This window comes from Streptomyces pacificus (genome assembly GCF_011766325.1).
Classification (GTDB): domain Bacteria; phylum Actinomycetota; class Actinomycetes; order Streptomycetales; family Streptomycetaceae; genus Streptomyces; species Streptomyces pacificus.
Window position 1 is genome coordinate 346,028 of record NZ_BLLG01000004.1, and the last position, 56,885, is coordinate 402,912.

Consider the following 56,885-nt stretch of genomic DNA (forward strand, 5'->3'; position numbering starts at 1 on the left):
CGGCCACTTCGCCTTGGAGCCGAGGTCGAAGGCGAAGACCAGGTAGACGATGTAGAGGACGCCGTGCGCCTGGGAGACGGCGAAGGTGATGTCCTCGCCCATGCCGAACCCGTACTTGAACACCATGCAGGTGGACAGCACGAGCAGCATCACGGCGGTGACATAGGCCATCACCCGGTAGCGGGTCAGGACGCTCTTCTTCATGGCGCCGAGCGTAACGGCCGGCTTCGGGCGATCTTCGGGCGGGTCCGGCGCACGCCGAAGCGGCCGGCCCCCCGGGGCAGCGCATCGGAGCGGCCGGGCGCTCAGGGCGCACCCGAGCCGGTCAGCCTTCGTCGAAGTCGTGCGCGGCGACCCTGAGCGGCCGCAGCAGCGCGAAGATCTCCGCGCACTCCTCCGCGTCATAGGCGCCGAGGCCGAAGTCCATCTCCATCAGGTCACGGGTGGCCGCCTCGACGACCTCGCGCCCCTGGTCCGTGATCGAGGCCAGCGTCCCGCGCCCGTCGTGGGGGTTGGGCCGCTTGGCGACCAGACCGGAGCGCACCAGGCGGTCCACGGTGTTGGTGACGGAGGTGGGGTGGACCATCAGCCGTTCGCCGATCTTGGACATCGGCAGCTCTCCGGCCTTGGAGAAGGTGAGCAGCACCAGCGCCTCGTACCGCGCGAAGGTGAGCCCGTACGGCTTGACGACGGCGTCCACCTCGGCGAGCAGGATCTGGTGCGCCCGCATGATGGAGGTGATGGCGGCCATCGAGGGCACGGGGCCCCAGCGCTGCTGCCAGAGCTCGTCGGCTCGGGCGATGGGGTCGAAGGGGAGGCTGAGCGGCTTCGGCACGGCACCGACCTTACCCACTGGTCATATGCTGGTCAGCCCTGTCTCACACTTCGGGTGCGCGGGCCCGGCGCGGGTTCCCGGGCCACCGGGCCGGGAACCCGCGGGCAGCCCCGGCTCCGGGCGCGCCCGGGGCGCTCAGCGGGTCGTGAGCAGCGCCGAGGACCTGACTTCCGCCGCCGTCCTCCGCGTGGCCGCTCCCCGGGTGCCCGAAGGGCGGCGAGTGCGCTGAGCGGCCGCGGAACGGGCCCGTCCGGCGGCGGTGGGCAAGTCGTCCGGGCGGGCTCGGACATACCCTCAGGGTCGAGCCCGCTCCCCTTCGACCGAGGCGGACACCGCATCCGCGCGGTTCGGGATTCCGGACCCGCGAACCGCGCGGACCGGGTGGGCGGCGCGGACCGGGTGGGCGGCGCGGACCGGGTGGGCGGCGTAAGCGCCGGCGTCCTCGCCCGTCCCCGGCGGGGAGACGGAGAGAGCGACGATCACGCGTTCACCGTGCCCTCGCGGCGGGCCCGGGAGGCGATGACCGCGTCCTCGGCGGCGCGCTTGAGCTTGCGGTCGGCGTAGAAGCCGCCGAACGGCAGCACCGACAGGACGAAGTAGACGGCGGCGGTCCCGATGTCCCACTTGGCGCGGTTCCAGGCGTCCAGCCAGAAGACCACATACAGGACGAAGAGAGCGCCGTGGATCGCACCCATCACCGGGACCGCGTTGAACTCCGTGGTGCGCTTGAGCACCGAGCAGACGAGCAGCAGCAGGAAGGACACGGCCTCCGGTGCGGAGACGAGCCGGAGGCGGTGGAGGGCGGAGGCGGTCTTGATGTCCACGGAAGGCACCTTCAGAGGCTTCGGGGGGAGGGATGTTCTTGTGAACGGAAGCACAAGCGTAGCCATTCTGGCATCGCGCCGCTCCCACCCCGCGCCCGGGTGCCCCGGGCCGGACCGGGGCCGGGCCGAGATCGGGCCGGGATCGGGCCGGGTAGCGGACGGGCCGGCGGCCGGCCGGGGACGGACCGGGCACATGTCGGGGTCGGACCGGGAACGGGTTCATTCCGGGGGGGCCTGTCCGCATACGCACCCCGCCCAGTACCGTCACCCCGTGGCAATGTTCCGACTCCAAGGCAGCAAAGTGCTCGCCGTCGACATGACCGGGGACTCCGTCAAGGCGAAGAACGGGTCCATGGTCGCGTACGACGGCCGGATGGACTTCAAGAAACTGACCGGCGGCGGCGAGGGCCTGCGCGGGATGGTGACCCGCCGCCTCACCGGCGAGCAGATGGCCCTGATGGAGGTGAAGGGCCAGGGCACCTGCTACTTCGCCGACCGGGCCTCCGAGATCAACCTCGTCTCCCTGCACGGGGACAAGCTGTACGTCGAGTCCAGCAACCTCCTCTGCACGGACGGCGGGCTGCGCACCGGCACCAGCTTCACCGGGCTGCGCGGCGGCGCTACGGGCAACGGCCTGTTCACCACGACCGTGGAGGGCACCGGCCAGGCCGCGATCATGTCGGACGGCCCGGCCGTGGTGCTGCGGGTGACGCCCCCGTACCCGCTCTCCGTGGACCCGGGGGCCTATATCGCCCACCAGGGCGATCTGCGGCAGCAGTTCCAGTCGGGGGTCACCTTCCGGACGCTCGTGGGCGAGGGCGGCGGCGAGGCCTTCCAGATCCGGTTCGAGGGCGACGGGCTCGTGTATGTGCAGCCCAGTGAGCGCAACACCGTGGGAGGGGATGTCTGATGCCGTTCCGCGAGGTCAACTCGAAGATGGTCGAGGCGACGGTGGTCCCCGGCCAGCGGATGTACAGCCAGCGCGGCGCGATGCTCGCCTACCGGGGCGACGTCTCCTTCACCCCGAACATCGCCGGCGGCCAGGGCGGGCTGATGTCGATGATCGGCCGGCGGGTCGCCGACGAGGCGACCCCGCTGATGACGGTCGAGGGCTCCGGCACCGTCATGTTCGGCCACGGCGGCCACCACATCCAGGTCGTCGGCCTCGAAGGCGACACCCTCTACGTCGAGGCCGACCGGCTGCTCGCCTTCGACGGCACGCTGGAGCAGGGCACCATGTTCATGGGCTCCCAGGGCGGGGTGATGGGGATGGTGCGCGGCCAGGTCACCGGCCAGGGCCTGTTCACCACCACCCTGAGGGGGCACGGCGCGGTCGCGGTCATGGCGCACGGCGGGGTGATCGAACTGCCGATCACGCCCGGCCGGCCGGTCCATGTCGACCCCCAGGCGTATGTCGCGCACCACGGCGACGTACGGAACAAGCTCTCCACGGCGCTGGGCTGGCGCGACATGGTGGGGCGCGGCTCGGGCGAGGCGTTCCAGCTGGAACTGAGCGGCAGTGGTGCGGTGTACGTCCAGGCGTCCGAGGAGAAGCTGTGAACACGCCGGTGATCCATGACCCGATGTCGCTGCCGGGCGACGACAACGTCGACTCGTACACCTTCTGCGTGGAGCTCAAGGGCTCCCAGTGGTTCCTGCAGAAGGGGAAGATGATCGCCTACTACGGGCGGATCGACTTCAACGGGGTCGGCCACGGCAGCCTCGACCGGCTGATGCGCACCAGTTTCCACTCGCCGCTGCACGCGAGCGACTGGGTGGTCGCCGAGGGCAGCGGCAAGATGCTGCTCGCCGACCGGGCCTTCGACGTCAACTCATTCGACCTCGACGACGGCAATCTGACGATCCGCGCCGGGAACCTGCTGGCGTACCAGCCCTCGCTGGCGCTGAAGCAGTCGATCGTGCCGGGCTTCCTCACGCTGATCGGCACGGGGAAGTTCGTCGCGGCGTCGAACGGGCCGGTGGTCTTCATGGAGCCGCCGATCCGGGTGGACCCGCAGGCGCTGGTGGGCTGGGCGGACTGCCCCTCCCCGTGCCACCACTACGACCACGGGTACATGAGCGGGGTGATGGGCGGTCTGCGGCAGCTGTCCGGTATCGGCGGGGCGTCCGGCGAGGAGCACCAGTTCGAGTTCGTGGGTGCGGGCACGGTGCTGCTGCAGTCGACCGAGGCGCTCATGCCGGAGGTGGCGACGGGTGCGGTGCCGCACGCGGACGGCGTGCCCGGCGGGGGGCATGGCCCTGGCCGGCCCGGCACTACCCCGCGTCTGCCCGGTCAGTTGGGGGACCTCCAGCACCGCTTCGGGTTGTGAGCGGTAGGCTGCGGAGTGTGACGTCGAACGTCTGCACCCTTCACGGGGGACTCGGGGTGCCGGATGCGACCGTCCCCCGTTTCGTCCCGATTTCAACTTCTTAGGGTAGCATCCATATATGGAAACCGAGACGGCCACGCGCTGGCTGAGCGATGCGGAGCAGTGCGCCTGGCGCACCTATCTGGACGTCAACAGGCTGCTGACGTACCAGATGGAGAAGGATCTGCAACCGTTCGGCCTGACCATCAACGACTACGAGATCCTCGTCAACCTCTCGGAGTCCCCCGAGCGGCGTATGAGGATGAGCGATCTGGCAGCGGCCACGCTCCAGTCCAAGAGCCGGCTGTCCCACCAGATCACCCGTATGGAGAACACGGGCCTGGTACGCCGCGAGAACTGCGAGTCGGACCGCCGCGGGCTGTACGCGGTGCTCACCGACCAGGGCATGGAGACCATGCAGAAGGTGGCGCCGCACCACGTCGAGTCGGTACGGCAGCACTTCATCGACCTGCTGTCCCCGGAGGCGCTCGCCAACCTGCACGAGTCGCTGAAGCCGGTGGCGGCGCACCTGCGCGGCCTTAGGGGCAGAGCCTGACGGTGCCGGTGGACACCGCCGGCCACCGCCCCGGCCCCGGCCGCCGGCACCGGTGTACGGGCCCGCCGTCCGCGCCGCGCCATCCGGCCACGTGCCTTGGGGGAATGGGCGCGTGGCCGGGAGACCGGCGCGGTGCGGGGACCCTCGCGGGTCGGTCCCGGAGCGGGGACGTCGCACGCGCCATGCCGCACCCGGCCGACAACGGGGTGCGGCAGCTACGTCGGCGCGCGGCCTTGTGCAGCGCCGCCCACGGGTCTCGGCCGAGGCGGCGGCCGGCGGGGCTCAGTCGCCGGTCAGGCCCGCCACCAGTTCGTCGGCCGCCGCATAGGGGTCCAGCTCACCCGCGACGATCCGCTCGGCGAGGGCGTCCAGGCGGCGGTCCCCGCCGAGGTCGCCGATGCGCTCGCGCAGCGCGGTGACGGCGATGGTCTCCACCTCGTGCGCGGCGCGGCGGGCCCGGCGCTCGGCGAGCACACCGCGCTCCTCCATCCAGGCACGGTGCTTCTCCAGGGCCGCCACGACCTCGTCGACGCCCTGCGCCCGCGCGGCGACCGTCTTCACGATCGGCGGGCGCCAGTCGCCCGGCGCCCGGGACTCGCCGAGCCCGAGCATGTGGTTGAGCTCGCGGGCGGTGGCGTCGGCGCCGTCGCGGTCCGCCTTGTTGACCACGTACACGTCGCCGATCTCGAGGATCCCCGCCTTCGCGGCCTGGATGCCGTCGCCCATCCCGGGCGCCAGCAGCACCACGGACGTGTCGGCCTGGGAGGCGATCTCCACCTCCGACTGACCGACCCCGACCGTCTCCACGAGCACCACGTCGCAGCCGGCCGCGTCCAGGACGCGGATCGCCTGTGGCGCCGCCCAGGCGAGGCCGCCGAGGTGCCCGCGGGTGGCCATCGAGCGGATGTAGACCCCGGGGTCGGAGGCGTGCTCCGACATCCGCACCCGGTCCCCGAGCAGCGCACCGCCGCTGAACGGGGAGGACGGGTCGACGGCGAGCACGCCGACCCGCCTGCCGGCCTTCCGGTACGCCGTCACCAGCGCCGAGGTGGACGTGGACTTGCCGACGCCCGGCGAACCGGTCAGACCCACCACGTATGCACCGCCGGTCAGCGGCGCGAGTGCCGCCATGACCTCGCGGAGCTGCGGGGACGCCCCCTCGACGAGGGAGATCAGCCGGGCCACGGCCCGCGGCCTGCCCTCCCTCGCCTGGGCGACCAGCTGGGGGACGTCCACCATCATGCGCGCTCCGATCTCCGAGAGGCCTACTTCGCCGGCACGCGCACGATCAGCGCGTCGCCCTGGCCGCCGCCGCCGCACAGCGCCGCCGCCCCGATCCCGCCGCCGCGCCGCCTCAGCTCCAGCGCCAGGTGCAGCACGATGCGGGCGCCGGACATGCCGATCGGGTGGCCCAGGGCGATCGCGCCGCCGTTGACGTTCACCTTTTCCGGCGATACCCCGAGGTCCTTCATCGACTGCACGGCGACCGCGGCGAACGCCTCGTTGATCTCGATGAGGTCGAGGTCGGAGACCTCGAGGCCGTCCTTCCCCAGGGCGTGCGCGATCGCGTGGGACGGCTGGGACTGCAGCGAGTTGTCCGGGCCCGCGACGTTTCCGTGGGCGCCGATCTCCGCGATCCAGTCCAGCCCCAGCTCCTCGGCCTTCGCCTTGCTCATCACCACCACGGCGGCCGCGCCGTCGGAGATCTGCGAGGAGGTGCCGGCCGTGATCGTGCCGTCCTTGGCGAACGCGGGCCGGAGCTTGGCGAGCGACTCCGCCGTGGTCTCGGCGCGGATGCCCTCGTCCTTGCTGAAGACGACCGGCTCGCCCTTGCGCTGCGGGATCTCGACGGGCGTGATCTCCGCCTCGAACAGGCCGTTCTTCTGCGCGGCGGCGGCGCGCTGGTGCGACAGCGCGGCGACCTCGTCCTGTTCGGGGCGGGCGATGCCGAGGCGGGTGTTGTGCCGCTCGGTGGACTCGCCCATGGCGATGCCCTCGAACGAGTCGGTGAGGCCGTCGTGCGCCATGGCGTCGAGCATCCCGATCGCGCCGTACTTGAAGCCCTCGCGGGACTTCGGCAGCAGGTGCGGCGCGTTGGTCATGGACTCCTGGCCGCCGGCGACGACGATGTCGAATTCACCCGCCCGGATCAGCTGGTCGGCGAGGGCGATCGCGTCGAGCCCGGACAGGCAGACCTTGTTGACCGTGAGCGCGGGGACGCTCATCGGGATGCCCGCCTTGACGGCCGCCTGCCGGGCCGGGATCTGCCCGGCCCCGGCCTGCAGCACCTGGCCCATGATCACGTACTGCACCTGGTCGCCGCCGATACCGGCCCGGTCCAGCGCCGCCTTGATGGCGAAGCCGCCCAGATCGGCCCCGGAGAAGGACTTCAGAGAGCCGAGCAGCCGTCCCATGGGGGTGCGGGCCCCGGCGACGATGACGGATGTGGTGCTGTTCGTTCCGGTCATGAGAGGCGATCCCCTTCCAGCACGGCGGCTGAGGAGTGAACGAGGGTTTACTCGAACTGTACTGAGCGGTCCCCGTCCGGGTCACCGGGCAGCGCGTGTGATCGCGCGCACGTTGCGTAACCACCGCGGGAGCGCTGCACTGGAGAGATGCTGACGCGAATCGACCACATCGGGATCGCCTGCTTCGACCTCGAGCGGACCGTCGAGTTCTACCGGGCCACCTACGGCTTCGAGGTGTTCCACACCGAGGTCAACGAGGAGCAGGGCGTCCGCGAGGCCATGCTCAAGATCAACGAGACCTCGGACGGCGGCGCCTCCTACCTCCAGCTGCTCGAGCCCACCCGCGAGGACTCCGCCGTCGGGAAGTGGCTGGCCAAGAACGGCGAGGGGGTCCACCACATCGCCTTCGGCACACCGGACGTGGACGGTGCCGCCGACGGCATCCGGGGCAAGGGCGTACGCGTCCTCTACGACCGGCCCCGCACCGGTTCGATGGGCTCCAGGATCACGTTCCTGCACCCCAAGGACTGCCATGGCGTCCTCACCGAACTGGTCACTTCCGCCTCCCCCTCATCAGCGGAGCACTGACCGCCGGGATTCCCGGCCCGGTAGAGTGGAGCGCTCCGGGCCGGGGCCGGGTCGGGGCCGCGCCGCGTCCTCGTTGCTGATCTGACACCATTTCCCCGGGGGGCCGTTCAGGCGAACGGCACTCGTCTGTAGAGAGTTGCGACCAGGGGACGGATGGGACCGCGCAGTGCGGGGCTACGAACGCCAGGAGAGCCACCGAGCTGACGACGACCACCTCTCGCGGTTCGAAGCCGAGATGGACCGGCTGAAGACCGAGCGGGAGAAGGCCGTCCAGCACGCAGAGGACCTCGGATACCAGGTCGAGGTGTTGCGCGCCAAGCTCCACGAGGCGCGCCGCACCCTCGCGTCCCGTCCCGCCTACGACAGCGCCGACCTCGGCTACCAGGCCGAGCAGTTGCTCAGGAACGCCCAGATCCAGGCGGAGCAGTTGCGCTCGGACGCCGAGCGGGAACTGCGCGAGGTCCGGGCCCAGACCCAGCGCATCCTCCAGGAGCACGCCGAGCACCAGGCCCGTCTGCAGGCCGAGTTGCACGCCGAGGCGAACCAGCGCCGCCAGCGCCTCGACCAGGAGCTGGCGGAGCGCCGGCAGACCGTCGAGGCGCACGTCAACGAGAACGTGGCGTGGGCGGAGCAGCTGCGCGCCCGCAGCGAGGCCCAGGCCCGCCGGCTGCTGGACGAGTCGCGCGCCGAGGCCGAGCAGGCCCTCGCCGCCGCCCGCGCCGAGGCCGCCCGGGTCGCCGAGGAGGCCCGGCAGCGGCTCAGCTCCGAGGCGGAGACCGCCCGCGCCGAGGCCGAGGCGGTCCTGCTGCGCGCCCGCAGGGACGCCGAGCGGCTGCTCAACGCCGCCTCCGCCCAGGCCCGGGAGGCCACCAGCCACGCCGAGCAGCTCCGCTCCGCGACGACCGCCGAGTCCGAACAGGCCCGCCAGCAGGCCGCCGAACTCGGCCGGAGCGCCGGGCAGCGGATGCAGGAGGCGGAGGACCGGCTCCGCGAGGCCCGCGCGGAGGCCGACAAGACCGTCGCGGAGGCCAAGGAGTCCGCGGGCAGGCTGCTCACCAACGCCGAGTCGGCGAACGAGCAGCGGGCCAGGACCGCCAAGTCGGAGATCGCCCGGCTCGTCGCCGAGGCCACCAAGGACACCGAGAACCTCAAGAGCGAGGCCGAGCAGGCCCTGGCCGACGCCAGGGCCGAGGCGGAGAAGCTGGTCGCGGAGGCGGCGGAGAAGGCCCGTACGGTCGCCGCGGAGGACTCCGCCGCCCAGCTCGCCAAGGCCGCGCGGACCGCCGAGGAGGTCCTGGACAAGGCGTCCGAGGACGCCAAGGACACCACCCGCAAGGCCGCCGAGGAGGCCGAGCGGATCCGCCGGGAGGCCGAGGCGGAGGCGGACCGGCTGCGCGCCGAGGCGCACGACACGGCCGAGGAGCTCAAGGGCGCGGCGAAGGACGACACCGAGGAGTACCGCGCCAGGACCGTCGAGCTCCAGGAGGAGGCCCGGCGGCTGCGCGGCGAGGCCGAGCAGCTGAGGTCCGAGGCGGTCGCGGAGGGCGAGCGGATCCGCGGCGAGGCGCGGCGGGAGGCCCTCCAGCAGATCGAGGAGGCGGCGAAGACCGCCGAGGACCTCCTGACGAAGGCGAAGGCCGACGCCGACGACGTGCGGTCCAAGGCCACATCGGACAGCGAGCGCGTCCGCACCGAGGCCATCGAGCGGGCCGCGACCCTGCGCCGGCAGGCCGAGGAGACGCTGGAGCGCACCCGCACCGAGGCGGACCGGCTGCGCGCCGACGCCGAGGAGCAGGCCGACGAGATGAAGGCCGCGGCCGAGCGGACAGCGGCCGGGCTCCGCGAGGAGAGCGAGCGCGCCGTCGCCGCCCGCCGGGCCGAGGCGGCGGAGGGACTGGCCCGGCTGCACGCGGAGGCGGAGGCCCGTCTCGCGTCCGCCGAGGAGGTGCTGGCCGGGGCGCGGTCGGAGGCGGAGCAGATCCGCCGGGAGGCCGCGGAGGAGGCCGGGCGGCTGCGGACCGAGACGGCCGAGCGGGCCCGTGCGCTGGTGGAGCAGGCCGAGCAGGAGGCCGAGCGGCTGCGCGCGGAGGCCGCGGCCGACGCCTCGGCCTCCCGCGCCGAGGGCGAGGCGGTCGCCGTGCGGCTGCGCTCCGAGGCCGCCGCGGAGGCCGAGCGGCTGAGGTCCGAGGCGAAGGAGACCGCCGACCGGATCCGCGGCGAGGCCGCCGCGGCTGCCGAGCGGGTCGGGCAGGAGGCCAACGAGGCGCTCGCCGCGGCCCGGGAGGAGGCGAACCGCCGCCGCCGGGAGGCCGAGGAGACCCTGGGCGCGGCCCGGTCGGAGGCCGACCAGGAGCGGGAGCTGGCCCGCGAGCAGAGCGAGGAGCTGCTCGCCGCCGCCCGCAGGCGCGTCGAGGACGCCCAGACCGAGGCGCAGCGGCTGGTCGAGGAGGCGGACCGGCGCGCCGGCGAGACGGTGTCGGCCGCCGAGCAGACCGCCCAGCAGGTGCGGGACTCCGTGTCCGGTCTGCAGGAGCAGGCCGAGCAGGAGGCCGCCGGGCTGCGCAGCGCCGCCGAGCACGCGGCGGAGCGCACCAGGATGGAGGCCCAGGAGGAGGCCGACCGGGTACGCGGCGACGCCTACGCGGAGCGCGAGCGCGCCACCGAGGACGCCAACCGGGTCCGGGCGCGCGCCGGCGAGGAGGCGGAGGCCGCCAGGACGCTCGCCGAGCGGACCGTCAACGAGGCGATCGGCGAGTCGGACCGGCTGCGCGCCGAGGCCTCGGAGTACGGCCAGCGGATGCGCACGGAGGCGGCCGACGCCCTGGCCTCCGCCGAGCAGGACGCGGCACGGAGCCGGGCCGAGGCCCGCGAGGACGCCAACCGGATGCGTTCCGAGGCCGCGGCCCGGGCCGAGCAGCTGGTCGCCGAGGCCACGAGGGAGTCCGATCGCGTCACGACCGAGGCGTCCGAACTGCTGTCGCTCGCCGAGCATGACGCGGAGCGGCTGCGCACCGAGGCCCGGCACGTCAGGGAGGAGGGCGAGCGCCAGGCCGAGGAGCTGCGCGCGGCCGCCCGCTCGGACGGCGAGAAGGTCCTGGACGAGGCAAGGAAGGCGGCGGACAAGCGCCGTGCCGGCGCGGCCGAGCAGGCCGACCAGCTCATCGCCGAGGCGGGGGCGGAGGCCGAGCGGCTGCGCGCCGAGGCGGCCGACACCCTGAGCGGCGCGCAGCAGCGGGCGGAGCGGGTCGGGGCGGAGGCGGAGCGCCTCCGCGGGGACGCGGAGCGGGCCGCCGAGCGGATGCGTTCGGAGGCGCGCGAGGAGGCCGACCGGCTGCTCGACACCGCCCGCAAGGACGTGGCGAAGCGCCGCGCGGACGCGGCCGAGCAGGTCGACCGGCTGATGGCCAAGGCGCAGGAGGAGGCGCTGCGCGCCACGACCGAGGCCGAGTCGCAGGCGGACACCATGGTCGGCGCGGCCAGGAAGGAGGCCGACCGGCTGGTCGCCGAGGCGACCGTCGAGGGCAACTCCCTGGTGGAGAAGGCCCGTACGGACGCCGACGACCTGCTGGTGGGGGCGCGGGGCGACGCGACCGCCATCCGGGAGCGCGCGGAGGAGCTGCGCAGGCGGGTGGAGGGCGATGTCGAGGAGCTGCACGAGCGGGCCCGCCGGGAGTCCGCCGAGCAGATGAAGGCCGCTGGTGAGCGCTGCGACCAGCTGGTGAAGGCTGCTCAGGAGCAGCAGGCCGAGGCCGAGGCGAAGGCCAAGGAGCTGGTGTCGGAGGCCGGTTCGGAGGCCGGCAAGGTGCGGATCGCCGCGGTGCGGAAGGCGGAGGCGCTGCTCAAGGAGGCCGAGCAGAAGAAGGCCGAGCTGGTCCGCGCGGCCGAGAAGGTCAAGGCGGACGCGGAGCGCGAGGCCGAGCGCATGATCGAGGAGGGCAAGCGGGAGCTGGACGTGCTGGTGCGCCGGCGCGAGGACATCCAGACGGAGATCTCCCGGGTGCAGGACGTACTGGAGGCGCTGGAGTCGTTCGAGGCCCCGGGCGGCAAGGACAGCGGCGTCAAAGCGGGGGCCACGGCGGGAGTTACCCGTTCGGGCGGCAAGTCCGCCGAGAGCTAGGGCCGCGTCGGGCAGGGCCTGCCCGTCGAGGAGCGGCGCGGCGCCGGGCAGCGTCCGGCGCGGTGCATCGCAGGGCGCCGGACCGGCCTCGCAGGGGGCCCACCCGGTCGATTCGGCAACGCGGCGATGCGCCGAGTCGGCCGTGCCGGGCATCGGCACGGGGCGGGCGTCGCCTGATACGGCACCAGCCACCCGAAAGGCTGGACATTCTCCATATCAAACGGGCATCTGCTCGATGACACGCCGCTCGGGCGCCTAGGATTCCCTCTAACACCTCAGCCGGTCTCATTCGACAGGATCCCCATGAGCGACACTTCCTCCCCCTTCGGCTTCGAGCTCGTGCGGCGCGGGTACGACCGCGGTCAGGTGGATGACCGCATTACCAAACTCGTCGCCGATCGTGACAGCGCACTCGCGCGTATCACCTCGCTGGAGAAGCGCATCGAGGAGCTCCACCTCGAGACGCAGAACGCCCAGGCTCAGGTCAGCGAGGCCGAGCCGTCCTACGCGGGGCTCGGTGCGCGTGTCGAGAAGATCCTCCGCCTCGCCGAGGAGGAGGCGAAGGACCTGCGCGAGGAGGCCCGGCGCGCGGCCGAGCAGCACCGCGAACTCGCCGACGGAGCCGCCCAGCAGGTCCGCAACGACGCCGAGGCGTTCGCCGCCGACCGCAAGCAGAAGGCGGAGGACGAGGGCGTCAGGATCGTCGAGAAGGCGCAGGGCGAGGCCAACTCCCTGCGCGCCGAGGCGCAGAAGGACGCGCAGTCCAAGCGCGAGGAGGCGGACGCCCTCTTCGAGGAGACCCGCGCCAAGGCCGCCCAGGCCGCCGCCGACTTCGAGACGAACCTGGCGAAGCGCCGGGACCAGTCCGAGCGCGACCTGGCGTCGCGTCAGGCGAAGGCGGAGAAGCGCCTCGCGGAGATCGAGCACCGCGCGGAGCAGCTGCGTCTGGAGGCGGAGAAGCTGCGCACGGACGCGGAGCGCCGCGCCCGGCAGACCGTCGAGACCGCGCAGCGCCAGGCCGAGGACATCGTGGCCGACGCGAACGCGAAGGCGGACCGCATCCGCAGCGAGTCGGAGCGCGAGCTGGCGGCGCTCACCAACCGTCGCGACTCCATCAACGCCCAGCTGACCAACGTCCGCGAGATGCTGGCCACGCTGACCGGTGCGGCGGTCGCCGCCACGGGTGTGCCGGCCGACGACGAGACGGTGTCCCGCAGCGTCCCGGCCCAGCAGTCCCGCTGACGCACGGCGGTCCCGCCGACGCACGGCGGTGCCCTCCTCGTTGTGCCCGGTGCCTGGCGGAAGGCACCGGGCACAGCGCCTCCCGCCCGCCTTGCCTCCCCCCGTGTTTCCCTGTCTCCCCCGCGTTCCCCTGCCTCCCCCGCGTTCCCCTGTGTGCCCCCTGCGGCTCGTCTGGCCCGCATGCCGGTGTCCGGATGGTGAAATGAAACCGTCCGCCGGCCATATCGGGTGGCGTTTTCCCGGTATGCCCCCGTAGCGTGAACGCATGATCGAGCTCGAGGGTCTCACCAAGCGTTTCGGCTCCAAGGTCGCGGTCGACGATCTCTCCTTCACGGTGCGGCCGGGTGTCGTGACGGGGTTCCTCGGCCCGAACGGCGCGGGCAAGTCGACCACGATGCGGATGATGCTGGATCTGGACAACCCCACCAGCGGGTCGGTACGGATCGACGGCAAGCACTACAGGGAACTGCAGGAGCCGCTGAAGTACATCGGAGCCCTGCTCGACGCCAAGGCGATGCACGGCGGGCGGACCGCCTACCACAACCTGCTCTGCCTGGCCCAGGCGAACCGGATCCCGGCGAGCCGGGTGGCCGAGGTACTCGACACGGTGGGCCTGACCGCGGTGGCGAAGAAGAAGACCAAGGGCTTCTCCCTCGGCATGGGGCAGCGGCTGGGCATCGCCTCCGCGCTGCTCGGCGACCCGGAGATCCTGATGTTCGACGAGCCGGTCAACGGTCTCGACCCCGAGGGCATCCACTGGATCCGCAATCTGATGAAACAGCTCGCCGCCGAAGGCAGAACGATCTTCGTCTCCTCCCATCTGATGAGCGAGATGGCCCTCACCGCCGACCACCTGATCGTCATCGGACAGGGGCGGCTGCTGGCCGACACGTCGATGGCCGACTTCATCCACCAGAACTCGCGCAGCTATGTGCGGCTCCGCTCGCCGCAACAGGAACGGCTGCGGGACGTGCTCCACCAGTCGGGCCTCACCCCCGTCGAGGCCGGCAACGGCACGCTGGAGATCGACGGCGCCACCACCGAGCAGGTGGGCGAGCTCGCCGCCGAGCACCGGATCGTGCTCCATGAACTCAGCTCCCAGCGCGCCTCGCTGGAGGAGGCGTTCATGCAGATGACGGCGAGCGCCGTGGAATACCACGCGCATTCCGCCCCCGGTCACGGCCCCCAGTGGGCCCCGCGCGACAAGGGAGCCTGACCCATGGCCTCGGTACCCGCCGTTCTGCAGTCCGAGTGGACCAAGATCCGCACGGTCGCCTCCACCAGCTGGACCCTCGTCAGCGCCTTCGTGGTGACGGTCGCCGTCGGCGCTCTGCTGTGCGCACTGCTCGCCTCGACCTTCGACGACCTGCCGCCGACCGAGCAGGCCACCTTCGACCCGACGCTGTTCAGCTTCTCCGGGATGGCGCTGGGCCAGCTCGCGATGGTCGTCTTCGGTGTGCTGGTCGTCGGCACCGAGTACAGCTCCGGCATGATCCGCACCTCGCTCGCCGCCGTACCGCAGCGCGCCACCTTCCTGTTCAGCAAGATCGTGGTGGCCGGGGTGCTGGCGCTGGTGGTGGGGACGGCGACCAGCTTCCTCAGTTTCTTCCTCGGCCAGGCGCTGCTGGGCGAGCGCGCCACCTCCATCGGCGAGGAGAACGTGCTGCGCGCGGTGATCGGCGGAGGGCTCTACATGGGGCTGATCGCCCTGTTCTCCATGGGCGTCGCCGCGATGCTGCGCAGCTCGATGCTCTCGCTCGGCATCCTGATGCCGTTCTTCTTCCTGGTGTCGCAGATCCTGGCCGCCGTCCCTTACGCGAAGGACGTGGCCCGCTACTTCCCGGACCAGGCAGGCTCGAAGATCATGCAGGTCCTGCCGCAGACGTGGAACGGCGACGAGGTCCCGTACGGGCCGTGGGGCGGCCTCGGGATCATGCTGCTCTGGGTGGCGGCCTCGCTGCTCGGCGGCTTCGCGGTCCTGGGGAAACGGGACGCCTGACCGGTATCGCGCCCGGTCCGGGCGGTCGTCCGCCTTGGCCAGAACCGTCAGCCCCCGGATATCCTCCTCACTCATACGGGGGGTGCGGCCGCATACGGCCGCACCCCGACGATCTGACCTGTCGATGGGGCTGGAGCAATGATCGAGGCAATCGGTCTGACGAAGCGCTACGGCGCCAAGACGGCCGTGTACGACCTTTCCTTCCAGGTGCGCCCCGGAGCCGTCACCGGGTTCCTCGGGCCGAACGGCTCGGGCAAGTCGACGACGATGCGCATGGTCCTCGGCCTCGACCAGCCGACCTCCGGCCACGTCACGATCGGCGGCCACCCGTTCCGGAAGCTGCCCAACGCACCGCGCCAGGTCGGGGCCCTGCTGGACGCCAAGGCGGTGCACGGCGGCCGGAGCGCCCGCAACCATCTGCTCTCGCTCGCCCAGCTGTCCGGCATCCCGGCCCGCCGGGTCGACGAGGTCCTCGGGGTGGTGGGCCTCCAGGACGTCGCCAGGCGGCGGTCCAAGGGCTTCTCCCTCGGTATGGGGCAGCGGCTCGGCATCGCGGCGGCCCTGCTGGGCGACCCCCAGGTGCTGCTGTTCGACGAGCCGGTCAACGGTCTCGACCCCGAAGGCATCCTCTGGGTGCGCAATCTGATGAAGCAGCTGGCCGCCGAGGGCCGTACCGTGTTCGTCTCCTCCCATCTGATGAGCGAGATGGCCCTCACCGCCGACCACCTGATCGTCATCGGGCGGGGTCAACTGCTCGCGGACATGAGCGTGAAGGACTTCATCGCGCACAACTCGGCGGGCTTCGCACGGGTGCGGACCCCGCAGACCGAGCCGCAGCAGCGGGAGAAGCTGAGCGCCGTCCTCACCGAAGCCGGCGGCCGGGTCATGCCGGAGCCGGACGGGGCGCTCCGGGTCACCGGGCTCGCGCTGCCCGCCATCAGCGACCTGGCGCACGGCGCCGACGTGCGGTTGTGGGAGCTCTCGCCGCACCAGGCCTCCCTGGAGGAGGCCTATATGCGGATGACCCAGGCGGCCGTGGACTTCCGCTCGACGGACGACCGCAAGGCCGGTCTGATGCAGCAGCCGGCGCCGGGGTACGACCCGTCGGCGGCGGTGACGGCCTCCGAGGTGCCGCAGCAGGGCTGGTACGCTCCGCCGCCCCCCGGCCGCAACCCGTACGCGAGCACGCCGCCGGGCGGTGCGCCGACCGGCCGCGACCCGCACCCGGACACGCCGCCGGCCGCCGCGCCGGCCCCAGCCGCGCCTGCCCCCGCCGGCCCTCCGGCCCCTGCCGCCGCCCCCGCGGACCCGACCGAGAGCAGCACCGAGGACGCCCGATGACGACCCCGTACCCGCAGCAGGGCCCGCACCCGCAGGGCGCCTACGACTCCCCGATCCCCGTCCGGGCGGCCCACCTCGGCGACGCGCTCGCCTCCGAGTGGACCAAGATCCGTTCGGTGCGCTCCACCCTGTGGACCCTCGGCGTGATGATCGTGCTGATGTTCGGCATCGGCCTGCTCTCGGCGGTGGCCGTGTCCGCGGCGAGTCCCGAACCGCCCGAGGAGTCCGTGCTCAGCCTCGGCTTCTTCGGCGTTCTGCTCGGCTCGATCTGCGTGATCACACTGGGCGTGATGACCGTCGCCTCCGAGTACGGAACCGGCATGATCCGCACCACCCTGACCGCCTGCCCCAGCCGCGCCCGGGTGCTGACGGCGAAGGCCCTGGTCTTCTTCCTGCTGGTGTTCGTGATCACGACGGTGACCGCCGCGATCGTCGGTGCCCTGCAGACGGCGATCGCGGACGCGGGCGTCAGCTCCGGTGAGGACTGGTTCCGGGCAACGGTCGGCGCCGGTCTCTTCGTCGCCCTGCTCGGACTGCTGTCGCTCGGCGTCGGCGCCCTGATCCGGCACTCGGCGGGGGCGATCACCATCATGATCGGTGTGGTCCTGCTGCCGCTGGTGCTGGCCCTGTTCATGTTCTCGGAGTCGCTGCGGGAGGTGCAGGAGTTCCTGCTGGAGTACTCGATCCCCAGCCAGCTGGGCGTGCTCTACGACACGCCCGTCACGGGCCAGGGCCCGAGCGGCTGGGAGCCGCTGTGGATCATGGCGGGTCTGGCGGGCGCGGCCCTGGCCGCCGCGTACCTCGCGCTCGACCGGCGCGACGTCTGACCGCGCCGCCGCGCCGCGCCCCGGCGGACTGGGCCGGGACGCCCGGTACCGAGGCGCACAGGGGCGCTCGATACGGAGATGCGCCTCGGTACTGAACGCCTCGGTACGGAGGCGTGCCGCGGCGTTCAGTACCGAGGCGCGTTGCGGGACCGCTGCACCCGGGAGGTGCGGCGGTCCTTGGCGTTCCAGCACGCCCTGTGCCAATGGCGCCGGTCGTCCACCCCGCCGTAGTCGGGCCAGGCCACCACGTGCGGGGTGCCGGACGGGATCTCCTGGTCGCAGCCGGGGCAGCGGTAGCGCTTGCCCGCGGCGCTCGCCCCCGCGACATGGCGGACCCGCCACTCCTCCCCCTGCCAGCTCTCCGTCCGCTCCACCCCTCCGTAGCGGTCGGCCATGTCACCGGCGCGGTCGGTCTGCTTCTCCCCTCCGCGGGGGCGGTTTCTGCGCGGGGACACGTGACACCTCGGGAGCAGATGCGGACAGTTCACTCCCAAGCCTACGGTCCCGGGCAGCGGACCGGCGCCCCGTGCGGAGCCGATCACTCCACCCGTCGGGCCCAGTTACCGGAAAATCGCAACAACTTCGCTCGCGGCCGTGCCTTTGGCACGTGTCAGACGTTATTGCCTGTGTGGGGGGAATGCCGCGTCGGCCGCAAGGAGGCATCAGGCGATGCGCGTTGGAGTTTTCGTACTGGCGGCCCAGTTCCCGGGCCAGGGGCATGGGGAGGCACTGCACCGGGCCGTTCGGTCCGCCGAGGCGGCCGAGGCCGCCGGACTGGACTCGGTCTGGCTGGCCGAGCACCACTTCGTACCGTACGGGGTCTGCCCGTCGGCGGTGACCCTGGCCGCGCTGCTGCTCGGCCGCACGCAGCGGATGCGGGTGGGCACGGCGGTGAGCGTGCTGCCGACCGTCCATCCCGTGGCGCTGGGCGAGCAGGCGGCACTGCTGCACCTCACGTCGGGGGGCCGGTTCTCCCTCGGCGTGGGCCGCGGCGGCCCCTGGGTCGACCTGGAGGTCTTCGGCGCCGGTCTCGCCGCGTACGAGAAGCACTTCCCCGAGTCACTGGACCTGCTGCTGCGCTGGCTGCGGGAGTCCCGGGTGGGGAGCGAGGGAGAGCGATTCGCCTTCCGCGAGGTCCCCGTCGTCCCGCGGCCCGGGGATCTGATCGACGGGTACCCCCTCGGAGGACATCCCGTCGGAGGACATCCCGTCGGAGGACATCCGGTCGGAGGGTGTCCGATAGACAGGCATCCGATAGCCGGGCATCCGGCAGGCGGCCACGGCCCCGGCCCCGCGGGCCCGGAGGTGGTCGTGGCGTGCACCTCCCCCGCGACGGTGCGGCTGGCGGCCGAGCGCGGGCTGCCGATGCTCCTCGGTATGCACTGCGGCGACGAGGAGAAGGCGGACATGGTCGCCCTGTGGCGGAGCCACGCTCTCGCGTCGGGCCACGACATGGAGACGGTGGCGGCCGCCGGCCATGTGTCGGCCGGCCTGGTGCAGATCGCCGACCGCCGGACGGCGGCTGAGGAAGCCCTTGCCAAGGCGATGCCGGGCTGGCTGAAGCAGGGCCTGGCGGCCCATGTGACGGTCGACGGGCGACAGCGCGCGATGCGGGACCCCGTCCGCTACACGGAGCTGCTGTGCCGGCTGCACCCCGTGGGACCGCCGAGCCTGGCCGCGGACCGGCTCGCCGCGACCGCGGAGCGCACCGGCATCACCCGGTTCGCGCTCCTCGCCGAGGGCTCGGGCGATCTGGCGGCCACGGAGGACAACGTCCGGCGGCTGGGCGCCGAGGTGCTTCCGCTACTTCGCTGAGCGGGCCGGCGCGCGTGCGGGCCGCACGACCGTACGGCCCGCACGCCTCCCCCGGCCCGTCGTCCCGGCGGAGGCTGCCGCCCCGGCACCCATGACTCCTCGCGCGACGCGGAGCGGCAGCGGAGGACATCAGCAGTCGCGCAGTTCGGGCGACTGGTTGAGCAGCTGGGCCCGGACGGAGGTGAAGCGGGCCAGCCGCCCGTCCACCGAGGCGTCCAGGGGGAACACGGCGACGCGGTGGCAGTTCTGGAAAGCGAGCCGCACCCCGAAGTGCCGCTGCAGCGCACCCCTGATGGCGTCGCTCGCGAGTGCACGCAACAGCTGGCCGCGCGCCTGCTCGTCCGGCGGCGGCGTCTGGTTGTCGGCGAAGTCTCCGCCGTCCACCTCCAGCCGGGCCACCAGGGAACTGATCATCTCCCATGCGAAGGGCAGGGAGGTCCGGACGCAGTCGACGAATGCAGCTTCGTCGACCTCGCCTCGCTCGGCCTGTTCCAACAGCGCCGGTGAGACGTCGAGCGACATGGGTTCTCCTCTCGCGACCCCGCCGGGCGGGGCCTTACGGGCAGAAAGGGAGGCGGCGGCGTGAAACCGGCCACGCCGCTGAGGGCGACGCAGCGTGCACGGGTGGCGACCTCCTGCGCCCACGTTATGCGCGCTGTCTGGCCCGCACCAGGAGAACGGGAACACAACCGGCCACCTGCGTAAGGGCACAAGAGGGGCGACCCGTAGGTACTCGGACAGGGGCGGGAAGCGGCCGGGGGAGGAATCGCGCGCGGGGAGGTCGGTCGAGTAGCGTTGCGCCCCATGCGCCTCGTCATCGCCCGCTGTTCCGTGGACTACGCCGGCCGACTCACCGCCCATCTGCCCTCCGCTCCCCGCCTGATCCTGGTGAAGGCCGACGGCAGCGTCTCCATCCACGCCGACGACAGGGCGTACAAACCGCTGAACTGGATGTCGCCTCCCTGCACCCTCAAGGAGGGAGAGGACAGCGTCTGGACGGTCACCGGCAAAACGGGCGAGAAACTGATCATCACCATGGAGGAAGTCCTCCACGACTCCTCACACGAGCTGGGTGTGGACCCCGGACTCATCAAGGACGGCGTGGAAGCGCACCTGCAGGAGCTGCTCGCAGACCGTATCGAGACACTGGGCGAGGGCTACAGCCTGATCCGCCGCGAATACCCGACGGCGATCGGCCCCGTCGACATCCTCTGCCGGGACTCCGACGGCGCGACGGTGGCGGTGGAGATCAAGCGCCGCGGCGAGATCGACGGGGTGGAGCAGCTCACCCGCTATCTGGAGCTGCTGAACCGAGACCCCCATCTCGCCCCGGTACGCGGCGTGTTCGCGGCACAGGAGATCAAACCCCAGGCCCGGGTGCTGGCGACGGACCGGGGTATCGGCTGCGTGGTGCTGGACTACGACGCCCTGCGCGGCATCGAGGACGACAAGCTGCGCCTGTTCTGACGGGGACCGTGGGAGCGCGGGCGGCCGGCGCCGGCGCGGGCCGCCCGCGCTCGTGTGCGGGCGCGGGCGGTCGGCTTCCGCTCCGTCCGGACCCGCACGGCGTGCGGGAGCCGTCCCACGTCGAACAGTGACCGCCGTCGGTCGTCGCGGGAACCCCCGGCTACCACGCCGTCCGCACCGAGGCCGTCGCCGTCCGAGCCGGGGCACCTGGAAGAAGTACGCCCCAGGCGACCGCACTCGGTGGCCTCGGGGCCGTCCGCTGCGGGAACACCGGCCACCCGATCACCGACTCCTCCCGATACCGGCCCCCTCTGGAAGCGCTGGAAGCGCTGGTCCCGGTGCGGTGCACGGTCACGGGCCCCGCGGCGCCGCTGCGTGTGCGTGCGGCAGGAGGCGCCGTAGGCACAACGTCCGACGCGACCGCCGGGCGCGGGGCGCGCGCCGGCTCCCGGTCAGAACGTCGAACCGCTCGGCCCCGCCTCGCTGTCGCCAGGGCTGCCCGTCGTGGCCCCCGGGTCACCCGTGGAGGATGCGCCGCCGCCGGTGCCGCCCCCGTCCGCACCCCCGTCCGCACCGCCGTCCGCACCGCCGCCGGGGCCACCGCCTCCAGGGCCCGTGGAAGCGCCCCCGTCCGACGGCGAACCGCCCGTCGTGGCCCCGCCGCCGGTGCCGCCCCCGTCCGCACCCGCATCCGCACCGCCGTCCGCACCGCCGCCGGGGCCACCGCCTCCAGGGCCCGTGGAAGCGCCCCCGTCCGACGGCGAACCGCCCGTCGTGCCCGTGGAGCCCGTCGTGCCCGCCGAGGGGCCGCCGGTCGCCGACGAACCGCCTGCGGACGGCGAACTCCCGGTCGTACCGCCCGTCACCGAGGGCGAGCCGCCGGTCACCGGACCGCTCGTGTCCGAACCGTCCGCCGAGGAACCGCCGCCCGGTACCGCGGGGTCGCCCGCCGAGCCGCTCTCGCCCGGCCGCGCGGTGCCCGGTGCCGCGGGGGCGCCTCCCGTTCCGCCGAGGGCGCCGTCCCCGGGGCCGCCCGTGGGGGTGTCGGCGGGCTCGTCCGCGTCGAGGCCCTCGCTCCCCTCCGCTTCGTTCGCCGACTGTTCGTTGGTCACCCGGTCCGCCGGGGTCTCCTCGTCGGAGGCCGCGCCGAGGGTCACCATGGCGGCGAGGACCACGGCCAGCAATGCGCCCGCTCCGGCCGCGACCAGATGGCGCCGCGGGCCGGAGACGACGTGCCGGCGCGCCTGCACGAGCAGTCCGGCTGGCCGCGCCGGAGACGCCCGGCGGATCTCCACCGTCTCGGCCGGCGCGAAGGCGACCGTGGCGTCGGGGGCCGGGAACGCAGGCTCATCGGCGCCGACGGCCGGGCCGGTCCCGGCCTCTGCGCCGCCCGCACCGGCCGGGCTCGCGGCCTCCCGGTCGGCGACGAGGGCCAGCGCCCTGCGGCCGACGACCGTGCCACGCTTGTCCGCGAGTGCTCCGCGCATGGCGATGGACGCCTCGAGTTCGGCACGCGCCCGGTCGAGGCTGCCCGAGCAGAGGGCCAGCACGCCCAGTTCGTGGAGGAAGTAGGCCTCCTCGGCCACCTCGCCCGCCGTCCGGGCCGCCTCCTGCCCGGTCCGCAACGTGCGCTCCCATGCCTGCCAGTTGAGTCCGGCCGCGAACGCGGGCGCGGCACTGCGGGCCAGGAGCACCGCGGTACGGGCGTGCTCGACCTGCCGCGCCGGCACCAGGGAGCCCAGCGCGGCGAGGATCGCGTCCGCCTCGCCGCACGCCCGTGCGGGGGTCACGGAGGGGTGCGCGGTCCACCAGGCGTAGTGGCGGGCGGCCGTGTGGGCTCGCTCGACGGCGCCCTCGCCGTAGCCCGCGGCCTCCAGCTGGGCGGCGACTCCGGCCGCCAGCCGATAGCGGCTGCCGACGGGAGTGAGCAGTGCGCAGCCGGTCAGTTCGCCGAGTGCGGTGTCGGCGTGGGTGTCGCCGACGAGCGCCGGCAGATGTGCCTGGTGCGGGACCTCGCCGCCGAGGGCGAGGGCGAACCGGAGCGTTTCGCGGGCGGACCCGCTGAGGCGGGAGGCGAGCAGCGCGGCGGGGGCGGCTCCTTCGCCGAGCGTCGGCAGCGGGGTGTCGACGCCGTCGCCGAGGACACTGCCCTCGTCGTCGTCATCGCTGCGATCGGTGGCGGTGGCGCCGGTGTCCGCGCCGGTGACGGCGGTGGCGTCGGTGACGGCGGTGGCGCCGTCACCGCCGTCCCGCCCCGCGGAGCCGTTGCGCAGCATGTCGCGCTGCCTCAGCAGCGCGCCGGCCTGGACGAAGCGCAGGGGCAGCCCCTCCGACTCGAACCAGAGGTCGCCTGCCCAGTTCGCCTCCTCGTCGGTGAGCGGCCGCTCACCGGCTCGCTCCAGGAGTTCGAGGGCGGTGCCGCGATCGAGCCCGGCGAGGAACACCTCCTCGACCCCGGACCCGGCCGAGGGCGCCGCCACCTCGGGTGTCGCGGCGAACAGAAAGGCGCATTCCGGGGTGGCGTCGAGGAGTTCGTCCAGGGCGCCGCCGCCGAACTCCAGGTCGTCGACGAGGACGACGGCACCGATCTCGCCGACGTATCCGAGCAGTTCCGCCCGGCCGGGCCGGTGCAGCGGGGCGTGGTGGACCGCCGCGAACAGTTCGCGGAGCAGCTCGGCGGGCGTGCGGCGGTGCCCGGAGAGCCGTACGACGCCGTCCGGGGCCAGGTCCGCGCAGTCGGCGGCGACGGCGTCGAGGAGGGCGGTACGGCCCGATCCGGCGGGCCCGGTCAGCCGGACCGTGCGGCCGCGTCCCAGGAGGCGCACCAGCCGCCGACGCTCCTCCTGACGCTCCAGCAGCGGCAGCACCGGGGCGGCCGGCCCGGAGGGGACCGGGGGGCGGAGGGCGCGCCGCAGTTCCTCGCGCTCCCGGGGGGTGCGCCGTACGGGCGCCGCGGGGTGCCCACCGGGGCGGCAGGGCTCGATCTCGCTGCCGTCGACCGGGTTGACGGTGAGGACGAGTTCGCCGGCCACCACGCGTACCGTGCGTGCGGGCGCGGCCTTCTGGTGGGCGTACTCCGGCGGCACCGTGCCGCGCGCCGGGCGCTGGGCAGTGCCGTCTTCGGCACCGCCGCGGTACCCGTCGCGGCCGTACTCGTCCGGTTCCGTCCTCTTCGGGTCGGGATCCGTCGGGTCCGGATTCTTCGGGTCCGGATTCTTCGGGTCCGGATTCTTCGGGTCCGGATTCTTCGGGTCCATGGTCAAAGCCCCCCAGATGGCGTCTCGTGCGGAAGCCCCTCCGGCCGGCTGCACGCTCCGCTGCCGCTTCTGGTCCGGTGCCCGCCATGTGGGTTGGTGAAGAGGCGGGCGACCGGAGCCTAGACGTTCGGCGGGTGTCGGGGAACAGCCGGGGTGCCCGGCGGCGAGGACGTCACGCTCTCGTGACGATCGCACGTCCCGGCGGGGGTCGCCCGCTCAGACCCGGGGCAGGGACTCTGCGGCGATTCCGCCCTCGATGGCCAGAATGCGGTGCAGCCTGGTGGCCACCAGAAGCCGCTGCATCTGCGGCGGGACCCCGCGCAGCACGAGGCGCCGCCCGCAGCGGCCGGCCCGTCGGTGCGCGCCCATGATGACCCCCAGACCGGTGGCGTCCCAGGAGTCCAGTGTGCTCAGGTCGAGCACGAGGTCGCCCACTCCGTCGTCGACGGCCGCATGCAGGACCGTTCGGGCGTCCGCCGCGCTCCGGACGTCGAGGCGGCCCCCGACGACCAGCTCGGCGTGGTCGCCCCTGATGTGCATATGCGCTCCCCGAGAGTGCTTGTCCGTCGGAGCCGGCACCCACGCCGATCGACCGACCGCGGGGCGGCCGGTCCGCCGGGGGCGGACCGGCCTTCGACTGTCGCGTTCGACCGTGAGGCTCGACTGTCTCCGTGTTTGCACCAACTGACTGCCGTATGTGCAGAGAAGTTGCCGCCTGTAAGCGAACCGATACCGAATTCACCCGAAGGGGTGAAGGTGGGCAGGGGTGTAAGGTCCCGCGCACCCGGGATCGGCGTTCAGTGCTTGTAGAAGCCCTGCCCGCTCTTGCGTCCGATGTCACCGGCGTCCACCATCCGGCGCATCAGTTCCGGCGGTGCGAACTTCTCGTCCTGCGACTCGGTGTAGATGTTGCCGGTGGCGTGGAGCAGGATGTCGACACCGGTCAGGTCGGCGGTGGCCAACGGCCCCATCGCGTGCCCGAAGCCGAGCTTGCACGCGATGTCGATGTCCTCGGCGCTCGCCACTCCCGACTCGTAGAGCTTGGCCGCCTCGACGACGAGCGCCGAGATCAGACGGGTGGTCACAAAACCGGCGACATCGCGGTTGACGACGATGCAGGTCTTGCCGACGGACTCGGCGAACTCGCGTGCGGTGGCGAGCGTCTCGTCACTGGTCTTGTAGCCGCGGACGAGTTCGCACAGCTGCATCATCGGCACGGGCGAGAAGAAGTGGGTGCCCACGACGCGCTCCGGCCGCCCGGTCACGGCCGCGATCTTGGTGATGGGGATCGCGGACGTGTTGGAGGCGAGCACCGCCTCGTCCCCTACGAGCTTGTCGAGCGCCCGGAAGATCTCGTGCTTCACCTCGAGCTTCTCGAAGACCGCCTCGACCACGACGTCGGCGTCGGCGACCGCCTCGAGGTCCGTGGTCGTGGTGATGCGCGCCAACGCGGCCTCGGCGTCGGCCGCTTCGAGCCTGCCCTTGGCGACGAACCTGTCGTACGAGGCCCTGATGCCGTCGGTGCCTCGGGTCAGCGCCGCGTCGGTGACATCGCGCAGCACCACGTCCCAGCCCGCCTGGGCGGAGACCTGCGCGATGCCGGACCCCATGAGTCCGGCCCCGATGACGGCGAGCTTCCTGGCCACTGCTGCACCCCTCTTAACGCATGATTGCCTACCGGATCCCTGCGGAGGCTATCGGCCGCGGGCCGTCGTGTGGCGGCGAAGAGATGCGCGTCACGTCTCGGATGACGGACATCACACCGGCGACGGCTCGGAGGGCCGAACCGGGGCCGTTCCCAGGGCTGTCCCGTCGCCCCCAGCGGATCGGGGCGCGGCGCCGGATGCGGTGCACCGCAGGCCGGAGAGACGCCCCCGTACCAGGGGCATTCGGGCGATTCGGCAACACCGCGGGATGCCGCACCGCAGCCGCAGCCGCCGTCGTGCGCCCGGGGATCGCGGGACACACCGTAGGCTGACCGTATGGTCAATCTGACGCGCATCTACACGCGTACCGGCGACAAGGGCACCACGGCGCTCGGGGACATGAGCCGCACGAGCAAGACCGATGTGCGCATCGCCGCCTACGCGGACGCCAACGAGGCCAACGCGGCCATCGGTACGGCCATCGCGCTCGGCGGGCTCCCGCAGGCGGTCGTGGGGGTCCTCGTCCGGGTCCAGAACGACCTGTTCGACGTGGGCGCGGACCTGTGCACACCCGTCGTGGAGAACCCCGGGCACCCGCCGCTGCGGGTGGAGCAGGAGTACATCGACAAGCTGGAGGCGGACTGCGACCGCTTCCTCGCGGATCTGGACAAGCTGCGCTCGTTCATCCTGCCGGGCGGCACGCCGGGTGCCGCGCTGCTGCACCAGGCCTGCACGGTGGTGCGGCGGGCCGAGCGCTCCACCTGGGCCGCCGTCGAGGTGCACGGCGAGACGATGAACCCGCTGGCGGCCACCTACCTCAACCGGCTCTCCGACCTCCTCTTCATCCTCGCCAGGACGGCGAACAAGGAAGTCGGGGACGTCCTCTGGGTGCCGGGCGGAGAGCGCTGAGGGCTGTCCCGTGCGGCCGTGCGGTCCCGAACCGTACTGAGCCGTCCCCCCGCTGCCCCCGCTGCCCTGAGACGGCCGCCTGGACCGTCCTGGTCTACTGCAGGCCGTTCCGGGCCGTTCCGGGCGGTGAGCGACACCGCGCCCGCGGGTAACCCATCAGCGTAACGCGTCCTCCGCGCTCCTGGCCGGTGCGCGGCCGGTCCTGGCGGAAGGCGCTTCCGGAGGCCGCTGCCCCTCCGGACACCGCAGGGCCGGTCGCAACGGCTCGGGCCCGTCCCAGGCCGGCCCGCGTTCCCCCTCGGACTCCCGCTCCGGCACCGCCTCCGGCAGCAGATCCGGCCCTGGCACGGGCTCCGGCTCCGGCTCCGGCTCCGGAAGCCCTTCGGCGGCCTTCCTCGGGGACCTCTTCGTGGTCCTCTTCGTGGTCCTCTTCGGAAAGATCGCGTAGATCAGTGCGAACAGTCCGTGGAAGGCCGCGACCCGCCAGGAGAGGTGCATCCAGTCCTCCAGCGGGCCCGTCCGGGCCGGGTCCCCGACGTACCAGACGGCCGCCTGGAGCAGAACGGTGGCGACGGCCGTGCCCACCACCGTGCCCAGCCACACCCGGCCCTCGTGCCTCGCGCGCCCGGTGCCGTGGCGCGGGGGCTTCGCGGGTGGCGGGCCACCGCCCAGGCGGTGCGCGGCATGGCCGTCGAGCCATCTGACGGTTCGGTGGCCGTGGCCTGCCGTGTAGCCGATGTAGAGCGCGGCCAGACCGTGCCGCCAGCTCGGTTCGGCGCCGTTCCGGAGGTCGAGCACCGTTACCGTCAGCAGGACCAGCTCGAGCAGCGGCTCAACGAGCAGGAGGACCAGCCCGGTCCTCCGCATCCGCAGCAGATAGCGCGTGGCGAGACCGGCGGCCAGCAGCACCCAGAAGCCGACCTCGCAGAGAACGATCAGCGTGACGATCACGGTTGTCCCCCTCCTTCGTACCGAGTTCAGGCTGCCGGGCGCCGGTCATGGACGCGTCGTCACCGATGACGAACCACGGCTGCACCCTTCGATGTACCGCCGCTCATTCCGGCCGGGGAGGCCGGCCGCCGCACCCGGCGTGTTTCATGGGCTGATGGTCCTTCCCCGTCCCCATCGCGACGACGCCCTCATCGCCGTCAGCGGCCTCGCCGGCGGTCTGCTGCTGTGGGGGCTGGGACTGCACTCCACCGAGGGCGGCCGTCCGCTGTCCGGGCCGTGGACGGTCCTCGTACCGCTCCTCGCCATGTCGGGCCTGGAGCTGCTGCGGCGGACCCTGCCGACGGCCGCACTCCTCGCGGGTACGGCCGTGTTGGTGGCCGACCGGTTCACACCGGGGAGCATCGCGACGGTCCTGATGTTCACGGACCTCGTGTACGCGGCCGTCGTGTACGGCCCGCCGGCCTCGGCCCGGCGCATCCCCTACGCGGCCGGGCTGATCACGGTCGGGGCCACGCTCTGCTCCCTCGCCTGGTTCCGGGATCCGTCCGCGCTGCTCCTCGGCCTGGTCGTGGGGCTGGTGTCCGCGGGCCCGGCCACATCAGGCGCCCTCGTGCGCAACCACCGCGAGGCCGCGGAGGCGGCACGGCTGCGCGCGAACCAGACCGCGCTGCTCGCCGAGCTGGACCGCCGGGAGGCGATCACCGCCGAGCGCGCCAGAATGGCCCGGGAACTGCACGACCTGGTCGCCAACCACCTCTCCGCCATCGCCATCCACTCCACCGCCGCGCTGTCCCTGGACGAGCCGGCGACCACCCGTCAGGCACTCACCGTCATCCGGGAGAACAGCGTCGCGGGCCTTGCGGAGATGCGCCGGCTGATCGGGCTGCTGCGGGACAGCGGCGACCGTACCAGGCCCGCCGTCGCCCCCACCCTGGCCGGACTGGGCGCGCTCGTGGAACAGGCCGCCACCAGCGGCGCCGCGAGCGGGCTGAAGTGCACCCTGGACGCCGCCATCGACGCGGACGCGGCCCCGCCGGCACCGGTGGCGCTGGCCGCCTACCGGATCGTGCAGGAGTCGCTCACGAACGCGCTGAAGCACGCGGACGCGGGCGAGGTCGCCGTACGCCTCACCGGTGCGGCGGGCCGTACGCTGACGGTGACCGTCACCAGCCCCTGCGGCAGCGGGGCGGGGCCTCGCGCGCCCGGCTCGGGCGCGGGACTCGTCGGGATGCGGGAGCGGATCGCGCTGCTGGGCGGTGAGTTCGAGGCGGGCGCTGAGCCCGGCCCGGTCGGCGGCCCGGAGAGAATCTGGCGGGTGCGGGCGGTACTGCCCATGGTCGACGACAAGGAGCCCTCGTCATGATCCGGGTCGTGGTCGCGGAGGACCAGAAGTCCGTCAGGGCCGGTCTGGTGCTGATCCTGGGCAGTGCCCCCGGCATCGAGGTGGTGGGCGAGGCCGGAGACGGCGAGGAGGCGGTGCGGCTGGCCCGGGCGCTGCGGCCCGATCTCGTGCTGATGGACGTGCAGATGCCGCGTCTGGACGGGGTCTCGGCGACCCGCCGTATTGTCGGGGAGGGCCTGGCGGACGTGCTGGTGCTGACGACGTTCGACCTCGACGCGTATGTGTTCGGCGCCCTGCGCGCGGGGGCCGTCGGCTTCCTGCTGAAGGACACCGAGGCACGGGACATGGTCGATGCGGTGCGCACGGTCGCCCGCGGCGAGGGCCTGATCGCCCCGGCCGTGACCCGGCGGCTGCTCGCGGAGTTCGCCTCTCCCACGCCGGTGCCGTCGCGGGACCCGGCCGTGCTCGACACGCTGACGCCACGTGAGCGCGAGGTGCTGTGCTGCCTGGGCAAGGGCCTGTCGAACGCCGAGATCGCCGTGCGGCTCCGGATGGCCGAGGCCACCGCGAAGACCCATGTCAGCAGGCTCCTGGGCAAGCTCGACCTGCGCAGCCGCCTGCAAGCGGCCGTGCTGGCGCAGGATTTGGGGATCTGAGCGCCCGGGGGCGGTCCGACGCGACGGTGCGGGCCCCGCCTCCCCATCCGGCCGCCGGGGCGGCGGCTCCTGCGGCAGCGGCACGGCTCCCCAGCGGCGACGCGCCGGACGCCGCTTCCGTACCCGCGGCATTCCTCTGGTCAGACCGTCACCGGGTAGGACAGCAGGAGACTCACGGCAGTCAGCAGAGCGGCCACGGTGAGCCCGAGCAGCACCCACTGGGCGCGCCCCGCCCGGGCCCGGCCCGCCACCGCGGCGAAGAACAGGACAAGGGCGAACAGCACCGCGGTCAGCACGTAGTTGTCCGACCGCTGGTTCGCCTGGCGCGCCGTCGCCGACTTGCTCTCGGCCTCCCGCACCAGGCGCTCGGCCTGCTCCTCCGCGGCGAGTCGGTACTCCGGCATGTCGAACGGCGTCGGCGGCGCCTTCGGGTCGGTCAGCGGGCGCATCCTGAGCCAGGAGGACACGGCCGGCCCGAACTCGTCGCGGAAACGGTTGAAGAGAAAGCCGGAGACGCTGTCTGGATCCGGTGTGTACGTCCCCTCCCCGTCCGGCCGCTTCGACGGATCGGCGACGATCTCGTCATTGAGCGCGGTGAGCCACTGGGTGAAGGTGATCACGTCGATGGTCAGCAGCTGGCCCGCCTCCGCCGAACGCCGCGAGGACTCGGTGCGTGCCGCGGACGCCTGCGCGTAGGAGTTCGCCTGTACACCGCTCCACTTGGCGCTCTGGAAACCGGCCCAGGCGGTACCGACCGCGGCCAGCGCGAGGATGACCGTCAGGAAGAGTTCGATCCGTTCCCTTCCGCGCCCCTTCTCCGCCGGCTCGTCACCGCCGTGGCCGTCGGGGCCGCCTTGCCTGCCAGGACCGTCGGGGCCGTCGGGGCCGTCGGGGCCGTCGGGGCCGTCGGGGCCTTTCGGCCCGTCAGTTCCCCGATCCGGTCCCCCGCCGTCCGTGCCCTCCCCGGCATTCCCGTCCGCTGCACTCATGGCGCGAGCCTATGCGCGCGCAGGCGCGGACAGTGGCGCGAACCGGCCCGCCCTCGCCCAAGCGGGGGGCGCCGAGCCCAGCATCACCCGGATTCCGTAAGGGCTTACGAGCGGACCGGCGACCGGGCCCCTTGCCGTCGGTCACCGCGGCCCGGCTGCCGGGGGGCCGCGGTGACCGACGGCACCGCGATCGGGGCCGTCCAGGGGCACCCCCACCCACCGAGACACCCCCATCTCAGGCCACATCGACCCTCCCCCAGACTCCGTCCGGGGGCACCCCCACCCACCGAGACACCCCCATCTCAGGCCACATTGACTCGCTGGCCGGGAGGGGCGGCCTCGAGCCAGGCGAGGAAGCCGGTCAGGGCGTCCTCGCTCATGGCCAGTTCGAGACGGTTCCCCTCGTGCAGGCAGCCGAGGACGACCGCGTCCGACAGCAGCGCCAGTTCCTCCTCGCCCTCGGGCAGGCGCCGGGCGACCACCTCGATGGCCGAACGCTCCAGGGCGCGGCGCGGCCTCGGTGCGTAGGAGAAGACCCGGAACCACTCGACCCGGTCGCCGTTGTAGCGGGCCACGCCATACACCCAGCCCTTGCCGGAGTGGTCGTCATCGTCCGGTGCGTTCCAGCGCAGGCTGCAGTCGAAGGTGCCCCCCGAGCGCTGGATGAGTCTGCGGCGCAGGCCGAAGACGAAGAGCCCGATCACCACCAGTGCGACGACCAGTCCGCTCACCAGCAGAGCGAGGAACATCTCCACCGACCTCCTCGCTTCGTCCCGTAGCGGAATACGACCTGCGTCCGCGCTTGCGCTCGCGCTCGCCTCTGCATCTTCCCGCGTCCGCGTCTTCCCGCGTCTGCGTCTTCCTGCGTCTTTCTGCGTCTTCCTGCGTGTGCACCTGCATTGCCTCAGCCGCGACCTGGTCTGGAGAAGTCCAGTCCGGGCCGCGGCTGAGGGTGGTTCATCGGCGGGTATGCGCTCAGCGCACCGCCACCGCGCGCAGCCGAACCTCGGCGCGCCGCCCGGCGGCGGCGTCGTCCTCGGTCTTCGCACGCTCCAGCGCACGCTCGGCGCGCCGGGTGTCGATCTCGTCCGCCAGCTCGGCGATTTCCGCCAGCAGCGACAGCTTGTTGTCGGCGAACGAGAGGAAACCGCCGTGCACGGCGGCGACGACCGTCGCCTCGCTCGTACGGATGGTCACGGGGCCCGATTCCAGCACACCGAGCAGCGGCTGGTGACCGGGCATGACGCCGATGTCGCCGGACGTGGTGCGCGCGACGACCAGGTCGGCCTGGCCAGACCAGACCTGGCGGTCGGCGGCGACCAGCTCGACGTGCAGCTCAGCAGCCAAGGGTGGCTCCTCGGGTCACCACCCGGCGGTCATGCCGGGTGTTGGGTCGTAAGTCTAATAGGGGCCCGGGCGCCGAAACGCCCGGGGCCGTCCGGGGCCCGCCGCGCGGGCGGCTGGTTCAGGGCTCCGGGAAGGCGCGGCACGGGGGGCGGGGGCGGGACCCGCCCCCCGTCGTGAGTCGCGGGACTCAGGAGACGCCGAGCTCCTTGGCGTTCTTCTTGAGGTCCTCGAGACCACCGCACATGAAGAAGGCCTGCTCCGGGAAGTGGTCGAAGTCGCCGTCGCAGATCGCGTTGAACGCGGCGATCGACTCGTCCAGCGGAACGTCGGAACCGTCCACGCCGGTGAACTGCTTCGCCGCGTGGGTGTTCTGGGACAGGAAGCGCTCGACCCGACGGGCGCGGTGGACGACGAGCTTGTCCTCCTCGCCCAGCTCGTCGATACCGAGGATCGCGATGATGTCCTGGAGGTCCTTGTACTTCTGCAGGATCCCCTTGACGCGCATGGCGGTCGTGTAGTGGTCCTGCGAGATGTAGCGGGGGTCCAGGATGCGGGACGTGGAGTCCAGCGGGTCCACCGCGGGGTAGATGCCCTTCTCGGAGATCGGACGGGAGAGCACCGTCGTCGCGTCGAGGTGGGCGAAGGTGGTGGCCGGCGCCGGGTCGGTCAGGTCGTCGGCGGGGACGTAGATCGCCTGCATCGAGGTGATCGAGTGACCGCGGGTCGAGGTGATGCGCTCCTGCAGGAGGCCCATCTCGTCCGCCAGGTTCGGCTGGTAGCCCACCGCGGACGGCATGCGGCCGAGGAGGGTGGACACCTCGGAACCGGCCTGGGTGAAGCGGAAGATGTTGTCGATGAAGAACAGCACGTCCTGCTTCTGCACATCGCGGAAGTACTCCGCCATGGTCAGACCGGCCAGGGCGACCCGCAGACGGGTGCCCGGGGGCTCGTCCATCTGGCCGAAGACCAGAGCGGTCTTGTCCAGAACGCCGGACTCCTCCATCTCGGCGATGAGGTCGTTGCCCTCACGGGTGCGCTCGCCGACACCGGCGAACACGGAAACGCCCTCGTGCAGCTTCGCCACACGCATGATCATTTCCTGGATGAGGACGGTCTTGCCGACACCGGCGCCACCGAACAGGCCGATCTTTCCACCCTTGACGTACGGGGTGAGAAGGTCGACGACCTTCAGGCCGGTCTCGAACATCTCGGTCTTGGACTCGAGGTCCTCGAACTTCGGGGCCTTGCGGTGGATCTCCCAGCGCTCGGACTCCTGGCCGTTCGCCTCCGGCTCGTTCAGCACCTCGCCGAGGGTGTTGAACACCTTGCCCTTGGTGAAGTCGCCGACCGGGACGGTGATGCCCTTGCCCGTGTCGGTCACCGGGGCCTGGCGGACCAGGCCGTCGGTGGGCTGCATCGAGATGGTGCGCACGACGCCCTCGCCGAGGTGCTGTGCGACCTCGAGGGTGAGGGTCTTGGTGGCGCCCGGGGTCGCCGGGTCCGGCACCTCGACGGTCAGCGCGTTGTAGATCTCCGGCATCGCGTCGACGGGGAACTCCACGTCGACGACCGGGCCGATGACCCGCGCGACGCGGCCGGTGGCCACGCCGGCCGGAACGGTCGGCTCAACAGTGGTGGTCATTAGTAGTCACTCCCCGCGGTCGCGTCGGCCAGGGCGCTCGCGCCACCGACGATCTCGCTGATTTCCTGGGTGATGTCGGCCTGGCGGGCCGCGTTGGCAAGTCGGGTGTAGGTGTTGATCAGCTCACCCGCGTTGTCGGTCGCCGACTTCATCGCCTTGCGGCGGGACGCGTGCTCGGAAGCCGCGGCCTGCAGCAGGGCGTTGTAGATCCGGCTCTCGACGTACCGCGGCAGCAGGGCGTCGAGGACGTCCTCCGCCGACGGCTCGAAGTCGAACAGCGGAAGCAGCTCGCCCTTCCCGCCGCCCCCGGCCCCCGCCGCACCGAGGCTGAGCGGCAGGAGCCGGCCGTCGACCGGCGTCTGCGTCAGCATCGAGACGAACTCGGTGAAGACGATGTGGAGCTCGTCCACGCCGCCCTCGGCCGTGTCCTTCCCGATCGCCTCGATCAGGGGCGCCGCGATCTCCTTGGCGTCGGCGTACGACGGGTTGTCGGTGAAGCCCGTCCACGAGTCCGCGAGCGTCAGTTCGCGGAAGCCGTAGTAGGCCACGCCCTTGCGGCCGACGACATAGGTGTCGACCTCCTTGCCCTCGCCACGCAGCCGCTCGGTCAGCCGGGCGGCCGTCTTGATGGCGTTCGACGAGTAGCCGCCGGCCAGACCGCGGTCGCTCGTGAGGAGCAGGACCGCGGCACGGGCCGGGGACTCCGCCTCCGTGGTCAGCGGGTGCTTCGTGTTCGAACCGGTCGCCACCGCCGTGACCGCGCGGGTCAGCTCGGTCGCGTAGGGAGTGGAGGCCGCCACCTTGCGCTGCGCCTTGACGATGCGCGAGGCGGAGATCATCTCCATCGCCTTGGTGATCTTCTTCGTCGCGGTGACCGACTTGATACGACGCTTGTAGACCCGGAGCTGGGCTCCCATGAGTCAGGTCCCTTCCGTCGTCACTTCGAGGCGTTGACGGCCGCCGGAGCGTCCTCGCCGAGCAGCCTGCCGTCGGAGGTCTCGAACTGCTTCTTGAAGTCGGCGATCGCCTCGGCGAGCTTCTCCAGCAGATCGTCGGACATCTTGCCGCCCTCGCGGATGGAGGTCATCAGCGTCTTGTGCTCGCGGTGCAGGAACTCGAGCAGCTCGGACTCGAAGCGGCGGATGTCCTCGACCGGGACGTCGTCCATCTTGCCGGTGGTACCGGCCCAGATGGAGACGACCTGGTTCTCCGTCGAGTACGGGGCGTACTGCGGCTGCTTCAGCAGCTCGACCATGCGCTTGCCGCGCTCCAGGGCGGACTTCGAAGCGGCGTCCAGGTCGGAACCGAAGGCGGCGAACGCCTCCAGCTCGCGGTACTGGGCCAGGTCGACGCGGAGCCGGCCGGAGACCTGCTTCATGGCCTTGTGCTGGGCGGAGCCACCGACGCGGGAGACCGAGATACCGACGTTCAGGGCCGGGCGCTGACCGGCGTTGAACAGGTCGGACTCCAGGAAGCACTGGCCGTCGGTGATGGAGATGACGTTGGTCGGGATGAACGCCGAGACGTCGTTGGCCTTGGTCTCGACGATCGGCAGACCGGTCATCGAGCCGGCGCCCATGTCGTCGGACAGCTTGGCGCAGCGCTCCAGCAGACGGGAGTGCAGGTAGAAGACGTCACCCGGGTAGGCCTCACGGCCCGGCGGGCGGCGCAGCAGCAGCGACACGGCGCGGTAGGCGTCGGCCTGCTTCGACAGGTCGTCGAAGACGATGAGGACGTGCTTGCCCTCGTACATCCAGTGCTGGCCGATGGCCGAGCCGGTGTACGGCGCCAGGTACTTGAAGCCGGCCGGGTCGGACGCCGGGGCGGCGACGATCGTCGTGTACTCGAGGGCGCCGGCCTCCTCCAGCGCGCCGCGCACGGACGCGATGGTGGAGCCCTTCTGTCCGACGGCGACGTAGATGCAGCGGACCTGCTTCGACGGGTCGCCGGAGCGCCAGTTGTCGCGCTGGTTGATGATCGTGTCGACGGCCAGGGCGGTCTTGCCGGTCTGGCGGTCGCCGATGATCAGCTGACGCTGGCCGCGGCCGACCGGGGTCATCGCGTCGACGGCCTTGTAGCCCGTCTCCATGGGCTCGTGGACCGACTTGCGCTGCATGACCGTGGGGGCCTGCAGTTCGAGGGCGCGGCGGCCCGAGGTCTCGATCTCGCCGAGGCCGTCGATCGGGTTGCCGAGCGGGTCGACAACGCGGCCGAGGTAGCCCTCGCCGACGGCGACGGACAGGACCTCGCCGGTGCGCTGGACCGGCTGGCCCTCCTCGACACCGCTGAACTCACCGAGGACGATGGCACCGATCTCGCGCTCCTCGAGGTTGAGGGCGAGGCCGAGGGTGCCGTCCTCGAACTTCAGCAGTTCGTTGGCCATCGTCGAGGGAAGACCCTCGACCTTCGCGATGCCGTCGCCGGCAAGGCTGACCGTACCGACCTCCTCGCGCGAGGCCGCGTCCGGCTTGTACGACTGGACAAAGTTCTCCAGCGCGTCCCGGATCTCCTCCGGCCGGATCGTGAGCTCCGCCATCTGGGTTCCCTGCTCTCCTTGTTGGGCCCGAAGTTTCTTTGGGGGTCTGGGGCTGTGTCCATGACGGCTCGCGCCGCGGGACCCCCAGGAATCCTCTGCGGCCCAACCGGGCCGCTCTAGCAATTCTTCTGTGACGTGGTGGCCGGTCAGCCCGCGAGGCGGCGCTGCGCCCCGGCGATGCGGTCCAGGACCGTCCCGTCGATCAGCTCGTCGCCGACCCGCACCGAGATCCCGCCGAGGACCCCGGGGTCCACGTCCAGGTTCAGGTGCATCTCACGGCCGTACACGTTCGCCAGTACGGCTGCGAGGCGCTGCTTCTGCCGGTCGGACAGCGGTACCGCGGAGGTGACCACGGCGACCAGCCGGTTCCGGCGCTCGGCGGCCAGCTTGGAGAGGGACTCCAGTCCCGCTTCCAGGCTACGTCCACGCGGTGCCGTGACGAGACGGACCACGAGCCGCTCGGTGACGGGGTCGACCCTGCCGCCGAGGAGGCCGCGGACCAGCTGGGACTTGGCGGCCGCCGTGGCGGTGCGGTCGGTCAGCGCGGCGCGCAGGTCCGGGTTGGACGCGACGATCCGGCCGAACCGGAACAGCTCGTCCTCCACCCCGTCCAGGGCGCCGGCCCGCTGCGCGGCCGTGAGCTCGGCGGTGGCCGCCAGCTTCTCCAGCGCGTCCACCAGGTCGCGGGACTGCGACCAGCGGGAGCGGACCATCCCGGAGACCAGGTCGGCGGACTCGCCGCCCACCTGACCGCTCAGCAGCCGGGCGGCCAGCTCGGCCTTGCCCTCACCGGGCTGCGCCGGGTCGGTCAGGACCCGACGCAGCGACACCTCGCGGTCGAGCAGCGCGGTGACGGCGACCAGCTCCTCGGCGAGCTTCGCCGCGTCGGCCGACGTGCTGTCGGTCAGCGCGTCGAGACGCTCGCGTGCGGCGGCCAGTGCCTCGCGGCTCGCTCCGTTCATCGGGCAGCCTCGGCCTTCTCCTCGAGCTCGTCGAGGAAGCGGTCGATGACGCGGCTCTGGCGGGCGTGGTCCTCGAGGGACTCGCCGACCAGCTTGCCGGCCAGGTCGGTGGCCAGCTGGCCCACGTCCTGGCGCAGCGCGGACGCCGCTGCCTTGCGGTCGGCCTCGATCTGGGCGTGGCCGGCGGCGACGATCTCCTCGCGCTGCCGCTGGCCTTCCGCACGCATCTCGGCGATGATCGCGGCGCCCTGCTCCGTGGCCTCCTGGCGCAGACGCGCGGCCTCGTGACGGGCCTCGGCGAGCTGAGCGCGGTACTGCTCGAGCACGCTCTGGGCCTCGACCTGGGCCGCCTCGGCCTTCTCCATGCCGCCTTCGATGGCCTCGCGGCGCTCCTCCAGAACCCTGTTGATGTTCGGGAGGAGCTTCTTGGCGAGGAAGAAGAAGACGATGGCGAAGGCGATCGTGCCGACGAGCAGCTCGGGGCCTGGGGGAACGAGCGGGTTCTGCTCCTCCCCGGCCGCCAGCTGAACGAGGTTGGCGATCACATCAGTGCCTTTCGTCGATAAGTGGTCGGTGAAGTGTTAGTTCACTGACCGTAAACGAACGGCATAACGATGCCGATGAGGGCGAGCGCCTCACAGAAGGCGAAGCCGAGGATCTGGTTGGCGCGGATCAGGCCGGCGGCCTCGGGCTGACGGGCCAGGGCCTGGGTGCCGTTACCGAAGACGATGCCGACGCCGATGCCGGGGCCGATGGCGGCGAGGCCGTAGCCGATGGAGCCGAGCGAACCGGAGACAGCGGCGAGGGTCTCAGTGGCAGCCATGCTGATTCTTCCTTTTCATTTACGGACCGGTGGGGGTTGGCCACCGGACGGTTCTGGGGAGGGGTGCGGGCGAGGCGGGGCTCAGTGGTGCTCGGCGAGAGCGCCCTGAATGTAGGAGCAGGCCAGCAGGACGAAGACGTACGCCTGGACGGCCTGGACGAAGAGCTCGAAGACGATCATGGCCATCGTCATCACGAAGGAGACGCCGGCGGCCGGGATGAGCCAGCTGTTCAGCAGGTACCAGGAGGCGACGGTGAACATCACCAGCATCAGGTGTCCGGCGAACATGTTGGCGAAGAGCCGGACCGCGTGGGTGAAGGGGCGGACCAGCAGGTTGGAGAAGAACTCGATGAACGAGACCAGCCACTTGATCGGGCCGAGCGACGAGTCGTAACCGGTGATGTTCTTCCAGCCACCGACGAAGCCATGGCGCTTGAAGGTCAGCGAGACCCAGATCACGTAGACGATCAGGGCCAGGACCATCGGGTACGCGATGATCGACGCCACCGGGAACTGGGCCAGCGGGACCACGGACCAGATGTTCATGATCCAGACGAAGAAGAAGATGGAGACCATCAGCGGGACGAACTTCTCGCCCTCCCGCTTGCCGATGGTCTCGTAGACGATCCCGCGGCGCACGAAGTCGTAGCCCGCCTCGCCGATCATCTGCAGCTTGCCCGGGACGACCTTCGCCCTGCCGAACGCCGCGTAGAAGAAGCTGACGACGACGAGCGTGGTGATCAGCGCGAGCAGCATCACCTTGTTGAACTCGAAGCCGCCTACGGTGGCGATCGGCTGGAAGAGGAAGGAGTGCAGGCCCGGCGCCGGAAAGCCACAGCCGTTGTCGGCCAGGATGCGGCAGCTCCAGTCAAAGGCGAGCGTGGTCTGTTCAGCACTCACCGCGGGCTCCTTCGGCGTGACGCATGGGTTCGGCAACCTCGTTGTGTCGGCGCGGCGCGCAGCCGCGAGTCGGCACCGGACTGGTGTTTCGGATGTGGGGGCGGCGGTCAGGCATCGAGGCCTCGCGATCGAGCAGGCGTCAGCTCAGATGCCCGCGCCCGCAGTGCCGCAGTTGGCACCGGACGATAGCAGTTCCTCGAACGCGCACTTATCCCGGCCCTACCCGTCACGCCGACGGCCCCGTCTTCTCGCCCCTGCGGGCTTCCGACGGCTCCGGTTCGACGTAGAGGATCTTGGCCTTCATATGGGCACGGGCCTGTGCGGCCACCCAGACGAGCGTCGACGCGACGATCGAGGCCGCGAAGGTCCTGGGGTTGAACAGGGTGGTGTCCTTGAAGGCGGCGACGAAGAGGAACAGCACGAGCAGCTGCGTTGTGTAGAGCATCAGGCCCATCGCCTGGAACAGCTGCGGGAAGCTCTTCGCGGTCCGCTGCAGCACCACGATCCCGATACCCATGAAGAGGATGACCACCAGAGTGCCGACGACCGCGCCGAGGGCCCCCTTGCCGCCGGCGACCACACCGCTGACGATCGCGGCGAGCACGCCGACGGCGGCGGTGGGCACGACGGTCTGAAGGAGAGTCCGGACGTCATTGGACGGCATGGCGTCAACTCCGCTGGGTGGTGGGGCAGGGGTGTCGTCGAGGACGAGCGTGGATCCGGTCCGAGGTGGGTCTCGGGCACCGAAGAGACCGTCGCACTGCGGTCCTTCGGCTCTGTCTCCGGTTCTCGTGAACCGTATCACAATCTATTTGAAGAGGTCTTTACCCGTTGGTGTGCCAACTCTCACACATGAGAGTGAGGTCGCGCGTGTGTGCAGGACACATTACCGCTTTGTCTGGTATTGGGCGTGAGTGCCCTCTCGGCACTCGTCCGGGATCCCCGGACGGCACATGCCGGGCACTGCCGGACCGCCGGTTCCCGGGGCGCCCGAACCGCCGGGCACTGCCGGACCACCGGTTCCCGGGAGGCCGGACCGCCGTGACCGCCGGGCAGCCCTGAGACGGCACTGCCGTGGCGACCGGACCGCCGGCATCACGACCCCGGGGACGCGGGCCGCCCCCGCCCGGCCATCTTTTCATCACATTGTGTGGCCGATCGGCGTGGCCCCGGTTGACACTACTTCCGCGCCGCCGTGAACCGCGAACGCGACCCGATCGCCGTCGCCCCGTTGATTCCCGCGGGCACCGGGATACGCCCGTCCTCGGGGCTCACCGCAGCCGGATCGGCGGGATCCGCGACGCCGACCGCATCGACAGGATCGACCGCATCGACCGCATCGACCGGATCCGTGCGGTCCGCCGCCCGGCCGGCCGGGACGCCCCGCGCCGGGGCCGGCACAGGCGCCGCGGCACGCCGCCGGCGGCGGTAGCGCGGCGGGACGAAGGACTCCGCCCAGCGCGGCGCCCGCGGAGTGAAACGCGGCAGCAGCAACAGCACCAGGCCCACGAAGCTGAGCACCACGATGACGAACACGATCCACATCGAGGCGCTGTGGACCGAGTAGAGGACGACCCCGAACGCGATCAGGGCCGACCAGAAGTACATGATCAGCACCGCGCGGCTGTGCGAGTGCCCGATCTCCAGCAGTCGGTGGTGGAGGTGGCCGCGGTCGGCGGCGAACGGCGACTTGCCCTTCCAGGTCCGCCGGACGATCGCCAGCAGCAGGTCGGCGACCGGAATGGCGATGATGGTCAGCGGGAGCAGCAGCGGAATGAAGACCGGCAGCGCGGCGTGGGTGGCCTGCCGGGTGCCGCCCTCGAACAGCTTCAGCGCGTCCGGGTCCACCTGGCCCGTCACCGAGATCGCGGACGCGGCCAGCACCAGGCCGATCAGCATCGATCCCGAGTCGCCCATGAAGATCCGCGCCGGATGCATGTTGTGCGGCAGGAAGCCCAGGCACATACCCATCAGCACGGAGGCGAACAGGGTCGCCGGAGCCGCGGCCTCGACGCCGTAGCCGAACCACATCCGGTACGCGTACAGGAAGAACGCCGCGGACGCGATGCACACCATGCCCGCGGCCAGGCCGTCCAGGCCGTCCACGAAGTTCACCGCGTTGATCGTGACCAGGACCAGCGCGACCGTCAGCAGCGTGCCCTGCCACTGGGTGAGGGAGACCGTCCCGACGCCCGGGATCGGCAGCCACAGGATCGTCAGGCCCTGCATCACCATCACACCCGCGGCGATCATCTGGCCGCCGAGCTTGATCAGGGCGTCGATCTCGAACTTGTCGTCCAGCACGCCGATCAGCCAGATCAGCGCGGCGCCGGAGAGCAGGGCGCGGGGCTCGTTGGAGAGCTCGAACACACTGTTGAGGTTCTGCAGATGGTCGGCGACGAGCAGGCCGGCGCACAGGCCGAAGAACATGGCGATGCCGCCGAGCCGCGGCGTCGGTTCACGGTGGACGTCACGGGCCCGGATATCCGGCATCGCCCCGGTCGCGATGGCGAACTTCCGCACCGGTCCGGTCAGAAGGTAGGTCACCGCAGCCGTGACGCAGAGCGTCAGCAGGTAATCACGCACGGGCTGCCCCAGAGGAATCGCTGGCCATCTCAGCCCCACACACTAGCTTTGTTGACCACATGCCTGAGGACATACCAGCGGCCCGGACGGTTGCAGGTCCCCGCGTCGGCCGAGGATCCGGCCCCGTGCGGCAGATTCCGGACCGGCTCCGGAGAGGTTCCCGACCTGTTCCCCAGGGGGTTCCCGCCTCGCTCCCGATCGCCTGCCACGCGCCCCCTCCGGCACCGGTCCCGCCGCAAAGCACCTTCCATCCTCCCGCGATCCCCCGCAGTCCGCCCACGATCCGGCCGCAGTCCGGTCTCAGTAGGGCGGAAACCTCCTGGCCAGATCCCGTACTTCCTCGCGCACGCGGTGGATGTCATCGGAGCCCGTGCCGAGTGCCGTGCCGAAGAGCACGGCGATCCTCGCCATCTCGGCCGGCCCCATGCCCTGGGTGGTGACGGCAGCGGTGCCCAGGCGGATGCCCCGGCCGTCGCCGTACGGCAGCGCGCAGGTGTCGAGCACCATTCCGGCGGCGGCGAGCCGCCCGCGGGCCGTGCGGCCGTCCACGCCGAGCGGCGCCGGGTCCGCGGTGATCAGATGGGTGTCCGTGCCGCCGGTGGTGACCGCGAAGCCCTCGGCCTCCAGCCCCTCCGCGAGGACCCTGGCGTTGGCGACGACCTGGTGGGCGTAGCCGGCGAACCTCGCCGTCGCCGCCTCGCCGAACGCGACGGCCTTGGCGGCGATCGTGTGCATCTGGGCGCCGCCCTGGGTGAAGGGGAACACCGCGCGGTCGATCCGCTCGGCCAGATGGCTGCCGCAGAGGATCATGCCGCCCCGCGGTCCGCGCAGCACCTTGTGCGTCGTGGCGCACACGACGTCCGCGTGCGGGACCGGGCTGGGGGCCGCTCCCCCGGCGATCAGGCCCATCGGATGGGCGGCGTCGGCGATCAGATAGGCCCCGACCTCGTCGGCGATCTCCCGGAACACGGCGTAGTCGGGGTGCCGCGGATAGGAGATCGATCCGCACACGACGGCCTTCGGCCGGTGCTCGCGCGCGAGCCTGAGGATGTGCTCGTAGTCGAGCAGCCCCGACTCGGCGTCGACACCGTACGGGACGAAGGTGAACCACCGTCCGGAGAAGTTGGCCGGTGAGCCGTGTGTGAGGTGCCCGCCGAAGGCCAGGCCCATCGCGAGGACGGTGTCCCCCGGCCGCAGCAGCGCCGCGTACGCCGCGAGGACCGCCGAGGAGCCCGAATGGGGCTGCACATTGGCGTGGTCGGCGCCGAAGAGGGCGGTGGCCCGGTCGATCGCGATCCGCTCGGCGGCGTCGACGAGTTCGCAGCCGCCGTGGTGGCGCGCGCCCGGGTAGCCCTCGGCGTACTTGTTGGCGAGCGGGGAGCCGAGCGCCGCGAGGACGGCCGGCGAGGTGAAGTTCTCCGCCGCGATCAGCTGGAGGCAGTCGGCCTGCCGGGCCGTCTCGCCGAGCACGACCTCGGCGATCTCGGGGTCCTGGCGGCGCAGGACGTCGAGACCGGCGAGCGCGTCCGGGATGCGGGCGGGTGCGGGGGTACTGACCGGCATCGTGGTCTCCCGGCCTCATGTGGGGGGTGTACGGCCCCTCCAATGTAGGTCCGGGGGCGCCCGGCCGCCCGCCGTCCCGCGGCCCGGATCGGCCCCGTTCGGCCGTCCGGGCCACGCCGCGACCAGGCCGCCCGGTGGTCCGCGGCCGGACCGGCCCATCGGGCGCAGCGGCCGGCTGCCACGCCGTCGGGCGGGACCACGGCGGAGAGGCCGGAGAACGGCGAGGGGCCGGGCAACGGCGGAGGGGCCGGACGACGGCGAGGCGCCGGACGACGGCGGAGAGGCCGGACAGCGGCAGAGCGGCCGGACAACGGCGGAGGACCGGTCCCGGACAGGGGGCCCCGGGGGTCCGCCCGCGCGCCCCCACCGTCAGCCGTCAGCGGTGCGCCCAGGCCCCACAGGTCAGCGGCACCGCGCGGGGCCCGGGTCAGCGGCCCCTCGGGTGCACCTCAGCGGCTCGGGGGCACGCCCGTCAGCGCCGTCAGCACCGGGTCCAGCGCCTGGTGGATCTCGTCGCCGATGGACCGGAAGAAGGTGACGGGCCCCCCGTACGGGTCGTGGACCTCGTCCGCCTCCGCGCTCGGCGCCAGCAGCCAGCCGCGCAGTGCCGCGGCCGCCCGCACCAGGGCTCTGGCGCGCTCGACGACGCCGTCCTGGTCGGGGTCGGGCAGGGTCGCGGGGTCTATGGCCCGCACGAGCCGGGTGAACTCCTTCAGGGTGAAGGTGCGCAGGCCCGCCGAGTGCCCCATGGAGATGACCTGGGCCCGGTGGTCGCGGGTGGCCGTGAGCACGAGATCCGCCCGGATGACGTGCTCGTCGAGCAGCTCGCGCCCCAGGAAGCCGCCGGGGTCGGCGCCGAAGTCCGTGAGGACCGTCGCGGCGTTCGCCTCCATCGGAGCGCCCTCGTGGCCCCAGGTGCCGGCGCTCTCCACGAGCAGCCCGCCGGCCAGGGGGTCGCCGAGCCGGCGGCTGAGGGCATGACGCGTCAGCCGCTCGGTGATCGGCGAGCGGCAGACGTTGCCGGTGCTGACGTGGAGGATCCGGAATGTGCCGCCGGCGGCGGCCGTACCTTCTATGCCACGTCCCTCAGGGACGGTCACTGTGCCGGCCCCCGGCTGTTCGCTCCGGTCACGGCGCCACCTCGAGGTCGGGTACGACCTTGCGCAGCTCGTCCGCCTCCAGGGCGCCGGCCCGCAGCAGGACCGGGACCTCGCCGGTGACGTCGACGATCGAGGACGGCACGTTGCCGGGCGTCGGACCGCCGTCGAGGTACACGGACACCGAATCGCCGAGCATGTCCCGAGCGGCGTCGCAGGTCTCGGGCGCCGGGTGGCCGGTGAGGTTCGCCGACGACACGGCCATCGGGCCGACCTCGGTGAGGAGTTCGATGGCGACCGGGTGCAGCGGCATCCGGATGGCGACGGTGCCGCGGGTGTCCCCGAGGTCCCACTGCAGCGACGGCTGGTGCCGGGCGACGAGCGTCAGCGCCCCGGGCCAGAACGCGTCGACGAGTTCCCACGCCTGCTCGGAGAAGTCGGTGACCAGTCCGTGGAGTGTGTTCGGCGAGCCGATGAGGACGGGGGTGGGCATGTTGCGCCCGCGTCCCTTCGCCGTCAGGAGATCGGCGACGGCCCCGGAGCCGAACGCGTCCGCGCCGATGCCGTAGACGGTGTCGGTGGGCAGCACGACGAGTTCGCCGCGGCGGACGGCCGAGGCGGCTTCCCGCAGGCCGGTGGCGCGGTCCGTCGCGTCGTTGCAGTCGTATCGCCGAGCCATCAGCGGGCCTCCTCGTTGTCGGTCACTCTGTTCTCCGCCCGGCTCCCGGCCGGGGTGGCCCCCGCCCCGGCGGCCGGGTGTGCGCCAGCGGTCCCCGGTGCGCGGCCCCGGTGCGGCCGGGACCTCCTCGCGCCGGGGGCCCTCACGGCATGGCCTTGCGGGCCGTCGCGAAGCGCGGGCGGTTGTTGAGGTCGGGGTGGTCGGCCGCGTCGGCCCAGCCCGCCTCCTCGCTGAAGATCCAGGGCACCTGACCGCCCTGGGTGTCGGCGTGCTCGACGACGACGAGACCGCCCGGGCGCAGCAGCCGGTGCGCCGTGCGCTCGATGCCGCGGATGGTGTCGAGGCCGTCCTCACCGGAGAACAGCGCCATCTGCGGGTCGTGGTCACGTGCCTCCGGGGCCACGTACTCCCACTCGGTGAGCGGGATGTACGGCGGGTTGGAGATGACCAGGTCGACCTGCCCGTCGAGTTCGGGGACGGCCGAGAGGGCGTCCCCCTGGTGGACGGTGACCCGGGATCCCGCGGCGTTCCTCCGCGTCCAGCCGATCGCGTCGTCGGACAGCTCGACGGCGTGCACCCGGGACCGCGGCACCTCCTGGGCGATCGCCAGCGCGATGGCGCCCGAGCCGGAGCACAGGTCGACGACGAGCGGCTCGACGACGTCCATGGCGCGCACCGCGTCTATGGCCCAGCCGACGACCGACTCGGTCTCGGGGCGCGGTACGAAGACCCCGGGGCCCACCCGGAGCTCCAGGTAGCGGAAGAACGCGCGTCCGGTGATGTGCTGCAGCGGTTCCCGGGCCTCGCGGCGGGCGACGGCCTCCCAGTAGCGGGCGTCGAAGTCCGCGTCCTCGACCAGGTGGAGTTCGCCGCGCTTGACGCCGTGGACGAAGGCGGCCAGTTCCTCCGCGTCGAAGCGCGGTGAGGGCACCCCTGCGTCGGCCAGCCGCCGGGTGGCCTGGGCCACCTCGGCTAGCAGCAGGGAGCGGGGGGACCGGGATCGTCCCCCGGGGAGCGACTGCACGCTGGTCCTCCGGGCTGGGCGGGGTCGTTCGTGGTTGCGCGGCTCACGCCGCGGCGAGCTTCGCGGCGGAGTCGGCGTCGACGCAGGCCTGGATCACCGCGTCCAGCTCACCGTCGAGCACCTGGTCCAAGTTGTACGCCTTGAAGCCGACGCGGTGGTCCGAGATCCGGTTTTCCGGGAAGTTGTACGTACGGATCTTCTCGGAGCGGTCGACCGTACGGACCTGGCTGCGGCGGGCGTCGGCGGCCTCCTGCTCGGCCGCCTCCGTCGCCGCCGCGAGGAGCCTGGAGCGCAGGATGCGCATCGCCTGCTCCTTGTTCTGGAGCTGGCTCTTCTCGTTCTGGCAGGAGGCGACGACCCCGGTGGGGACGTGGGTGATGCGCACCGCGGAGTCCGTGGTGTTGACGGACTGGCCGCCGGGGCCCGAGGAGCGGTAGACGTCGATCCGCAGATCGGCGGGGCTGATCTCCACGTCGATCTCCTCGGCCTCCGGGGTCACGAGGACGCCGGCGGCGGAGGTGTGGATGCGCCCCTGGGACTCGGTGGCGGGGACGCGCTGCACGCGGTGCACCCCGCCCTCGTACTTCAGCCGTGCCCAGACGCCCTGGCCCGGCTCGGGGGTCGCGTTGCCCTTGAGCTTCACCGCGACCTGGACGTCCTTGTAGCCGCCGAGCTCCGACTCGGTGGCGTCGATGATCTCGGTCTTCCAGCCGACGCGCTCGGCGTAGCGGAGGTACATCCGCAGCAGGTCGCCGGCGAACAGCGCCGACTCATCGCCGCCCGCCCCCGCCTTGATCTCCAGGATGACGTCCTTGTCGTCGCTGGGGTCGCGGGGTACGAGGAGCAGCCGCAGCTTCTCGGTGAGTTCCTCGCGCTGCTTCTCCAGGTCCTTGACCTCGGCGGCGAAGTCGGGGTCGTCGGCGGCGAGTTCGCGGGCCGTGTCGATGTCGTCCCCGGTCCGCTTCCAGGCGCGGTAGGTGCCGATGATCGGGGTCAGCTCGGCGTACCGCTTGTTGAGCCGACGCGCGTGTCCCTGGTCGGCGTGGACCGAAGGGTCGGCGAGCTGCTTCTCGAGGTCGGCGTGCTCGCCGACCAGTTCATCGACCGCTTCGAACATCGGATGCTCCTGGTGGGTGACGCTGGATGGCTGCGGGAGAGACGGCAAAGCGCCGGTCACGGCCGCCCGTGCGGGGGCGGCCGTGGACCGGCGCAGTGGCTCGCTACTTCTTGGCGGAGCCGGCAGCCTTGCCGAAGCGGGCCTCGAAGCGGGCCACACGGCCACCGGTGTCGAGGATCTTCTGCTTGCCCGTGTAGAACGGGTGGCACGCCGAGCAGACCTCGGCGCGGATCGTGCCGCCCTGGAGGGTGCTGCGGGTGGTGAACGACGCGCCGCAGGTGCAGCTCACCTGGGTCTCGACGTACTCGGGGTGGATGTCGCGCTTCAAGGGATTCTCCTAGTTCCGGGAGGGCGCCGGGTCGCACACGCGGGGTGCGCGCACGTGAACCGGGGCCGACGTACCAGTCTGCCAGGACCGGCCGTATCTCCCAAAACCGGGGGTCACCGCCAGGTATTCCCCGGGGCGGGGGCCGGGACGGGGGCGGTGAGCGGCGACCGCGCGGACGCGGCAGTACGGCGGCGCGGGGCGGCCTCGGGAGAGCGGCAGGGCGGCAGGGCCTACTCCACGATGCCCGCGGCCTCCCCGTCGGCGGTGCCCTCGGTCGCGGAGGCGGGTATGGGCAGGTCGGCGCGCAGCGCCGCCCACACCTGCCCGCTCTGCTGCTCCAGGGGTACGACGCGGTTGGGGTCCTGTTCGTCGTACTCCACCGGCAGGGTGATCATCCGGACGTCGTCCGCGTCGAGGCCCTTGAGGCCGTTCGCGAAGCCGATGAGGTCCTGGACCGAGCCGAGGTCGGAGTCGGGTGTGATCGCGCTGGTGGCGGTGTCGGCGAGGTCGTACAGCTTCTTCGGGTCGCTGAGCACTCCCACGTCCTTGACCTGCTGTATCAGTGCCTTGACGAAGGCCTGCTGGAGCTGGATCCGGCCGAGGTCGCTGCCGTTGCCGACGGCCTTGCGGGTGCGCACCAGGCCGAGGGCCTGCTCGCCGCTGAGCGTGTGCGTGCCCGGCGGGAGCTCCAGGTGGCTGTCGGAGTCGCTGATCGCCTCGGTCGTGGTGATCTCCACGCCGCCGAGTTCGTCCACGAGCTGCTTGAAGCCGGTGAAGTCGACCTCCAGGTAGTGGTCCATCCGGATACCGGAGATCTGCTCGACGGTCTTCACCGCGCAGGCCGGTCCGCCGACCTCGTAGGCCGTGTTGAACATGGCGCGTTGCTCGCCGGGGACGCTGTCGCCTCGGCTGTCGGTGCACGGGGGCCGGTCGACGAGGGTGTCGCGGGGCACGGAGACGACGGCGGCCTCTCGGCGCCCCTCGTATAGGTGCACGATCATCGCCGTGTCGGAGCGGGCGCCGCCCTCGTCCGCGCCGTACTCGCCGTTGGCGCCGGCCCGGGAGTCGGAGCCCAGGACGAGGATGTCCATGGAGCCGTTGTCCACGTCGTCCGGGCGGTCGCTGCCGAGCTGGCCGCTGATGTCGACGCCCTGGATGTTGCCGTCGAGCTTGAGGTAGACCCAGCCGAGGCCCGACCCTCCGAGGAGCACCAGTGCCGCCGTGGCCCACGAGGCGAGCGTCGCGGCCCGGCGCCGCGGGGTGGCCGGCCGGCGGCGCCGGCCCGTTCCGCGTATTCGGCCCTTGCCCTGTTCCGCCATCCGGCTCCCCCAAGTCCTCGTAGGTCCCGATACCCCCGGCCGCGCTCTTCAGGCGCGGTTTGTCCAAGCTGTCAAGCTTTGTTACGCCGTCTGTGCGACCGGCGGGGAGCGAGAAGGGTTGCACGGGCAGCTGTGAGGACGGTGAGAAGCGGATGAGAAAGGGGCCGTGCGCACGGGGTGGGATGCGGTGCGCACGGGCCCTCCGGGGAGCCTCCCGGGACAGACGGAAACCGCTCCGCCACCTCGGAGGTGGCGGAGCGGCCCGGTGTGCCACTGACGCGGCGTCAGTCGCCGTTGCCCGGTGCGGGCGTATTCTTCTGGATCTGCAGCAGGAACTCGGCGTTCGACTTGGTCTGCTTCATCTTGTCGAGCAGCAGCTCGATCGCCTGCTGCTGGTCGAGCGCGTGCAGCACCCGGCGCAACTTCCAGACGATGGCGAGTTCCTCGCCGCTGAGCAGGATCTCCTCCTTGCGGGTGCCGGACGCGTCGACGTCCACCGCGGGGAAGATGCGCTTGTCGGCGAGCTTCCGGTCGAGCTTGAGCTCCATGTTGCCGGTGCCCTTGAACTCCTCGAAGATCACCTCGTCCATGCGCGAGCCGGTGTCGACCAGCGCGGTGGCCAGGATGGTCAGCGAGCCGCCGTCCTCGATGTTGCGCGCGGCGCCGAAGAAGCGCTTCGGCGGGTAGAGCGCGGTCGAGTCGACACCGCCGGACAGGATGCGGCCGGAGGCCGGGGCCGCCAGGTTGTACGCACGGCCCAGCCGGGTGATGGAGTCCAGCAGGACGACCACGTCGTGACCCAGCTCGACCAGGCGCTTGGCCCGCTCGATGGCCAGTTCGGCGACCGTGGTGTGGTCCTCGGCGGGGCGGTCGAAGGTCGAGGAGATGACCTCGCCCTTGACCGACCGCTGCATGTCGGTGACTTCTTCCGGCCGCTCGTCGACGAGGACGACCATCAGGTGGCACTCGGGGTTGTTGTGGGTGATCGCGTTGGCGACCGCCTGCATGATCATGGTCTTGCCGGTCTTCGGCGGGGCCACGATCAGACCGCGCTGGCCCTTGCCGATCGGCGACACGAGGTCGATGATCCGCGTGGTCAGCACGCCCGGGTCGGTCTCCAGGCGGAGCCGGTCCTGCGGATAGAGCGGGGTCAGCTTGTTGAACTCCGGGCGCCCGCGACCGGATTCGGGCGCCATGCCGTTGACGGAGTCCAGGCGGACCAGCGCGTTGAACTTCTCGCGGCGCTCGCCCTCCTTGGGCTGCCGGACCGCGCCGGTGACGTGGTCGCCCTTGCGCAGGCCGTTCTTGCGGACCTGGGCGAGGGACACGTACACGTCGTTGGGGCCGGGCAGGTAGCCGGAGGTCCGGATGAACGCGTAGTTGTCCAGGATGTCGAGGATGCCCGCGACGGGGATCAGCACATCGTCCTCGGCGAGCTGCGGCTCGCCGCCGAACTCCTCGCGGCCGCGGCGGCCTCGGCGGTCGCGGTAGCGGCCTCGGCGCCCGCGCCGGCCGCCCTGCTCGTCGTCGAAGTCGTCCTGCGGGCCGCCGCCCTGCCGCTGCTGGCCGCCCTGCTGCTGTTGGCGCTGGCCGCCGCCCTGCTGGTCGTCGCCCTTGCCGCCGCGGCGGTCGCGGCGGCCCTCGCGCCGGCCGTCGCCGCGCTCACCGCGCTCACCGCGGTCTCCCCGGTCACGCCGACCGTCCCCACGGCGGCCCTCGGCGGTCTCGGTGGCGGCCTCGGCCTTGGCCTCCGGCTGCCCCTCGGTCCTGGTCTCGGCCCGGACCTCGGTCTTCACGTCCCCCCTCGGCTCGGCCTTGGCCGCGTCGGCCTCCGGGCTGCCCGCGGGGGCGGTGGCCCGGCGGCGGCGACGCTCGCCCGCCGGGGCGTCGTCGCTGGCCGGCTGGCCCGGGATGTCGATCTGCTGCTGGGCGGCGGGGGACTCGGCCTTCGGCTCTGCGGCGGCGCCCTCCTCACCCGTACGGGCCTTGGAGGTGGCGCGGCGCTTCGGCTTCGCCGCGGCTGCGCCGCCGCCCGTCTCGGCGCCCTTGGCCGGGGCTCCTCCGGCGGCCTGCGCCTCCTTGATGACCTCGATCAGCTGGCTCTTGCGCATCCGCGCGGTGCCCCTGATCCCGAGGCCCGAAGCGACCTGCTGGAGCTCGGCCAGGACCATGCCCTCGAGGCCGGTGCCGGAACGGCGGCGCCGGGAGGTGGTGCCAGTGGCAGCACCTGCGGCGGGCGCGGCGGTGTCGACACTGCTGTCGGCAGTCACGCCCATCAGATCGGTGGTGTCGCTCACGAAGGGTCCTTCCCTGGAGCGGACGTCGGCCTTCTGGCTCGGCGACCGGTTGTGCTGTCCGGCGCGGTCTTCGATCTCTCTGATCGCGGACCGGAGCCGGGGCGGTGGTCCGCCGGGGTACGGCGGAAAGATGTACGTGCAGGGTCCGGCTCGAGTTCCCCCTGCTCAACCCTCTCTTCGGGAGAAGCGAGGGGTGTCGTGCCGGTTCCGGAGCGTGCTCGAAACTGCTCAGGCAGGCTGCTCAGGCAGTTGGGGAGGCTCCCGGAAGAGTGGTGGTCCCGGAAAGGGACACAAAGCACCGCGCCACAAGATTGTGGGGCTGCGTACTTGAGGTTAACACTACCGGCTCCAACAAACATTCCCCCTCTCTGTCACCGGCAATCCCGTGTCGGGCTACGGAGCCAGCGGGAGGACACACGCTCCCGCGGCGTCGAGCGCGAGCCTGTTGGCCGCCCAGCCCTCGCCCGCGAGCCGGGCGACCTTGTCGGCCGTAGCGTCCTCGGCCAGTGCGAGCACGGTGGGGCCCGCACCGGAGATGACCGCGGGGACCCCGTCGGCGCGCAGCCGGCTCACCAGGTCGACGCTCTGCGGCATCGCCGGTGCCCGGTACTCCTGGTGGAGACGGTCCTCGGTGGCGGGAAGCAGCAGCTCGGGGCGCCTGGCGAGGGCCTCGACGAGCAGCGCCGCACGTCCCGCGTTGACGGCGGCGTCCACATGGGGAACGGTCCGCGGGAGCAGCCCGCGGGCGGTCTCGGTGAGAACCGGCCTGCTCGGTACGAAAACCACCGGAACGATGGATTCGGACGGGTCCATCCTGATCGCACGGGCCGCTCCCGCGTCGGTCCACGCGAGGGTGAAGCCGCCGAGGAGGCAGGCTGCCACGTTGTCCGGGTGGCCCTCGATCTCGGTGGCGAGTTCCAGCAGTGCCGCGTCGTCGAGCCGGACGTCGCCCCCTATGGTCACCGCGGTGGCCGCCACGATGCCGGCGCAGATGGCGGCCGACGAGGAGCCGAGCCCCCGGCCGTGCGGGATACGGTTCGCGCAGACGACCTCGAGGCCTCGGGGCTGCCCGCCGAGCAGGTCGAAGGCCGTGCGCAGCGAGCGCAGGAGCAGATGGCTCTCGTCGCGCGGCAGCGTCTCGGCGCCCTCACCGGCGATGTCGATGTGCAGCCCGGAGTCCGCGACGCGGACCACGACGTCGTCGTACAGGCCCAACGACAGGCCGAAGGCGTCGAAGCCCGGTCCGAGGTTGGCGCTGGTGGCGGGCACGCGCACTCGGACGGCGGCGGCGCGGAACGCGGGACCTGCCATCGGTCGACGACTCTCCTCATTGGTTCAGTTCAGTTCAGTTCGGTTCTCGATCGCTTCCGACCACTGGCGATCGGCGCCGATCTCGTGATCTCCATGACCTCGACGATTCGGGCGATCTCGTTGATTCGGGCGATCTCGGCGATCCCTAGGGTCCCGAAGACCTCTGCGATCGGGTTTGATCGACTCTAGTCGGCTCTGATCGGCTCTGATAGACGTGCTGATGATGCGAAGCGGAATACAGGAACACAGGAACACGGGAAGGAAGACGGGAACACGGAACACGGAAAGACCCAGGGGCCGAAGACGGCGACGACCGCGGCAAACGCGGCGGCGGGGTTGCGTACAGCCTATCCAAGGAAGGCTGTCCCGCGACACAGGGCGCACGGGAGGCGCACGATGCGTGTCGCACCCTCTGCGTGCCCCCGCGGCGCGTCCGGCACGCAGTCCCGCCCCGGGGGCCCCCGCGGCACGCCCGGGACAGCGGTCCGCGCTCCGCGCGCCATGCCCGCACGGAGAGGCCCGGCGCCACGGCACCCCCGGAGCCGCCTGGCCTCCGCGCGCCACGCCCGCGCGGAGAGGCCCGGCCGGGCCGGCAACGGACGCCCCAGCCGCGACTTGCGCGGCCCGTACGGTCGGCCCGCGCAGGCGCACGGCATCGGCGGACGGGTGGGCGCACACGCGGCGCGGCGTGATATCGCCGGCCCCGCACGACCGGCGCCCGTGCCGAGTGAGGCCCGTCAGGCGCAACCGGCGCACCGCACGGCTCACGGCCCGCCGGGCGCAGTCGGCGCAACCGGCGCACCGCACGGCGGGGACACCCCAGCCGCAACGTCTCAGCCGAGTCCGAGTTGCTCCGCCGCCGCTGCCGCGTCCACCGGGACCGTGAGCGGCTGCGGTGCTCCGGCGACCGCCCAGTCGGGGTCCTTGAGGCCGTTGCCCGTGACCGTGCAGACGATCCGCTGGCCGGGGTCGACCCTGCCCGCCTCGGCGGCCTTGAGCAGGCCGGCCACCGATGCGGCCGAGGCCGGCTCCACGAAGACACCCTCGCGCGAGGCCAGCAGTTTGTAGGCACGCAGAATCTGACGGTCGGTCACTTCGTCGATGGAGCCGCCCGACTCGTCCTTGGCCGCCACCGCGAGCTCCCAGGACGCCGGGTTGCCGATCCGGATGGCGGTCGCGATTGTCGACGGGTCCTTGACCACCTCACCGCGCACGATGGGCGCCGAGCCGGACGCCTGGAAGCCCCACATACGCGGGGTGCGGGTGGACACTCCGTCCGCCGCGTACTCCCGGTAACCCTTCCAGTACGCCGTGATGTTGCCGGCGTTGCCCACGGGCAGCACATGGACGTCCGGCGCGTCGCCGAGGGCGTCGACGACCTCGAAGGCTGCGGTCTTCTGGCCCTCGATCCGGACCGGGTTCACCGAATTGACCAGTGCCACGGGGTAGTTCTCGGACAGGCCGCGGGCCAGCACCAGGCAGTCGTCGAAGTTCCCGTCCACCTGAAGGATCTTCGCCCCGTGCACCAGCGCCTGACCCAGTTTGCCCATCGCGATCTTGCCCTGCGGGATCAGCACTGCGGACACCATCCCCGCGCGGCCGGCGTAGGCCGCGGCGGAGGCGGAGGTGTTGCCGGTGGAGGCGCAGATGACGGCCTTCGCGCCCTCCTCCCTGGCACGGGTTATCGCCATGGTCATCCCGCGGTCCTTGAACGACCCGGTCGGGTTGGCACCCTCGACCTTGAGATACACGTCACACCCCGTGGCCTCGGAGAGGGACTGCGCGGCGACGAGCGGCGTACCGCCCTCGCCGAGTGTGACGACCGGCGTGGTGTCGGTCACCGGGAGCCGGTCGCGGTACTCCTCGATGATGCCGCGCCACTGGTGGGTGCGAGTGCTCATGGGTCCCTACTCTCCTTCAACCCGCATGATGCTGGCGACACCGCGCACGGTGTCCATCGTGCGCAGCGCCTCGACGGTCCCCGAGAGGGCGGCGTCGGGCGCGCGGTGGGTGACGACGACGAGCGATGCCTCGCCGTCCTTGCCCGTCTGGCGCACCGTGTCGATCGAGACGCCGTGCTCGGCGAAGACCGTCGCCACCTGGGCGAGCACGCCCGGTTTGTCGGCCACGTCGAGGCTGATGTGGTAGCGCGTCACGACCTCGCCCATGGGGCTCACGGGCAGCCGCGTGTAGACGGACTCGCCGGGCCCCGTCGCCTCGGCGAGTTTGTTCCGGCAGACCGCGACCAGGTCGCCCAGGACGGCGGATGCGGTCGGCGCACCACCGGCACCGGGACCGTAGAACATCAGCCGGCCGGCCGCCTCCGCCTCGACGAACACCGCGTTGTACGCCTCGCGCACGGACGCCAGCGGGTGGCTGAGCGGAATCATCGCCGGGTGCACCCGGGCCGTGACCGACCTGCCGTCGGCCGCCCGCTCGCAGATCGCGAGCAGCTTGATGGTGCAGCCCATCTGCTTGGCGGAGGCGAAGTCGGCGGCGGTGACCTCGGTCATGCCCTCGCGGTACACGTCGTCGAGGCGCACCCGGGTGTGGAAGGCGATGCCGGCGAGGATCGCCGCCTTGGCCGCGGCGTCGAAGGCCTCCACGTCGGCGGTCGGGTCCGCCTCGGCGTACCCGAGCGCGGTGGCCTCGTCCAGCGCCTCGGAGTAGCCCGCGCCGGAGGTGTCCATCTTGTCGAGGATGAAGTTGGTCGTGCCGTTGACGATGCCGAGGACCCGGTTGACCTTGTCGCCGGCCAGGGACTCCCGCAGCGGCCTGATCAGCGGGATCGCACCGGCCACTGCGGCCTCGAAGTAGAGGTCGCGGCCGTGTTTCCCGGCGGCGGCGTACAGCGTGGCGCCGTCCTCGGCGAGCAGCGCCTTGTTCGCCGAGACGACCGATGCCCCGTGCTCGAACGCGGTGGTGATCAGCGTGCGGGCGGGTTCGATACCGCCGATGACCTCGACGACCACATCGACGTCGCCGCGCGAGACGAGCGCCTTGGCGTCGGTGGTGACGAGCTCCCGCGGGACCCCCTCGCGGACCTTGGAAGGGCGGCGGACGGCGACACCGGCGAGTTCCACCGGGGCGCCGATCCGTGCGGCGAGGTCGCCGGCGTGCGTCGTCATGATGCGCGCCACCTCTGAGCCGACCACTCCACAGCCCAGCAGCGCCACCTTCAGCGGACGCGTACGCATCATCCGACCTCGATTCCTTACATCAAGCAGGGTGCGAACCAGTCTCACCCACCGCACGGGGCTTTCCGCGCCCCGTCCGGATTCTGAGACATATATTTCATTAGCCGACATCCAGACGCAGGAGGTCATCCTCCGTCTCACGCCGGACGATCACCTTGGCCCCGCCGTCGCGCACGGCGACGACGGGCGGGCGCAGCGCGTGGTTGTAGTTGCTGGCCATGGAGCGGCAGTACGCACCGGTCGCCGGCACCGCGACCAGGTCTCCCGGCGCCAGGTCGGCGGGCAGGAAGGCGTCCCGTACGACGATGTCGCCGCTCTCGCAGTGCTTGCCGACGACGCGGACCAGCATCGGCTCGGCGTCGCTGGCGCGCGAGACGAGCGCCACGCTGTACTCGGCGTCGTACAGCGCGGTGCGGATGTTGTCGGACATGCCGCCGTCGACGCTGACGTACGTCCGCAGCCCGTCGAGCGGCTTGATCGTGCCCACCTCGTACAAGGTGAAGGCGGTCGGTCCGACGATCGCGCGGCCGGGCTCGACGGAGATGCGGGGCGTGCGCAGGCCGGCCGCCTCGCACTCGCGGCCGACGATCTCGCTGAGCGCCTTGGCGATCTCGTGCGGTTCCCGGGGGTCGTCGGCGGAGGTGTAGGCGATACCGAGGCCGCCGCCCAGGTCGATCTCGGAGAGCTCGACGCCGTGCTCGTCCCTGACCTCCTTCAGCAGCCCCACCACCCGATGGGCGGCCACCTCGAACCCGGAGGTGTCGAAGATCTGGGAGCCGATGTGCGAGTGGATGCCGGCGAGTTCGAGCCCGTCGAGCCGCAGGGCGCGCCGGACCGCCTCCGCCGCCTGGCCGCCGGCGAGCGCGAGGCCGAACTTCTGGTCCTCGTGGGCGGTGGCGATGAACTCGTGGGTGTGCGCCTCGACCCCGACCGTGACGCGGATCAGAACGCGCTGGCGCCTGCCGAGCGACTGCGCGATGTGCGCGACGCGGACGATCTCCTGGAACGAGTCGAGGACGATGCGCCCGACCCCGGCGGCGACGGCCCGCTCGATCTCCTCGACGGACTTGTTGTTGCCGTGGAACGCGATGCGCTCGGCGGGCATCCCGGCGTCCAGCGCCGTGGCCAGCTCGCCGCCGGAGCAGACGTCGAGGTTGAGCCCCTCCTCGTCGAGCCAGCGCACGAGTGCGCGGGAGAGGAACGCCTTGCCCGCGTAGAACACGTCGGCGTCCCTGCCGAAGGCGTCGGCCCAGGCGCGGCAGCGGGCGCGGAAGTCCGCCTCGTCGAGGAAGTAGGCGGGGGTGCCGAACTCCTCCGCGAGCCGGGTGACCTCGATACCGCCGACGGTGACGGCGCCGCCGGGGGCGCGGTGCACGGTGCGCGACCAGACCTTCCCGTCGAGCGCGTTGAGGTCGGCGGGCGGGGCGGTACCCGTCGAGGAGCGGCCCTCGGGGAGGACATCGGCGTAGCGGGGCCCGGCGGGGTGTGCGGAACGGCTCATTCTTCTCTCACATCTACAGGTGTTCGGGTGCGCTGATGCCGAGCAGGGCCAGGCCGCCGGCCAGCACCGTCCCGGCGGCTTCGGCGAGGGCCAGCCGGGAGCGGTGGGCGGCCGAGGGTTTCTCGTCACCGACGGGCAGCGCGGTGTGCTGGAAGCCGAGCAGGGCGTCGGCGGTCGCTTCGAGGTGGCGGGCGAGGCGGTCGGGGGCGCGCAGCCGGGCGGCGGACTCCAGGACGGCGGGGTGGTCGGCGAGCGCGGCGAGGAGCGCGGCGAGGGAACCCCCGTCAGCACCGCACAGGGCCCCGGCGGCCCCCTGGTACGAGGCGGCGATCCCGAGCCGGTCGGCCGCACGCAGCAGGGCCCGGCTGCGGGAGTGCGCGTACCGGACCCGGAAGAGCGCGTTCGGCTCCTTCTGCACAAGGAGGGCGCCGACCGGCAGGGGCTGGTCGTGGGCGGCG

General features: G+C 72.1%; 51 protein-coding genes and 1 pseudogene (2 of these 52 running past the window's edge). 16 read left to right on the forward strand and 36 right to left on the reverse strand.

All coding sequences use genetic code 11. The annotated features are described in order from the left end of the window. The 3 genes from SCWH03_RS08935 to SCWH03_RS08945 all read right to left on the reverse strand — a co-directional run. Positions 1 to 204, reverse strand: partial view of a DUF3817 domain-containing protein gene (locus SCWH03_RS08935; protein ID WP_173263621.1) — the 5' portion only. It extends 123 nt beyond the left edge of the window; the window shows 204 of its 327 coding nt (coding positions 1-204); it begins with the start codon at positions 202 to 204; its stop codon lies off the left edge, out of view. Between the two features lie 121 nt (positions 205 to 325). Beyond that, positions 326 to 835 (reverse strand): MarR family winged helix-turn-helix transcriptional regulator, encoded by a 510-nt coding sequence (locus SCWH03_RS08940; protein ID WP_173263622.1) that lies wholly within the window; start codon positions 833 to 835, stop codon positions 326 to 328. A gap of 479 nt (positions 836 to 1,314) precedes the next feature. Beyond that, positions 1,315 to 1,659, reverse strand: coding sequence for a DUF3817 domain-containing protein (locus tag SCWH03_RS08945; RefSeq protein ID WP_173263623.1), 345 nt, complete (start codon positions 1,657 to 1,659; stop codon positions 1,315 to 1,317). 277 nt (positions 1,660 to 1,936) lie between these two features. Between SCWH03_RS08945 and SCWH03_RS08950 the strand changes: the two genes are divergently transcribed. The 4 genes from SCWH03_RS08950 to SCWH03_RS08965 all read left to right on the forward strand — a co-directional run bounded on the left by SCWH03_RS08950 (position 1,937) and on the right by SCWH03_RS08965 (position 4,584). Beyond that, on the forward strand, positions 1,937 to 2,569 hold the full coding sequence (locus SCWH03_RS08950) for an AIM24 family protein (RefSeq protein WP_173263776.1): 633 nt from the start codon (positions 1,937 to 1,939) through the stop codon (positions 2,567 to 2,569). After that, positions 2,569 to 3,219, forward strand: coding sequence for an AIM24 family protein (locus tag SCWH03_RS08955; RefSeq protein ID WP_173263624.1), 651 nt, complete (start codon positions 2,569 to 2,571; stop codon positions 3,217 to 3,219). Before SCWH03_RS08950 ends, SCWH03_RS08955 begins: the two co-directional genes overlap by 1 nt. Then, on the forward strand, positions 3,216 to 3,989 hold the full coding sequence (locus SCWH03_RS08960; protein WP_173263625.1) for an AIM24 family protein: 774 nt from the start codon (positions 3,216 to 3,218) through the stop codon (positions 3,987 to 3,989). Before SCWH03_RS08955 ends, SCWH03_RS08960 begins: the two co-directional genes overlap by 4 nt. A 118-nt stretch (positions 3,990 to 4,107) precedes the next feature. Beyond that, the gene (locus SCWH03_RS08965) at positions 4,108 to 4,584 is read left to right on the forward strand and encodes a MarR family winged helix-turn-helix transcriptional regulator (protein ID WP_173263626.1); all 477 of its coding nucleotides are present in this window, start codon (positions 4,108 to 4,110) and stop codon (positions 4,582 to 4,584) included. Between the two features lie 282 nt (positions 4,585 to 4,866). Here SCWH03_RS08965 and meaB read toward each other — a convergent pair whose 3' ends face one another. Both meaB and SCWH03_RS08975 read right to left on the reverse strand, forming a co-directional pair. Then, positions 4,867 to 5,823: a methylmalonyl Co-A mutase-associated GTPase MeaB gene (meaB, locus tag SCWH03_RS08970; protein ID WP_173263777.1), complete on the reverse strand. Its 957-nt coding sequence runs from the start codon at positions 5,821 to 5,823 to the stop codon at positions 4,867 to 4,869. A 26-nt stretch (positions 5,824 to 5,849) separates the two neighbouring features. Next, complete coding sequence (locus SCWH03_RS08975) at positions 5,850 to 7,052, reverse strand: acetyl-CoA C-acetyltransferase (RefSeq protein ID WP_173263627.1); 1,203 nt, start codon at positions 7,050 to 7,052, stop codon at positions 5,850 to 5,852. Positions 7,053 to 7,199: 147 nt separating this feature from the next. Here SCWH03_RS08975 and mce point away from each other — a divergent pair, with 147 nt between their 5' ends. From mce to SCWH03_RS09010, 7 genes are all read left to right on the forward strand, one after another. After that, a complete protein-coding gene (gene mce, locus SCWH03_RS08980; protein ID WP_173263628.1) occupies positions 7,200 to 7,640 on the forward strand; it encodes a methylmalonyl-CoA epimerase in 441 nt (146 codons plus the stop codon). Positions 7,641 to 7,806: 166 nt separating this feature from the next. Continuing rightward, a complete protein-coding gene (scy, locus tag SCWH03_RS08985; protein WP_173263629.1) occupies positions 7,807 to 11,757 on the forward strand; it encodes a polarized growth protein Scy in 3,951 nt (1,316 codons plus the stop codon). A 303-nt stretch (positions 11,758 to 12,060) separates the two neighbouring features. Continuing rightward, the gene (locus SCWH03_RS08990; RefSeq protein ID WP_173263630.1) at positions 12,061 to 12,999 is read left to right on the forward strand and encodes a coiled-coil domain-containing protein; all 939 of its coding nucleotides are present in this window, start codon (positions 12,061 to 12,063) and stop codon (positions 12,997 to 12,999) included. A gap of 265 nt (positions 13,000 to 13,264) precedes the next feature. Then, complete coding sequence (locus SCWH03_RS08995) at positions 13,265 to 14,215, forward strand: ABC transporter ATP-binding protein (protein WP_173263631.1); 951 nt, start codon at positions 13,265 to 13,267, stop codon at positions 14,213 to 14,215. 3 nt (positions 14,216 to 14,218) lie between these two features. Then, positions 14,219 to 14,998, forward strand: a complete 780-nt coding sequence (locus SCWH03_RS09000) for an ABC transporter permease (protein WP_173263632.1) — start codon at positions 14,219 to 14,221, stop codon at positions 14,996 to 14,998. 138 nt (positions 14,999 to 15,136) lie between these two features. Then, positions 15,137 to 16,339, forward strand: a complete 1,203-nt coding sequence (locus tag SCWH03_RS09005; protein ID WP_173263633.1) for an ABC transporter ATP-binding protein — start codon at positions 15,137 to 15,139, stop codon at positions 16,337 to 16,339. Then, positions 16,336 to 17,166 (forward strand): ABC transporter permease subunit, encoded by an 831-nt coding sequence (locus tag SCWH03_RS09010; RefSeq protein WP_173263634.1) that lies wholly within the window; start codon positions 16,336 to 16,338, stop codon positions 17,164 to 17,166. Before SCWH03_RS09005 ends, SCWH03_RS09010 begins: the two co-directional genes overlap by 4 nt. Before the next feature lie 125 nt (positions 17,167 to 17,291). On the opposite strand, the gene SCWH03_RS09015 is transcribed toward SCWH03_RS09010, so the two are convergent. Then, positions 17,292 to 17,621 carry an Rv1322 family protein gene (locus SCWH03_RS09015; RefSeq protein ID WP_173263635.1) on the reverse strand — a complete coding sequence of 110 codons (330 nt, stop codon included), beginning with the start codon at positions 17,619 to 17,621 and terminating at the stop codon, positions 17,292 to 17,294. Positions 17,622 to 17,835: 214 nt separating this feature from the next. Between SCWH03_RS09015 and SCWH03_RS09020 the strand changes: the two genes are divergently transcribed. Continuing rightward, on the forward strand, positions 17,836 to 18,981 hold the full coding sequence (locus SCWH03_RS09020; protein WP_173263636.1) for an LLM class flavin-dependent oxidoreductase: 1,146 nt from the start codon (positions 17,836 to 17,838) through the stop codon (positions 18,979 to 18,981). A gap of 129 nt (positions 18,982 to 19,110) precedes the next feature. On the opposite strand, the gene SCWH03_RS09025 is transcribed toward SCWH03_RS09020, so the two are convergent. Then, complete coding sequence (locus SCWH03_RS09025) at positions 19,111 to 19,503, reverse strand: SCO5389 family protein (protein WP_173263637.1); 393 nt, start codon at positions 19,501 to 19,503, stop codon at positions 19,111 to 19,113. Between the two features lie 282 nt (positions 19,504 to 19,785). On the opposite strand from SCWH03_RS09025, the gene nucS reads away from it, so the two are divergent. After that, entirely contained in the window at positions 19,786 to 20,448 is a 663-nt protein-coding gene (nucS, locus tag SCWH03_RS09030; protein WP_216854726.1) for an endonuclease NucS, read from the forward strand. 452 nt (positions 20,449 to 20,900) lie between these two features. Here the strand turns inward: nucS and SCWH03_RS09035 are convergent, their stop codons facing one another. From SCWH03_RS09035 to SCWH03_RS09045, 3 genes are all read right to left on the reverse strand, one after another. Continuing rightward, complete coding sequence (locus tag SCWH03_RS09035; protein ID WP_254076629.1) at positions 20,901 to 23,705, reverse strand: ATP-binding protein; 2,805 nt, start codon at positions 23,703 to 23,705, stop codon at positions 20,901 to 20,903. Between the two features lie 216 nt (positions 23,706 to 23,921). Next, positions 23,922 to 24,245 carry an STAS domain-containing protein gene (locus SCWH03_RS09040; RefSeq protein WP_017946872.1) on the reverse strand — a complete coding sequence of 108 codons (324 nt, stop codon included), beginning with the start codon at positions 24,243 to 24,245 and terminating at the stop codon, positions 23,922 to 23,924. A 257-nt stretch (positions 24,246 to 24,502) separates the two neighbouring features. After that, positions 24,503 to 25,351 (reverse strand): 3-hydroxyacyl-CoA dehydrogenase family protein, encoded by an 849-nt coding sequence (locus tag SCWH03_RS09045; protein WP_173263639.1) that lies wholly within the window; start codon positions 25,349 to 25,351, stop codon positions 24,503 to 24,505. A gap of 336 nt (positions 25,352 to 25,687) precedes the next feature. Here SCWH03_RS09045 and SCWH03_RS09050 point away from each other — a divergent pair, with 336 nt between their 5' ends. Then, a complete protein-coding gene (locus SCWH03_RS09050) occupies positions 25,688 to 26,260 on the forward strand; it encodes a cob(I)yrinic acid a,c-diamide adenosyltransferase (protein WP_173263640.1) in 573 nt (190 codons plus the stop codon). A gap of 396 nt (positions 26,261 to 26,656) precedes the next feature. Here the strand turns inward: SCWH03_RS09050 and SCWH03_RS09055 are convergent. Next, positions 26,657 to 27,211 (reverse strand): annotated as a pseudogene (locus SCWH03_RS09055) (hypothetical protein); the annotation flags it as partial. 151 nt (positions 27,212 to 27,362) lie between these two features. On the opposite strand from SCWH03_RS09055, the gene SCWH03_RS09060 reads away from it, so the two are divergent. Both SCWH03_RS09060 and SCWH03_RS09065 read left to right on the forward strand, forming a co-directional pair. Continuing rightward, a complete protein-coding gene (locus tag SCWH03_RS09060; RefSeq protein WP_173263778.1) occupies positions 27,363 to 28,574 on the forward strand; it encodes a sensor histidine kinase in 1,212 nt (403 codons plus the stop codon). Then, positions 28,571 to 29,209: a response regulator gene (locus tag SCWH03_RS09065; protein ID WP_173263641.1), complete on the forward strand. Its 639-nt coding sequence runs from the start codon at positions 28,571 to 28,573 to the stop codon at positions 29,207 to 29,209. Before SCWH03_RS09060 ends, SCWH03_RS09065 begins: the two co-directional genes overlap by 4 nt. A 140-nt stretch (positions 29,210 to 29,349) precedes the next feature. Here SCWH03_RS09065 and SCWH03_RS09070 read toward each other — a convergent pair whose 3' ends face one another. The 25 genes from SCWH03_RS09070 to nrtL all read right to left on the reverse strand — a co-directional run. Beyond that, entirely contained in the window at positions 29,350 to 30,198 is an 849-nt protein-coding gene (locus SCWH03_RS09070; protein WP_173263642.1) for a hypothetical protein, read from the reverse strand. A gap of 302 nt (positions 30,199 to 30,500) precedes the next feature. Beyond that, the gene (locus SCWH03_RS09075) at positions 30,501 to 30,947 is read right to left on the reverse strand and encodes a DUF2550 domain-containing protein (protein ID WP_173263779.1); all 447 of its coding nucleotides are present in this window, start codon (positions 30,945 to 30,947) and stop codon (positions 30,501 to 30,503) included. A gap of 226 nt (positions 30,948 to 31,173) precedes the next feature. Further along, on the reverse strand, positions 31,174 to 31,545 hold the full coding sequence (locus SCWH03_RS09080) for a F0F1 ATP synthase subunit epsilon (protein ID WP_173263643.1): 372 nt from the start codon (positions 31,543 to 31,545) through the stop codon (positions 31,174 to 31,176). Positions 31,546 to 31,732: 187 nt separating this feature from the next. After that, the gene (atpD, locus tag SCWH03_RS09085; protein WP_173263644.1) at positions 31,733 to 33,187 is read right to left on the reverse strand and encodes a F0F1 ATP synthase subunit beta; all 1,455 of its coding nucleotides are present in this window, start codon (positions 33,185 to 33,187) and stop codon (positions 31,733 to 31,735) included. Continuing rightward, a complete protein-coding gene (locus SCWH03_RS09090; RefSeq protein WP_173263645.1) occupies positions 33,187 to 34,104 on the reverse strand; it encodes a F0F1 ATP synthase subunit gamma in 918 nt (305 codons plus the stop codon). The genes atpD and SCWH03_RS09090 overlap by 1 nt, the downstream gene beginning before the upstream one ends. Before the next feature lie 20 nt (positions 34,105 to 34,124). Then, entirely contained in the window at positions 34,125 to 35,723 is a 1,599-nt protein-coding gene (gene atpA, locus SCWH03_RS09095; protein WP_173263646.1) for a F0F1 ATP synthase subunit alpha, read from the reverse strand. Positions 35,724 to 35,869: 146 nt separating this feature from the next. After that, on the reverse strand, positions 35,870 to 36,685 hold the full coding sequence (locus SCWH03_RS09100; RefSeq protein ID WP_173263647.1) for a F0F1 ATP synthase subunit delta: 816 nt from the start codon (positions 36,683 to 36,685) through the stop codon (positions 35,870 to 35,872). Continuing rightward, entirely contained in the window at positions 36,682 to 37,230 is a 549-nt protein-coding gene (locus tag SCWH03_RS09105; protein WP_173263648.1) for a F0F1 ATP synthase subunit B, read from the reverse strand. The genes SCWH03_RS09100 and SCWH03_RS09105 overlap by 4 nt, the downstream gene beginning before the upstream one ends. A gap of 41 nt (positions 37,231 to 37,271) precedes the next feature. Then, complete coding sequence (gene atpE, locus SCWH03_RS09110; RefSeq protein WP_138053101.1) at positions 37,272 to 37,508, reverse strand: ATP synthase F0 subunit C; 237 nt, start codon at positions 37,506 to 37,508, stop codon at positions 37,272 to 37,274. An 81-nt stretch (positions 37,509 to 37,589) separates the two neighbouring features. Further along, on the reverse strand, positions 37,590 to 38,408 hold the full coding sequence (gene atpB, locus SCWH03_RS09115; RefSeq protein WP_503827450.1) for a F0F1 ATP synthase subunit A: 819 nt from the start codon (positions 38,406 to 38,408) through the stop codon (positions 37,590 to 37,592). Positions 38,409 to 38,634: 226 nt separating this feature from the next. Then, positions 38,635 to 39,072, reverse strand: a complete 438-nt coding sequence (locus SCWH03_RS09120) for a Cg1360 family ATP-synthase-associated protein (RefSeq protein ID WP_173263649.1) — start codon at positions 39,070 to 39,072, stop codon at positions 38,635 to 38,637. A gap of 515 nt (positions 39,073 to 39,587) precedes the next feature. Further along, positions 39,588 to 40,994: an MraY family glycosyltransferase gene (locus tag SCWH03_RS09125; RefSeq protein ID WP_216854727.1), complete on the reverse strand. Its 1,407-nt coding sequence runs from the start codon at positions 40,992 to 40,994 to the stop codon at positions 39,588 to 39,590. A 300-nt stretch (positions 40,995 to 41,294) separates the two neighbouring features. Continuing rightward, positions 41,295 to 42,557, reverse strand: a complete 1,263-nt coding sequence (glyA, locus tag SCWH03_RS09130) for a serine hydroxymethyltransferase (protein ID WP_173263651.1) — start codon at positions 42,555 to 42,557, stop codon at positions 41,295 to 41,297. A 449-nt stretch (positions 42,558 to 43,006) separates the two neighbouring features. Next, positions 43,007 to 43,657 carry an arsenate reductase/protein-tyrosine-phosphatase family protein gene (locus tag SCWH03_RS09135; RefSeq protein ID WP_173263652.1) on the reverse strand — a complete coding sequence of 217 codons (651 nt, stop codon included), beginning with the start codon at positions 43,655 to 43,657 and terminating at the stop codon, positions 43,007 to 43,009. Positions 43,658 to 43,685: 28 nt separating this feature from the next. Continuing rightward, entirely contained in the window at positions 43,686 to 44,333 is a 648-nt protein-coding gene (locus tag SCWH03_RS09140; protein WP_173263653.1) for an L-threonylcarbamoyladenylate synthase, read from the reverse strand. Between the two features lie 142 nt (positions 44,334 to 44,475). Further along, entirely contained in the window at positions 44,476 to 45,357 is an 882-nt protein-coding gene (gene prmC, locus SCWH03_RS09145; protein WP_173263654.1) for a peptide chain release factor N(5)-glutamine methyltransferase, read from the reverse strand. 43 nt (positions 45,358 to 45,400) lie between these two features. After that, positions 45,401 to 46,474 (reverse strand): peptide chain release factor 1, encoded by a 1,074-nt coding sequence (gene prfA / locus SCWH03_RS09150; RefSeq protein ID WP_173263655.1) that lies wholly within the window; start codon positions 46,472 to 46,474, stop codon positions 45,401 to 45,403. A gap of 103 nt (positions 46,475 to 46,577) precedes the next feature. Next, positions 46,578 to 46,802 (reverse strand): 50S ribosomal protein L31, encoded by a 225-nt coding sequence (gene rpmE / locus SCWH03_RS09155; RefSeq protein ID WP_173263656.1) that lies wholly within the window; start codon positions 46,800 to 46,802, stop codon positions 46,578 to 46,580. Between the two features lie 230 nt (positions 46,803 to 47,032). Next, complete coding sequence (locus SCWH03_RS09160) at positions 47,033 to 48,121, reverse strand: LCP family protein (RefSeq protein WP_173263657.1); 1,089 nt, start codon at positions 48,119 to 48,121, stop codon at positions 47,033 to 47,035. 284 nt (positions 48,122 to 48,405) lie between these two features. Then, positions 48,406 to 50,418, reverse strand: coding sequence for a transcription termination factor Rho (gene rho / locus SCWH03_RS09165; RefSeq protein ID WP_173263658.1), 2,013 nt, complete (start codon positions 50,416 to 50,418; stop codon positions 48,406 to 48,408). 393 nt (positions 50,419 to 50,811) lie between these two features. Further along, a complete protein-coding gene (gene thrB / locus SCWH03_RS09170) occupies positions 50,812 to 51,729 on the reverse strand; it encodes a homoserine kinase (RefSeq protein ID WP_173263659.1) in 918 nt (305 codons plus the stop codon). A gap of 833 nt (positions 51,730 to 52,562) precedes the next feature. Next, entirely contained in the window at positions 52,563 to 53,630 is a 1,068-nt protein-coding gene (thrC, locus tag SCWH03_RS09175; protein WP_173263660.1) for a threonine synthase, read from the reverse strand. Between the two features lie 6 nt (positions 53,631 to 53,636). Further along, positions 53,637 to 54,929: a homoserine dehydrogenase gene (locus tag SCWH03_RS09180; RefSeq protein ID WP_173263661.1), complete on the reverse strand. Its 1,293-nt coding sequence runs from the start codon at positions 54,927 to 54,929 to the stop codon at positions 53,637 to 53,639. 97 nt (positions 54,930 to 55,026) lie between these two features. Then, positions 55,027 to 56,427, reverse strand: coding sequence for a diaminopimelate decarboxylase (gene lysA, locus SCWH03_RS09185; protein ID WP_173263662.1), 1,401 nt, complete (start codon positions 56,425 to 56,427; stop codon positions 55,027 to 55,029). 13 nt (positions 56,428 to 56,440) lie between these two features. After that, on the reverse strand, positions 56,441 to 56,885 hold the 3' end of the coding sequence (gene nrtL, locus SCWH03_RS09190; RefSeq protein ID WP_173263663.1) for an ArgS-related anticodon-binding protein NrtL. 557 nt of this gene lie beyond the right edge of the window; 445 of the gene's 1,002 nt are visible here — the last part of the coding sequence; the start codon falls outside the window, past its right edge; it ends in the stop codon at positions 56,441 to 56,443.

Coding starts and splice junctions, on each gene's coding strand:
- SCWH03_RS08995 (WP_173263631.1), top strand. CDS start 13,265: ATGATCGAGCTCGAGGGTCTCACCAAGCGTTTCGGCTCCAAGGTCGCG.
- SCWH03_RS08955 (WP_173263624.1), top strand. CDS start 2,569: ATGCCGTTCCGCGAGGTCAACTCGAAGATGGTCGAGGCGACGGTGGTC.
- SCWH03_RS09020 (WP_173263636.1), top strand. CDS start 17,836: ATGCGCGTTGGAGTTTTCGTACTGGCGGCCCAGTTCCCGGGCCAGGGG.
- SCWH03_RS09040 (WP_017946872.1), bottom strand. CDS start 24,245: ATGCACATCAGGGGCGACCACGCCGAGCTGGTCGTCGGGGGCCGCCTC.
- SCWH03_RS09065 (WP_173263641.1), top strand. CDS start 28,571: ATGATCCGGGTCGTGGTCGCGGAGGACCAGAAGTCCGTCAGGGCCGGT.
- atpA (WP_173263646.1), bottom strand. CDS start 35,723: ATGGCGGAGCTCACGATCCGGCCGGAGGAGATCCGGGACGCGCTGGAG.
- SCWH03_RS09075 (WP_173263779.1), bottom strand. CDS start 30,947: ATGTTCCTCGCTCTGCTGGTGAGCGGACTGGTCGTCGCACTGGTGGTG.
- SCWH03_RS09090 (WP_173263645.1), bottom strand. CDS start 34,104: ATGGGAGCCCAGCTCCGGGTCTACAAGCGTCGTATCAAGTCGGTCACC.
- atpD (WP_173263644.1), bottom strand. CDS start 33,187: ATGACCACCACTGTTGAGCCGACCGTTCCGGCCGGCGTGGCCACCGGC.
- glyA (WP_173263651.1), bottom strand. CDS start 42,557: ATGCCGGTCAGTACCCCCGCACCCGCCCGCATCCCGGACGCGCTCGCC.
- lysA (WP_173263662.1), bottom strand. CDS start 56,427: ATGAGCCGTTCCGCACACCCCGCCGGGCCCCGCTACGCCGATGTCCTC.
- SCWH03_RS08965 (WP_173263626.1), top strand. CDS start 4,108: ATGGAAACCGAGACGGCCACGCGCTGGCTGAGCGATGCGGAGCAGTGC.
- SCWH03_RS08990 (WP_173263630.1), top strand. CDS start 12,061: ATGAGCGACACTTCCTCCCCCTTCGGCTTCGAGCTCGTGCGGCGCGGG.
- mce (WP_173263628.1), top strand. CDS start 7,200: ATGCTGACGCGAATCGACCACATCGGGATCGCCTGCTTCGACCTCGAG.
- SCWH03_RS09025 (WP_173263637.1), bottom strand. CDS start 19,503: ATGTCGCTCGACGTCTCACCGGCGCTGTTGGAACAGGCCGAGCGAGGC.
- thrC (WP_173263660.1), bottom strand. CDS start 53,630: ATGAGCACTCGCACCCACCAGTGGCGCGGCATCATCGAGGAGTACCGC.
- SCWH03_RS09140 (WP_173263653.1), bottom strand. CDS start 44,333: ATGGCTCGGCGATACGACTGCAACGACGCGACGGACCGCGCCACCGGC.
- SCWH03_RS08975 (WP_173263627.1), bottom strand. CDS start 7,052: ATGACCGGAACGAACAGCACCACATCCGTCATCGTCGCCGGGGCCCGC.
- SCWH03_RS09000 (WP_173263632.1), top strand. CDS start 14,219: ATGGCCTCGGTACCCGCCGTTCTGCAGTCCGAGTGGACCAAGATCCGC.
- thrB (WP_173263659.1), bottom strand. CDS start 51,729: ATGGCAGGTCCCGCGTTCCGCGCCGCCGCCGTCCGAGTGCGCGTGCCC.
- SCWH03_RS09180 (WP_173263661.1), bottom strand. CDS start 54,929: ATGATGCGTACGCGTCCGCTGAAGGTGGCGCTGCTGGGCTGTGGAGTG.
- atpE (WP_138053101.1), bottom strand. CDS start 37,508: ATGGCTGCCACTGAGACCCTCGCCGCTGTCTCCGGTTCGCTCGGCTCC.
- meaB (WP_173263777.1), bottom strand. CDS start 5,823: ATGGTGGACGTCCCCCAGCTGGTCGCCCAGGCGAGGGAGGGCAGGCCG.
- nucS (WP_216854726.1), top strand. CDS start 19,786: ATGCGCCTCGTCATCGCCCGCTGTTCCGTGGACTACGCCGGCCGACTC.
- SCWH03_RS08950 (WP_173263776.1), top strand. CDS start 1,937: ATGTTCCGACTCCAAGGCAGCAAAGTGCTCGCCGTCGACATGACCGGG.
- prfA (WP_173263655.1), bottom strand. CDS start 46,474: ATGTTCGAAGCGGTCGATGAACTGGTCGGCGAGCACGCCGACCTCGAG.
- SCWH03_RS09120 (WP_173263649.1), bottom strand. CDS start 39,072: ATGCCGTCCAATGACGTCCGGACTCTCCTTCAGACCGTCGTGCCCACC.
- SCWH03_RS09010 (WP_173263634.1), top strand. CDS start 16,336: ATGACGACCCCGTACCCGCAGCAGGGCCCGCACCCGCAGGGCGCCTAC.
- SCWH03_RS09070 (WP_173263642.1), bottom strand. CDS start 30,198: ATGAGTGCAGCGGACGGGAATGCCGGGGAGGGCACGGACGGCGGGGGA.
- SCWH03_RS09100 (WP_173263647.1), bottom strand. CDS start 36,685: ATGAACGGAGCGAGCCGCGAGGCACTGGCCGCCGCACGCGAGCGTCTC.
- SCWH03_RS09050 (WP_173263640.1), top strand. CDS start 25,688: ATGGTCAATCTGACGCGCATCTACACGCGTACCGGCGACAAGGGCACC.
- SCWH03_RS09035 (WP_254076629.1), bottom strand. CDS start 23,705: ATGGACCCGAAGAATCCGGACCCGAAGAATCCGGACCCGAAGAATCCG.
- SCWH03_RS09160 (WP_173263657.1), bottom strand. CDS start 48,121: ATGGCGGAACAGGGCAAGGGCCGAATACGCGGAACGGGCCGGCGCCGC.
- SCWH03_RS09005 (WP_173263633.1), top strand. CDS start 15,137: ATGATCGAGGCAATCGGTCTGACGAAGCGCTACGGCGCCAAGACGGCC.